Origin of the sequence: Lacisediminimonas sp. (genome assembly GCF_030645335.1) — a bacterium.
GTDB lineage: Bacteria > Pseudomonadota > Gammaproteobacteria > Burkholderiales > Burkholderiaceae_D > Lacisediminimonas.
Map to the genome: position 1 here is coordinate 1 of NZ_JAUSNH010000245.1, position 47,991 is coordinate 47,991.

The 47,991-nt window shown below is 62.1% G+C and carries 44 protein-coding genes; 31 read left to right on the forward strand and 13 right to left on the reverse strand.

All coding sequences use genetic code 11. The features are described 5' to 3' along the window. Positions 1-190 precede the first annotated feature (190 nt). From galE to Q7T64_RS16795, 4 genes are all read right to left on the reverse strand, one after another. On the reverse strand, positions 191-1,204 hold the full coding sequence (gene galE / locus Q7T64_RS16780; RefSeq protein WP_304798071.1) for a UDP-glucose 4-epimerase GalE: 1,014 nt from the start codon (positions 1,202-1,204) through the stop codon (positions 191-193). A 52-nt stretch (positions 1,205-1,256) separates the two neighbouring features. Continuing rightward, entirely contained in the window at positions 1,257-2,207 is a 951-nt protein-coding gene (gene galU / locus Q7T64_RS16785) for a UTP--glucose-1-phosphate uridylyltransferase GalU (RefSeq protein ID WP_304798073.1), read from the reverse strand. Between the two features lie 133 nt (positions 2,208-2,340). Continuing rightward, a complete protein-coding gene (locus Q7T64_RS16790; RefSeq protein WP_304798075.1) occupies positions 2,341-3,756 on the reverse strand; it encodes a mannose-1-phosphate guanylyltransferase/mannose-6-phosphate isomerase in 1,416 nt (471 codons plus the stop codon). Between the two features lie 96 nt (positions 3,757-3,852). After that, on the reverse strand, positions 3,853-5,298 hold the full coding sequence (locus tag Q7T64_RS16795) for an undecaprenyl-phosphate glucose phosphotransferase (RefSeq protein ID WP_304798077.1): 1,446 nt from the start codon (positions 5,296-5,298) through the stop codon (positions 3,853-3,855). Positions 5,299-5,482: 184 nt separating this feature from the next. On the opposite strand from Q7T64_RS16795, the gene Q7T64_RS16800 reads away from it, so the two are divergent. The 3 genes from Q7T64_RS16800 to Q7T64_RS16810 all read left to right on the forward strand — a co-directional run bounded on the left by Q7T64_RS16800 (position 5,483) and on the right by Q7T64_RS16810 (position 9,929). Next, positions 5,483-5,884 (forward strand): group II truncated hemoglobin, encoded by a 402-nt coding sequence (locus tag Q7T64_RS16800; protein ID WP_304798079.1) that lies wholly within the window; start codon positions 5,483-5,485, stop codon positions 5,882-5,884. Positions 5,885-6,095: 211 nt separating this feature from the next. Next, the gene (locus tag Q7T64_RS16805; protein ID WP_304798080.1) at positions 6,096-8,972 is read left to right on the forward strand and encodes an FAD-binding and (Fe-S)-binding domain-containing protein; all 2,877 of its coding nucleotides are present in this window, start codon (positions 6,096-6,098) and stop codon (positions 8,970-8,972) included. Positions 8,973-9,218: 246 nt separating this feature from the next. After that, complete coding sequence (locus Q7T64_RS16810) at positions 9,219-9,929, forward strand: TerC family protein (RefSeq protein ID WP_304798082.1); 711 nt, start codon at positions 9,219-9,221, stop codon at positions 9,927-9,929. 246 nt (positions 9,930-10,175) lie between these two features. On the opposite strand, the gene Q7T64_RS16815 is transcribed toward Q7T64_RS16810, so the two are convergent. From Q7T64_RS16815 to Q7T64_RS16845, 7 genes are all read right to left on the reverse strand, one after another. Further along, positions 10,176-12,092, reverse strand: a complete 1,917-nt coding sequence (locus Q7T64_RS16815; protein ID WP_304798084.1) for a bifunctional diguanylate cyclase/phosphodiesterase — start codon at positions 12,090-12,092, stop codon at positions 10,176-10,178. Continuing rightward, positions 12,089-12,523: a YfiR family protein gene (locus tag Q7T64_RS16820; protein ID WP_304798086.1), complete on the reverse strand. Its 435-nt coding sequence runs from the start codon at positions 12,521-12,523 to the stop codon at positions 12,089-12,091. Before Q7T64_RS16820 ends, Q7T64_RS16815 begins: the two co-directional genes overlap by 4 nt. Positions 12,524-12,627: 104 nt before the next feature. Continuing rightward, positions 12,628-14,667 carry a TonB-dependent siderophore receptor gene (locus Q7T64_RS16825; protein ID WP_304798088.1) on the reverse strand — a complete coding sequence of 680 codons (2,040 nt, stop codon included), beginning with the start codon at positions 14,665-14,667 and terminating at the stop codon, positions 12,628-12,630. Positions 14,668-14,882: 215 nt separating this feature from the next. Continuing rightward, positions 14,883-16,184, reverse strand: coding sequence for a gephyrin-like molybdotransferase Glp (gene glp, locus Q7T64_RS16830; protein WP_304798090.1), 1,302 nt, complete (start codon positions 16,182-16,184; stop codon positions 14,883-14,885). A 37-nt stretch (positions 16,185-16,221) separates the two neighbouring features. Beyond that, positions 16,222-17,337 carry a GTP 3',8-cyclase MoaA gene (moaA, locus tag Q7T64_RS16835; RefSeq protein WP_304798092.1) on the reverse strand — a complete coding sequence of 372 codons (1,116 nt, stop codon included), beginning with the start codon at positions 17,335-17,337 and terminating at the stop codon, positions 16,222-16,224. A 48-nt stretch (positions 17,338-17,385) separates the two neighbouring features. After that, positions 17,386-18,735: a chromate efflux transporter gene (gene chrA, locus Q7T64_RS16840; protein ID WP_304798094.1), complete on the reverse strand. Its 1,350-nt coding sequence runs from the start codon at positions 18,733-18,735 to the stop codon at positions 17,386-17,388. 81 nt (positions 18,736-18,816) lie between these two features. Continuing rightward, positions 18,817-21,930: an Rne/Rng family ribonuclease gene (locus Q7T64_RS16845; protein WP_304798096.1), complete on the reverse strand. Its 3,114-nt coding sequence runs from the start codon at positions 21,928-21,930 to the stop codon at positions 18,817-18,819. A gap of 563 nt (positions 21,931-22,493) precedes the next feature. Between Q7T64_RS16845 and Q7T64_RS16850 the strand changes: the two genes are divergently transcribed. From Q7T64_RS16850 to Q7T64_RS16865, 4 genes are read left to right on the forward strand one after another with little or no spacing between them, the layout of a single operon-like run. Beyond that, positions 22,494-23,516 carry an RluA family pseudouridine synthase gene (locus Q7T64_RS16850; RefSeq protein WP_304798098.1) on the forward strand — a complete coding sequence of 341 codons (1,023 nt, stop codon included), beginning with the start codon at positions 22,494-22,496 and terminating at the stop codon, positions 23,514-23,516. A gap of 29 nt (positions 23,517-23,545) precedes the next feature. Beyond that, complete coding sequence (locus Q7T64_RS16855; RefSeq protein WP_304798100.1) at positions 23,546-24,205, forward strand: HAD-IIIA family hydrolase; 660 nt, start codon at positions 23,546-23,548, stop codon at positions 24,203-24,205. Beyond that, positions 24,205-24,585 carry a Rieske 2Fe-2S domain-containing protein gene (locus Q7T64_RS16860; RefSeq protein ID WP_304798102.1) on the forward strand — a complete coding sequence of 127 codons (381 nt, stop codon included), beginning with the start codon at positions 24,205-24,207 and terminating at the stop codon, positions 24,583-24,585. The genes Q7T64_RS16855 and Q7T64_RS16860 overlap by 1 nt, the downstream gene beginning before the upstream one ends. A 15-nt stretch (positions 24,586-24,600) precedes the next feature. Continuing rightward, positions 24,601-25,626: a S49 family peptidase gene (locus Q7T64_RS16865; RefSeq protein ID WP_304798104.1), complete on the forward strand. Its 1,026-nt coding sequence runs from the start codon at positions 24,601-24,603 to the stop codon at positions 25,624-25,626. Positions 25,627-25,914: 288 nt separating this feature from the next. On the opposite strand, the gene Q7T64_RS16870 is transcribed toward Q7T64_RS16865, so the two are convergent. Beyond that, on the reverse strand, positions 25,915-26,658 hold the full coding sequence (locus Q7T64_RS16870; protein WP_304798106.1) for an SAM-dependent methyltransferase: 744 nt from the start codon (positions 26,656-26,658) through the stop codon (positions 25,915-25,917). 4 nt (positions 26,659-26,662) lie between these two features. Next, the gene (locus tag Q7T64_RS16875) at positions 26,663-27,280 is read right to left on the reverse strand and encodes a Maf-like protein (RefSeq protein ID WP_304798108.1); all 618 of its coding nucleotides are present in this window, start codon (positions 27,278-27,280) and stop codon (positions 26,663-26,665) included. 128 nt (positions 27,281-27,408) lie between these two features. Between Q7T64_RS16875 and Q7T64_RS16880 the strand changes: the two genes are divergently transcribed. The 24 genes from Q7T64_RS16880 to Q7T64_RS16995 all read left to right on the forward strand — a co-directional run. After that, a complete protein-coding gene (locus Q7T64_RS16880; protein WP_304798110.1) occupies positions 27,409-27,903 on the forward strand; it encodes a DUF177 domain-containing protein in 495 nt (164 codons plus the stop codon). A 113-nt stretch (positions 27,904-28,016) separates the two neighbouring features. Beyond that, complete coding sequence (rpmF, locus tag Q7T64_RS16885; RefSeq protein WP_304798112.1) at positions 28,017-28,205, forward strand: 50S ribosomal protein L32; 189 nt, start codon at positions 28,017-28,019, stop codon at positions 28,203-28,205. 171 nt (positions 28,206-28,376) lie between these two features. Next, positions 28,377-29,453: a phosphate acyltransferase PlsX gene (gene plsX / locus Q7T64_RS16890; protein ID WP_304798114.1), complete on the forward strand. Its 1,077-nt coding sequence runs from the start codon at positions 28,377-28,379 to the stop codon at positions 29,451-29,453. Continuing rightward, positions 29,450-30,436 (forward strand): beta-ketoacyl-ACP synthase III, encoded by a 987-nt coding sequence (locus Q7T64_RS16895; protein WP_304798116.1) that lies wholly within the window; start codon positions 29,450-29,452, stop codon positions 30,434-30,436. The genes plsX and Q7T64_RS16895 overlap by 4 nt, the downstream gene beginning before the upstream one ends. Positions 30,437-30,500: 64 nt before the next feature. Next, positions 30,501-31,433 (forward strand): ACP S-malonyltransferase, encoded by a 933-nt coding sequence (gene fabD / locus Q7T64_RS16900; RefSeq protein WP_304798119.1) that lies wholly within the window; start codon positions 30,501-30,503, stop codon positions 31,431-31,433. Beyond that, positions 31,430-32,191, forward strand: coding sequence for a 3-oxoacyl-ACP reductase FabG (gene fabG / locus Q7T64_RS16905; protein WP_304798121.1), 762 nt, complete (start codon positions 31,430-31,432; stop codon positions 32,189-32,191). Before fabD ends, fabG begins: the two co-directional genes overlap by 4 nt. A gap of 136 nt (positions 32,192-32,327) precedes the next feature. Further along, a complete protein-coding gene (gene acpP, locus Q7T64_RS16910; RefSeq protein ID WP_304798123.1) occupies positions 32,328-32,567 on the forward strand; it encodes an acyl carrier protein in 240 nt (79 codons plus the stop codon). Between the two features lie 41 nt (positions 32,568-32,608). Beyond that, positions 32,609-33,856: a beta-ketoacyl-ACP synthase II gene (fabF, locus tag Q7T64_RS16915; RefSeq protein ID WP_304798125.1), complete on the forward strand. Its 1,248-nt coding sequence runs from the start codon at positions 32,609-32,611 to the stop codon at positions 33,854-33,856. 42 nt (positions 33,857-33,898) lie between these two features. Next, positions 33,899-34,462, forward strand: coding sequence for a hypothetical protein (locus tag Q7T64_RS16920; protein ID WP_304798127.1), 564 nt, complete (start codon positions 33,899-33,901; stop codon positions 34,460-34,462). 120 nt (positions 34,463-34,582) lie between these two features. Then, positions 34,583-35,185, forward strand: coding sequence for an RNA polymerase sigma factor RpoE (rpoE, locus tag Q7T64_RS16925; protein WP_304798129.1), 603 nt, complete (start codon positions 34,583-34,585; stop codon positions 35,183-35,185). 173 nt (positions 35,186-35,358) lie between these two features. Continuing rightward, entirely contained in the window at positions 35,359-35,961 is a 603-nt protein-coding gene (locus tag Q7T64_RS16930; protein ID WP_304798131.1) for a sigma-E factor negative regulatory protein, read from the forward strand. 5 nt (positions 35,962-35,966) lie between these two features. After that, positions 35,967-37,010 (forward strand): MucB/RseB C-terminal domain-containing protein, encoded by a 1,044-nt coding sequence (locus tag Q7T64_RS16935; RefSeq protein WP_304798134.1) that lies wholly within the window; start codon positions 35,967-35,969, stop codon positions 37,008-37,010. A 43-nt stretch (positions 37,011-37,053) separates the two neighbouring features. Then, entirely contained in the window at positions 37,054-38,550 is a 1,497-nt protein-coding gene (locus Q7T64_RS16940) for a DegQ family serine endoprotease (protein WP_304798156.1), read from the forward strand. 131 nt (positions 38,551-38,681) lie between these two features. Further along, positions 38,682-38,969, forward strand: coding sequence for a glutaredoxin family protein (locus tag Q7T64_RS16945; RefSeq protein WP_304798136.1), 288 nt, complete (start codon positions 38,682-38,684; stop codon positions 38,967-38,969). A 132-nt stretch (positions 38,970-39,101) separates the two neighbouring features. Continuing rightward, positions 39,102-40,895, forward strand: a complete 1,794-nt coding sequence (lepA, locus tag Q7T64_RS16950) for a translation elongation factor 4 (protein ID WP_304798138.1) — start codon at positions 39,102-39,104, stop codon at positions 40,893-40,895. A gap of 2 nt (positions 40,896-40,897) precedes the next feature. Further along, positions 40,898-41,809, forward strand: a complete 912-nt coding sequence (gene lepB, locus Q7T64_RS16955) for a signal peptidase I (protein WP_304798140.1) — start codon at positions 40,898-40,900, stop codon at positions 41,807-41,809. A 17-nt stretch (positions 41,810-41,826) separates the two neighbouring features. Next, complete coding sequence (locus Q7T64_RS16960; RefSeq protein WP_304798142.1) at positions 41,827-42,207, forward strand: DUF4845 domain-containing protein; 381 nt, start codon at positions 41,827-41,829, stop codon at positions 42,205-42,207. Positions 42,208-42,221: 14 nt separating this feature from the next. After that, complete coding sequence (rnc, locus tag Q7T64_RS16965) at positions 42,222-43,352, forward strand: ribonuclease III (RefSeq protein WP_304798144.1); 1,131 nt, start codon at positions 42,222-42,224, stop codon at positions 43,350-43,352. A 12-nt stretch (positions 43,353-43,364) separates the two neighbouring features. Then, a complete protein-coding gene (gene era / locus Q7T64_RS16970; RefSeq protein ID WP_304798146.1) occupies positions 43,365-44,267 on the forward strand; it encodes a GTPase Era in 903 nt (300 codons plus the stop codon). Positions 44,268-44,274: 7 nt separating this feature from the next. Beyond that, positions 44,275-45,198: a DNA repair protein RecO gene (gene recO, locus Q7T64_RS16975; protein WP_304798148.1), complete on the forward strand. Its 924-nt coding sequence runs from the start codon at positions 44,275-44,277 to the stop codon at positions 45,196-45,198. 40 nt (positions 45,199-45,238) lie between these two features. Continuing rightward, entirely contained in the window at positions 45,239-46,003 is a 765-nt protein-coding gene (gene pdxJ, locus Q7T64_RS16980; protein ID WP_304798150.1) for a pyridoxine 5'-phosphate synthase, read from the forward strand. Further along, complete coding sequence (gene acpS, locus Q7T64_RS16985) at positions 46,000-46,392, forward strand: holo-ACP synthase (RefSeq protein WP_304798152.1); 393 nt, start codon at positions 46,000-46,002, stop codon at positions 46,390-46,392. The genes pdxJ and acpS overlap by 4 nt, the downstream gene beginning before the upstream one ends. A 24-nt stretch (positions 46,393-46,416) precedes the next feature. After that, positions 46,417-47,466: a beta-N-acetylhexosaminidase gene (nagZ, locus tag Q7T64_RS16990; protein WP_304798154.1), complete on the forward strand. Its 1,050-nt coding sequence runs from the start codon at positions 46,417-46,419 to the stop codon at positions 47,464-47,466. Positions 47,467-47,557: 91 nt separating this feature from the next. After that, on the forward strand, positions 47,558-47,991 hold a 434-nt coding region (locus Q7T64_RS16995), incomplete at its 3' end, for a GIY-YIG nuclease family protein (protein WP_304798159.1).

Here is a 47,991-nt window from a genome sequence, read left to right on the forward strand (position 1 = left end):
GAGCTCGAATCGAGTTGCCTTTCGCGGTGCGGTTAGCCAAATGGGTTTTAGCGCCTTTTTCTTTGGTGACTTTCTTTTTGGCGCCGCCAAAAAGAAAGTTACGCGCCCGCGGGGGCGCCACCCCCGCTTGACCACAAAAAAACATAAAACACGATTAAACAACCCGAAGCAAGCAGCCCCAAAAAACGAATCAATATCCTTCGGGATTCCCCGACTGCCACCGCCAGTGATCCTCACACATCTCCGCCAAATCCCTCTGCGCGGCCCACCCCAGCAACTCCAACGCCAAATCCGGACACGCATAACAAACCGCAATATCCCCCGCCCGCCGCCCCTCGATCACATAAGGAATAGCCCGCCCGCTAGCGGCCTCAAAAGCCCGCACCGCCTCCAGCACGCTATATCCCCGCCCGGTCCCCAGATTGACCGTAAAACTCCCATCGGCAGAAAACAGGCGATCCAGCGCCGCCACATGCCCGCGCGCCAGGTCAACGACATGGATGTAATCCCGCACCCCGGTCCCATCGGGCGTCGGATAATCATTCCCGAACACCACCAGACGATCGCGCCGGCCCACCGCAACCTGCGCCACAAAGGGCATCAGGTTATTCGGTATGCCGCGCGGATCCTCGCCGATCAGCCCGCTCGGATGGGCGCCAACCGGATTGAAATAACGCAGGATCCCGGCCTGCCATCGCGCATCCGAGCGCACCAGGTCGTTGATGACCTGTTCAACCATCAGCTTGGAACTGCCGTAGGGATTGGTTGTCTGCAAGCGCGCGGTTTCATGGATGGGCACCGATTCGGGATCGCCGTACACCGTCGCCGAGGAACTGAATACGATGCGGCGCACGCCCGCTTTATCCATGGCTTGCAACAGGTTGATCGTGCCGTGGACATTGTTTTCGTAATACGTCAGTGGCATTTGCACCGACTCGCCAACCGCTTTCAGGCCGGCGAAGTGGATCACGGCATCGATCTCGTGGTCGCGCAGGATGGCGTCCAGTGCCTTGCGGTCGCGCACGTCGCTGATGACAAGGTGTATCGGCTGGCCGGCGATTTCCTCGGCCCGGTCCAGTGCGGTACGGGAACTGTTGCACAGGTTGTCGATAGCGACGACCTTATAACCAGCTTGCAGCAGTTCAATGCAGGTATGCGAGCCGATGTAGCCGCAGGCGCCCGTTACCAGTATGGTTTTTTCCATTCAGTCTTTCGTCCGGCGCGGCGGCCAGGCTTGCCGCGGCGCGCATCTTGAATCACATGTAAATGACGGAATGCGTAGCCGCTTGCGGCCTGCCCGCCCCCTTTGGCTCTGCGCCCGATGGCGACATCTGCTGCAATTGCATCTGCAACAGGTATTGGCGGAATTCCTCGCGCACTTCGGGATGGCGCAGTGCCAGCTCGACTGTCGCTTGCAGGTAACCTTGCTTGCTGCCGCAGTCGTAGCGCTTGCCTTCGAATCGATAGGATAGCACCGCTTCTTGCCGGAGCAGCCGGGCGATGCCGTCGGTCAGCTGCAGTTCGCCGCCGGCGCCGGGCGGCATTTCGCGCAGATGGCGGAAGATCGACGAGGTCATGATATAGCGCCCGACCACACCCATGTCCGATGGTGCATCGGCCGGCGCCGGCTTTTCCACGATGTCGTGCAGCTTGAGCAATCCTTCGGCAATGCTTTTTCCAGCCACCACCCCATACGAACGGGACTGTTCCGGCCGGATCGATTCGACGCCGATGATGCTGCTGCCGTAGTGCGCATGCAGGTCGACCATCTGCTTCAGGACAGGTACGCCGGCGTCGAGCAGGTCGTCGGCGAGGACGACGGCGAATGGCTCGTCGCCGATCAGTCGTTCGGCACACAGCACCGCATGCCCCAGTCCCAGCGCTTCGGCCTGGCGTACGTAGAAGCACTGGACGTTGTCGGGCTTGATGCCGCGCAAGGCGGTCAATATCGACTGTTTGTCGCGTGCGATCAGCTCGGCCTCCAGTTCATAGGCCTTGTCGAAGTGGTCCTCGATGGCGCGCTTGTTGCGCCCGGTCACGAAGATCATGTCGGTGATGCCGGCAGCCATCGCCTCTTCAACAGCGTACTGGATCAGGGGCTTGTCGACGATGGGCAACATTTCTTTCGGGCTTGCCTTGGTCACCGGCAGGAAGCGCGTGCCTAAACCCGCTACCGGGAATACTGCTTTTGTGATTTGCTTGTGCATGTCGGGCCGAGGTTGGAGGGTCGAGGGAGCTAACGGATAAGGGCAATGGGAAGCGGCGACGCAAGCGCGCAGCAGAAAATTGGACTTGTCGATACGGCGCCGAGTTCGCCGGCAACGCAAAACGCGGGCTCAGTCATGCCCTGCCGTAGCGATCCTCCAGTCGCACGATGTCGTCCTCGCCGAGATAGGCGCCGGACTGGATCTCGATGAGTTCGAGCGGAATTTTTCCGGGATTCTCCAGCGAGTGGATCGCGCCGATCGGGATGTAGGTGGACTGGTTTTCCGACAGCAAGTAGTCGCTTTCGCCATTCGTCACATGGGCGGTGCCCGATACGACGACCCAGTGTTCGGCGCGGTGATGATGCTTTTGCAGCGACAGCTTCGCGCCTTCCTTGACGACGATGCGCTTGACCTGGAAGCGATCGCCAGTGCCGATGCAGTCATAGGAGCCCCAGGGCCGTGATACTTGCCGGTGCTGGTTGGCCTCGCTGCGTCCTTCCTGCAACAGGCGGGCGACGATTTTTTTGGTGTCCTGGGCGCTGGCGGCATCCATCACCAGCACGCCATCGGCGGTTTCCACCACCACCACGTTGCGCAAGCCGACTGCTGTCACCAGCCTGCTGTTTGCATGTACCAGGCAGTGCTCGCAGTCTTGCAGCATGGCGTCGCCGTGCACCACATTGTCATGGTCGTCCTTGGGGGAGGCATCGTGCACCGAGGCCCAACTGCCGATGTCGTTCCAGCCGGCGTCGAGCACCACCATGGCGGCACGGTCGGTGCGCTCCATGACTGCGATGTCGACTGGCTGGTCCGGACTATTGGCGTAGGCGGCGGCATCGAGCCGCAGGAAGTCGATGTCGCGCACGCTCTTGCCGAGCGCAGCGCTGCAAGCCTCCACGATGGCGGGCTCGAACAGCGCAAGTTCCTGCAGGTAGCGCCGCGCGGAAAACAGGAACATGCCGCTGTTCCAGAAAAAATTGCCGCTGTCGATGTATTGCTGCGCTGTCGCCTGGTTCGGCTTCTCGACAAATTCGAGTACCGGCCTGACCGCCCCGGTTTCCGCCGAGCCGGCGCGAATGTAGCCATAGCCGGTTTCGGGATGGCCTGGCTGGATGCCGAAGGTCAGCAAATCGCCGTGCGCGGCTGCGGCGCGCGCTTGCGCCAGCGCCGCGGCCAGGGCGGCAGGGTCCTGGATGACATGGTCCGACGGCAGCACCAGCAGCAGCGGATCCTCATGCAGCGTTTGCGCATGCAGTGCGGCGCTGGCAATTGCCGGCGCCGTGTTGCGTCGCATGGGCTCCAGCAAAATCTGCGCATTGTCGATGCCGATTTCGCGCAACTGCTCGGCAAGCACGAAGCGTGTGCTCTCGCCGGTCACCAGGATCGGGGCGCCGATATCGGGGATGCCTTTTAGCCGTTGCAGTGTCTGCTGCAACAGGCTTTCGCGGCCGAGCAGGCGCAGGAATTGTTTCGGATGGCTCTCGCGGGAGAGCGGCCACAGGCGGCTGCCGGAGCCGCCGCACAGTATTACCGGAACCAGGATCGTCATATTGTCGTTACCTGCAGATTTGAACAGTGTCAGTGTCAGTGTCGGGGTAGGGCGGGGTGGATCCTGCGCTGCGCAGCGGTCCTGGCCGAACCGCTGTCAATAGGCATTGTTGCCGGTCCAGCCCTTGAATGCGGTCCAGGCGATGATCTTCAGGTCCATCGAAAACGACCAGTTCTGTATGTAGTGCAGGTCGAACTGCACGCGCTTGGCCATCTTGTCGTCGGTGTCGGTCTCGCCGCGATAGCCGTGTATCTGGGCCCATCCGGTAATGCCTGGCTTGACCCGGTGCCGCAGCATGTACATTTCCAGCTTGTTCTTGTACAGCTCGTTGTGCTGAAGTGCATGCGGGCGCGGACCGACGACCGACATGTGGCCGAGCAGGACGTTGATGAATTGCGGCAGTTCATCCAGGCTGGTGCGGCGCAGGAAGCGGCCAAGGCGGGTCACGCGCGGGTCGTCCTGCGTGGCCTGGGTCACGGCGCCATGCTCCTGGTGCACCCGCATGCTGCGAAACTTGAAGCACATGAATGGCCGCCCGTTCAGGCCGAGCCGCGGCTGGCGGAAAAATATCGGTCCCGGCGAGCTCGCCTTGATGCCGGTACCGATGGCGACGAACAAGGGCAGCAGCAACAACAGCACGACGGCGGCAAACACCCGGTCGAACACATCCTTGGCCATGGCATTCATGTCGGCGGCGACCGGCTGGTTGAGATCGACCGCCGGCATGCCCAGGAAAGTAATGACCTTGTTGGACAGTATCTGCATCGACAGCGTGTCGGGCACCCAGCGGATATCCACCAGCGCGTTGCGCAGCAGGTATTGCAGTTGCTGCAGACGTTCGGTTTCGGCCAGCGGCAGCGTGATCCAGATTTCGTGGATTTCATGGCGCGCGACATAGTCCGGCAGTTCAGTGAGCGAATCGACGCGCTCGGCGCCCGCAGCAGGCATGCCGGCCAGATCGGCCGCAGCCGCTGCCTGTGCCTGCGATGAGGCCGGCGGTGCACTGACCGGGAAGATCGCCTTCACGTCGTAGCCGTACCAGCTCTGTTCGCTGGCGCGGCGATGCATCTCGCGGCCGATGCCGCTGTAACCCACGATCACCACGCGCTTGTTGTTGATCCCTTTTTCGCGCAGGTGACGCAAGACGGTGTAGAGCAGCGCGCGCGTGAGCATCAGCGATATGACGCCGACCACATACCAGTGGAACATCCATAAGCGCGACAGCGAGCCGACGTGATGGATCAGGAAGCTGAACAGCAGCGCGAGCATCATGACCGCAGCCCACGACAAGGCGACTTGCCCGAACATCGCAGGCATCGAACGGCCGCGCCATGATCCGTACATGTTGAAGTTGGCGAACAGGATGAACGCCAGCGCACAGCCGAAATACAGCAGGATCGTGTGCACCGGCGTTGCCGCCGACAGGGGTGTATTGAAGCTCAGCAGTGCGGACAATTGACCGGCGCACCACAGGCCAATGACATCGACCACGCGCATCAGGAGTTCGAGTCGCGGAGAATTCTTGTGGATGGCGTCTTGCACGATTCTGTCGCCTTGTCGGTTGGGTTTTGGGTGCTGCGTATGTTTGCAATATTAATAAGTAAATACGTTATGAAATTGCTAATCAGATCTTGGTTGAGAAGCGTCAATCGAACATTTGTTCTGGATTTTTGCTGGTCTGCCAATGGATTTCGCGCGCCGTCTCATTGCGTTATCATCTCGCCCCATGACGACTGACGAAACGCAAGAACCAAGCGCGTATGACTTGATCGGTGGCGAACAAAGACTGCGCGCCCTGGTAGATCGCTTCTACGACCTGATGAACCTGGAGCCGCAATTCACGGCATTGCGCGCCATGCATCCGCCCACGCTGGACGGCTCGCGCGACAAGCTGTTCTGGTTTCTTTCCGGTTGGACCGGCGGTCCCTCCCTGTACATGGAGCGCATCGGCCACCCGATGTTGCGGGCGCGTCACTTGCCGTTTTCCATTGGCATCGCCGAACGAGACCAATGGCTGGCCTGCATGGCGCTGGCGATGCAGGACGAGGGCTTTCCCGACGAGCTGCATCAGCGATTGATGCAGGCTTTTTTCCAGACCGCGGACTGGATGCGCAACAGACAGGGCTAGCACGGGCTGGATTTGCCGTACCGCTGCCGGCATCCTGCAGGCGCGGCTTGCCGGTCGCGCAGGCGCCGCTTGCGGCGCAATCGGGCGCATTGCCCTGGGCTGGCGCCGGCATCGCCTTGCACCGCTTTCCATGCCGTCGAACCAGGAGCCTTAAATTACCGTAGCTACCCCCGCCACGAGCACCGTCACCAGCACGTTCGATAGCGCCGCCTTGCCGGCCGCCTTCCGCCACGCACTCGAAGCAGCGATCCAGGGCGAGGTCCGTTTTGACGAGGGCAGCCGCGCGGTGTACGCCGCGGATGCATCCAACTACCGGCAAGTTCCGATCTGCGTGGTGCTGCCGCGCTCGGCCGAAGATATCGAGGCCGCCTTGTCGGTCTGCCGGCAGTACGATGTGCCGGTGCTGGCGCGTGGCGGCGGCACCTCGATGAACGGGCAGGCAGTCAACGTGGCCGTCGTCATCGATACCTCGAAGTACATGAACCGTGTGCGCAATATCGATCCGGTGGCCCATGTGGCGGACGTCGAGCCGGGCGTGGTGTGCGACGCCTTGCGCGATGCGGCCGAGGAATACGGGCTGACTTTCGGCCCCGACCCGGCCACCCACAGCCGCTGCACGCTGGGCGGCATGATCGGCAACAACTCCTGCGGCGCGCATTCGATCATGGCTGGCAAGACGGTCGAGAATATCGAGTCGCTGGAAATCCTGACTTACGATGGCGCGCGTTTCCGGGTCGGGCCTACTACTGACGACGAACTGCAGGCGATCATTGCCGCTGGCGGTCGCCGCGGGGAAATCTACGCCGCGCTGCGCGACTTGCGGGACCGTCATGCCGATGCCATCCGCAGCGGATTTCCGCACATCAATCGCCGCGTGTCTGGCTATAACCTGGACCAGCTGCTGCCGGAAAACGGCTTCAATGTGGCGCGCGCGCTGGTCGGTACCGAAGGTGGCTGCGCCATCACGCTGGAAGCCCGGACACGCCTGGTGCATAGTCCGCGCGAACGCGCGGTGCTGGTGCTGGGTTTCCCCGACATTTACCTGGCTGGCGATGCGGTGCCGCGCATCCTGCCATTCAATCCGATTGCGACTGAAGGTCTCGACATTGCGATCATTGGCGGCCTGAAACGGCGCGGCTTGCGGCTTGAGGATATTGCCCGGCTGCCAGCCGGCGACGCCTGGATCATGGTTGAATTCGGCGCCGATACGCGCGCAGAGGCACAGGCGCAAGCGCAGGCGCTGGTCGATTCGTGGGCCGGTGAAAGCGCTGCGCCTTCGCACTGGCTGATCGACGATCCGGTGTGGGCCGAGCGTATCTGGACGATCCGCGAAGTGGGAGCGTCGGCGACCTCGCTGCAGGACCAGCCGGGACTACCCGACCCGGTGGTCGGTTGGGAAGATGCGGCGGTCGACCCGCTGCGGCTGGGTGATTACCTGCGCGAATTCCAGCGGTTGATCGACCGCTATGGCTACCAGACCTCGCTGTTCGGCCACTTTGGCGACGGTTGCATCCACGCCCGCATCACATTCGACTTGCGCAGCGTGGAGGGCATCCGTACCTGGCGCGCTTTTTTGCGCGAAGCGGCCGAACTGGTGGTGCGCTACGGTGGCTCGCTCACTGGCGAGCATGGCGACGGGCAGGCCAAGGCGGAATTCCTGCCCATCATGTATGGCCCGGAACTGATGCAGGCCTTCCGCGAATTCAAGGCGATCTGGGATCCCTTGCACCGGATGAATCCGCACAAGCTGATCGATCCTTACCGTGCCGACGAACATCTGCGGCAGGGGCCGGAATACCGGCCGATCAGGTTCGATACCCGCTTTGCCTTTCCCAAAGACGGCAACGGCCAGTTCGGCAATTTTTCGCGCGCCGTCGAACGCTGTGTCGGCATGGGCAAGTGCCGCTCGCAAGACGGCGGCACCATGTGCCCGAGCTATCGCGCCACCGGCGAGGAAAAATACTCAACCCGCGGGCGCGCCCGGCTGTTTGCCGAAATGCTGCGCGGCGACGTCGTCCGGGACGGCTGGAACAGTGAGGCAGTCAAGGAAGCGCTCGACCTGTGCCTGGCCTGCAAGGGCTGCAAGAGCGATTGCCCGACCCATGTCGACATGGCCAGCTACAAGGCCGAGTTCCTGTCGCATTATTACGAGCGGCAGCGCCGCCCGGTACAGGCCTGGAGCATGGGACGTATCGGGCAGTGGGCGCCGCTGGCCGCCGTTTTTCCGCGGCTGGTCAACCTGGTGACGCAAAAAGAACCCCTGGCGTCGATTGCCCGCGCCATCGGCGGCATCGCGCGCGGGCGCTCGCTGCCACCGCTGGCGCTGCGCACTTTCCGTTCCACCTTCGTTGCCAGGCCAGCCGGCGCACGGCGCGTGATCTTGTGGGTGGATACCTTCAGCAATCATTTCCAGCCGGAGGTTGCCCAGGCGGCGCTGCGGGTGCTGGAACACGCGGGCTGCACCGTCGTGCTGCCGAAAAAGCGCTTGTGCTGCGGTCGCCCGCTGTATGACTTTGGCCTGCTCGACCAGGCCCGCTCGCAACTGGCCGAGATCCTCGATGTGCTCGGACCCGAGATCGACGCCGGCACGCCGGTGGTCGGCCTCGAACCCTCCTGCACCAGTGTGTTCCGCGACGAGCTGCTGAATCTTTTCCCGGACGATGCGCGCGCGCGCAAGCTGGCGGCGCAAACGCTGATGTTTGCCGACTACTTGCAGCAGATCGGCTACCGGCCGGCGCCAGCCGGCGGCACGGCGTTGGTGCAAGGACATTGTCATCAGAAGGCGGTGCTCGGCATGAGCGCGGACGCAGCCATGCTGGCGGCCGCCGGCGTGCAATGGTCGTCGCCCGAGAGCGGTTGCTGCGGCATGGCCGGCAGTTTCGGCTTCCATCCGGATACCGCCGCCACCGCGCAGCAGATCGGCGAACGGGCCTTGCTGCCGGCGGTGCGCGCCAGCGATGGCGCAACGCGGCTGGTGGCAAACGGATTTTCCTGCCGCGAACAAATCCGGCTGGGCAGTGCTCGCGAGGCGGTACATATTGCGCAGGTACTGGACGAGGCCATCCGGAAAGAATTTCGTGACAATTAGCACAAGTCAATTTTTTGCCAGATCTGCGGGTTGACAAGCCCGGGCATCCAACCTATTGTTCAGGTCTTCAAGGGGGAGTAGCTTCACTGCAGATGTCGTCATTACGGGAATTTATTTTTCCCCGGCGCTGCAGGCAACGCATTGCGTTGTAGCCAGACCTTTACCAGCCGTTTGGTAAAGGTTTGCACCCGGGTGCCTTTGCCAGTAGCACGGAAACAAACCGGGCGTCGGACCAAAGGAGCTTCCATGGAGTTGTTTTCACCCGCGTTTTTCTCGGCACTGCTGGCGATCATCATGATCGACCTGGTGCTCGCAGGAGATAACGCTATCGTCATCGCGCTTGTAGCGCGTCGCCTTCCAGCCCATCAGCAACGCCTTACCATCATCCTCGGGACTGTTGGCGCGGTGGTGGTGCGCGTGGTGATGACACTGCTGATCGTCTGGCTGCTCAATATTCCATGGCTGCAACTTGCTGGCGGTTTGCTGCTGGTCTGGATTGCGTGGAAACTGCTGGCTCCCGACGCCAGTCACGATGAACATTCGAACCTGACAGTCGGCGAGGTCTCACTGGCCAGCGCCATCCGTACCATCGTGGTGGCCGATGCGGTCATGGGACTCGATAACGTTCTCGGCGTAGCCGGCGCGGCACACGGCGATTTCATGCTGGTCGTGATCGGCCTGCTGATCAGTATCCCCATCATGGTGTTGGGTAGCACGCTGATCCTGAAATGGGTCGAGCGCTTTCCGGCAATCATCTATATCGGCGCCGGTGTCCTGGCCTGGACGGCAGTCAAGATGATCGTGACCGACGCCAAAGTGCGCGAGTATTTCGCGGCAAACGAAATGATGGCTTATGTCCTGTACGCGCTGGTCATTGGTGCGGTGCTGGGTAGCGGCATGTTGCGCTCGAAGCGTTCGCGGGAACTGCAGCACACCGACCATCCAGCGGGCGGCTGATTGTCATGATGCAGTAACGACGTCGTGCAGTCAGGCGGCGTCGTGCAGCAAGGAAGTGAGGGCGAACCAGGCAAGCAAGGCCGGTTCGCCTTTTTCGTTTACGTCTGCGCCCGCCCGTGCAGGCTGCGCACGGGCGGGCGCAGCCTGGTGGCAGGCTGCGGCAGGCAGGCTTTTCGTGGCGGGTGCTGGCGGGCCGGCCAGACAGGCGCAATGGCTGGGAACGGGTCTGGACGCGCTCTTGCGTCCTCAAGCCTCGGCTATGCTTGCCTTCGCCGCAGCGTTTTCATGCTGCGCCCGCAACAAGGCGGTGATATGCGGCCCAGGCAAGGGCGCGCCCAGGAAGTAGCCTTGCACCCGGTCGCAGCCGTTTTCATCCAGGAAGGCCAGCTGCGCCGCAGTTTCGACGCCTTCAGCCACGACCATCACACCGAGCGAATGCGCCATCGCGATGATGGCGGTCGTGATGGCCCTGTCCTCGGCGTCGCCAGGCAGGCCGGTGATGAAGGCGCGGTCAATCTTGAGCTGGTCGATCGGGAAGCGTTTCAGGTAGGCCATCGACGAATAGCCGGTGCCAAAATCATCGACCGCGATACGCACGCCCGCGGCCTTTAGCCTGGTCAGCAGGCGCACGTTGTCATCGACGTTTTCCATCAGTACGGTCTCGGTGATTTCGAGTTCGAGCTGCCCGGGCGACACACCCGTGTCCCGCAGGATCGACAGGATATCGTCGACCATTGTTTCCTCGCGCATCTGGCGTACTGACAGGTTGACCGCCATGTGCAGTTCGCGCATGCCCTCGGCGGCCCAGCGGGCAGCCTGCTGGCATGCCGCTTCCAGTACCCATTTTCCTAGCGGAACGATGAGGCCGGATTCTTCGGCAATCGGTATGAACTCCACCGGTTGTATCAGGCCCAGTTCCGGATGCTCCCAGCGCAGCAGGGCTTCGACGGCGACGATGCGGCGGGTGGCAATGCTGATCTGCGGCTGGAAAAATACCCGCAGCTCATTGCGTTCCATTGCACGGCGCATGCTGTTTTCAAGCTGTACGCGCTTTTTCGCCCTTTGCTCCATATCCGGGTGGAAGCGCTCGAAGGCATTTTTGCCGCGGTTCTTGGCCTGGTACATCGCGGTGTCCGCATTGCGGGTCAGGGCTTGCAGGTCGGTGGTGTCGATCGGGTAGATCGACAGGCCCAGGCTGGCGGTCACATGCAAATCGATATTGTCGATCACGAACGGCTCGTTGAGCGCGGCCAACAGCTTGGCGGCCACTGATTCGCTCTCGCGGGAGCTGCTCGCCGATTCGAGGATCACGGCAAATTCATCGCCGCCGATGCGGCAGATGGTATCGGTCGTGCGCAGGATCTTGACCAGTCGCTGCGCGACCAGTTTCAGCAGGCGGTCGCCGTTCTGGTGGCCCAGCGTGTCGTTGACTGCCTTGAAATTGTCCAGGTCCAGGAACAGCAGTCCGACCATGCCGCCGAACTGGTCGACCTTCGACAGCGCAAAGGCCAGCCGGGCATTGAACGCGTGCCGGTTGGGCAACCCTGTGACCGAGTCGGAATGGGCCAGGTAATCAAGGTGCGCTTCGGTGTGGCGCACCACTTTGCGCATGCGCGACACCAGCACGAACGAGATGGCCAGGGAGCCGATCGCAACGGCCAGTGTCAGGGCAATGTAGCCCAGCACGCGCCACCACAATTTTTCCAGGCTGATGCGCAGTACGACCGTGCCGAGCTGGCGCTCGGCCAGCTTTACCGGTTGCGCCACCAATAACTCGGCGACGCTGAACTGATAGCCGGTCCGCAAAAGCGCGGCGTCCGGCATTGTCGGCGCCATCTGGTCGGGTGCCTGGTACAGGGCCAGCGTACTGCGGTCATGGCTGAAAATCGCGGCCGCCTGCACACTGGGTGAATATTCCAGCGCCGACAGTGTTTCGCGGGCGGCCCGGGGATCGTTGAAAACCAGGGCAGCGGCGCTGTTTTCGCCGATGATGCGCGCCTGTACCCGCAAGTCGTCAACCAGCGCGCTTCGCAACGAGACCACCTGGTAGATCGTCAATAGGGTTCCCGCCAGCAGCAAGGCCGCACCGGCCGTGACCAGCGTGGCCAAGTCCATCCAGTGCGACAGGCGGCCGGTTCGGTTGAACGGCGCGGTATTCATCATCGGACGTTCCTCGCCAATCGCAATAGTTTCGAACTCATGACCAGGCCGACCGCGCGCGCCGCCGAATTGTCGGCGTCAAACACGATCCGCGTACCTTCGGTTTTCAATGCAATCATGAGCCCGTCCTGCACCTCGAACTGGTCTGAAACGGTCAGTATGGCAGAGCCAGCCAGGGAGTTGCGGGCCGCGTTCCACTTTTCCCGCGGCATTGCGCCAACCACCAGCAATTCGCAGTCGCGCAGGCTGTCGCCGCCCTGGACCGTCTGCAGCTCCAGCCGCCGCCCAAGCAGCGTCGTCACGGCGAGTTCCTGCATGCCTTGCCTGAGTTCCGGTGCATTCAGGAAGCAGGCGTTGAACGCAGACCCCACTGGCATGGCATTGCCCGGCCAGTTGGTGAAAAGGGCCAGGTTGTACACGATTGCCGCTTTCAACCGGTAGTCTGCGATGGGCGCAGCATAGCTCGCGCTACTGCAAAGCAGTAGCGTAATCCCTGTCTGCAGGGCCCAGCGTCGGCAGGTGCGTGCAAAAACCAAGTTCAAAAGCCGATCGTCAATTTCATGCGCCAGGTACGGGGATCCTGTTGCAGGCTGTCTTGCGTGTGTTCGCTGCCACCAGGGTCGGCATAGCGCCGGTTGAAAACGTTATACAGGCTCGCGGATAGTTCTACCCCCTTTGCCAGGCTGGCAGACAACAGGGTTGCGTTGGCTACCCAATAGCCATCGATCTGTCCGGCCAGACTGCTGCGCGGGCCGACATATTGCGCTTCGAATCCGGTGCGCAATCGACCCAGCGGCACGGAAATATTGGCCTTGCCCAACACCCGTGGCGAGTTGACCGGATGCCCGCTGGCCGTACCGTCATGCGTGTGCTGGATGGTGGTGCTGGCGCGCAACCGTGCGCCACCGGCCCATGCGTGATCCAGGGCCAGTTCGAGTCCGCGTGCGACGGCCCTGCCGGCGTTCAGGAAGGTCGACATTTGCGTACCCGGATCATAGCTCTGGGTGATCAGGTCCGATACGATATTCTGGTAAAGCGTGGCGCTGAGTTTGCTGTTTTGACCCAAACGTTGTTCAACGATCAGTTCGCGGGACTGGATGCGCTCGGACTTGAGCCGGGGATTGGCGTTCTGGCCGTCGGGGGCGGGCGCCTGGTAATACATTTCATACGCATTGGGATCGCGGTACGCGGTGCCGAAAATGCCCTTGATCACGGTTCCCGTGCGCGGCTTGTAGATCAGCGCCAGACGGGGATTGAGGATGGATGTGGTGATTTCAGAGGAGTCCAGGCGCAGTCCTGCATTGAGCACCAGCTTTGGCCCGAGCATGATTTCGTCCTGGATGAACAATCCCGTGCTGCGCCCGCGCCGGCGATCGTCAAGGCCGGCAACATAGGGTGCAACGTAGTAGTTGTATTGCGCGCGGCGATGGTCCACCGAATGTTCGGCGCCAAACACCAGCTTGTGTCCGCTAAAGCGCGTGCTGACCAGCTTGATGTCGGCGGCGATCGTGCTGCCCACGCTGCCATCGCGCTGGATATTCAGGGGCGGCACGTCATAAACGTAGTCGCCTTCGTACTGGTAGCGGCCGAACGACAGGTTCAGCGATAGTTCAGTGTTGCTCGACAACACATCGCGATAGCCGACTTGCCCCCGGGTCTGGACGTCGCGCGTGAGCGACCTCGGGTCATTGAATACCTGCGCGAAGGAGGCGGTCGGGATGCCTTTGGTCCGTTCAGCGTGCGCCAGCGTGAAGCGCCATGGACCTGCGCTGCCTTTTGCGAACAGTGAATTGGCGAGGTCGTGATCCAGCCCGCGGGCGATGCCATTGTTGTTGCCGGGCGTGTCGAACTCGGGGTAGTACAAATCTGCGCCAGTGCTGCGGTAACGGGTGGCCGACAGCAGCAGTTCGGCGCCGGCATCGTTACGCAGCGAAAGCGTGGCACGGCCCTTGGCGCCGCCAAACCGGCCGGCTTCGCCCGACAGTTGTACCGGCGGCAGGTTTCGAGGGTTTTTGGTCACGACATTGATGACGCCGAAGAATGCGTTGGCGCCATACATCGATGATCCGGCGCCAGGCACGTATTCGACGCGCTCGATCAGGTCAATGTCCAGCATGAATTCGGTGCCGACCGCCGCCTGGTTGTACACGGCATCGTTGGTGCGCTGGCCGTCGATCAGCAACAGGAAGCGTGTGTTGTAGTCGCCGGGGCGCAGGAATCCGCGCGCGCCGAGATAGGTGTAATTGCGGTCCTGGTTGACAGTCAGGCCGGGCAGGGTGCGCAGTATGTCGGCCAGTGTGCGCCAGCCGAAGCTGCGTATTTCTTCAGAGGTGACCACCGAAACCGCCGAAGGCGCGTCGCTGGCGCTTTGCAGGTACTTCGAGGCACTGTAGACCTCGGCATCGAGCAACTGCTCGATGGGCATGCGCACCAGTTCATCGACCTCTGGTCCATGCTCCGTCGCCATTGCGCTTGAACAACCCAGCAGGGAAGCAAGCAAGCCGCCCGCCGCTACCATGCGGCGCAACGGGCTTTCCTGGCAATGGTCATGCGCCATGATCGGCTTGTGGACAGGCATCAACGGCAGACCCGGCGCAGCGGGAGCTCCACGCTCAGGCAATCACGCGCCCGCTTGATGGTCGGTTGCTGCAAGGATGTTGAGCTTTTCTGATGATGTGCATGACTGGTAAACAATTTTATCTCTCGTCAATCTTGCCTGAAAGACATTGTAACCGTTCGCACAACACGCCGGGGCGCCATACCGGGTCAAATACGTTCTTGCCCGATGCTATTTCAGAGCAGTCCCTCAAACAGGATGACGTCGACCATGTCGCCGGCGGCAACCTGGCCCTGCTCGTGGTGCAGCACCACCATGCAGTTGGCCTCGGACATCGAGCGCAGGATGCCTGAGCCCTGGGCGCCGGTAATACTGACGCTGCGGCTGCCGTCGGCTGCGGTGCTCAGGATGGCGCGCTGGTATTCGGTGCGGCCAGGCTTTTTACGGATGGCGGAACTGGAAACGACCGACATCAGCGGCAGTGGCGCGGGGCTTGCCCCCATCATGTGCAACAGGGCCTCGCGCGCAAAAAAGTAGAACGTGACCATCACCGCCACCGGATTGCCGGGCAGGCCGAACAGGTACGCGCCGCGTCCGCCCGAGGAGATATGGCCGAATGCCATCGGGCGGCCGGGCCGCATGCCGATTTTCCAGAAACAAACGTCGCCGAGCTTGGCCATCATGTGCCGCGTGTAATCGGCCGCGCCGACCGAGACGCCGCCGGAGGTGATGATGGCGTCCGCATTTTCCGCCGCGCTGCGGAAAGCCTCTTCCAGCGCCTGTGGCTCATCCCGCACCACGCCCATGTCGACGATGTCACAGCCAAGGCGGCGCAGCATGCCATACAAGGTGTAGCGGTTGCTGTCGTAGACGCAGCCTTCGTCGAGCGCTTCGCCAATCGAGCGCAGTTCGTCGCCGGTGGAAAAAAATGCGACCCGCAGTCGCCGCTGTACAGGCACTTCGGCAATCCCCAGCGATGCCAGCAGGCCAAGGTCGGCCGGGCGCAGTATCTTGCCCTTGGCTAGCGCAATGCTGCCGGCGGCCAGGTCTTCCCCGGCAAAGCGCCGGTTGTCGCCGGCCCGTACCACGCCAGCGGGAATGGTGACCGATTGCGCGTTGCCGTCGCGGGTGAATTCCTGTGGCACGACCGTATCGCAAGCGGGCGGCATGATGGCGCCGGTCATGATCCGCAGGCACTGGCCCGGACCGACGTCGCCACTGAAGGCGCGACCGGCATAGGCGGTGCCGACTACCTGCAGGCTGACGTCCTTGTCGTCCAGGTCGGCGGAGCGGATTGCATAGCCGTCCATCGCAGAATTGTCATGCGCCGGGACATTGATCGGTGAAATGATGTCGGCTGCCAGTACCCGGTCCAGCGCCGCGCGGATTGCCAGCTTCTCGACCGAGTCGACCGGACGGATGAAGGAGCGGATCACCTGTTGTGCGCTGGCGACGGGCAAGGCGTCCGGGTCGTAGCCCGATACGCAACTGGCGATCTGGTCCAGGGACGGGTGCAATGGCTGTTGGGCTGTTGACATGAAGCTGCTTTCTTTTTCCGGGAGCCGCATGGCTGCCTTACCCGCCAATGTAGGACATTTCGACTTTGCGGCGCGCCTGCGCCAGCCCTTCGGTATTGATGGTGCGCAGTTGCGAGTAGCGGTCGCCGCGCTGGCGCCACAAATGGGCGATTGCGCTTTCCACTTCGGCATCGCTGTGGCCATTGCGCAGCAGGCTGCGCAAGTCATGTCCGGCGCTGGCGAACAGGCAGGTATAGACCCGCCCCTCGGTCGACAGGCGCGCGCGCGTGCAGTCGCCGCAGAACGCTTGCGTGACGCTGGCGATGACGCCGATCTCGCCGCCGCCATCGCGATAGCGCCAGCGGGCGGCGGTTTCGCCAGTGTAGTTTGATTGCGTTTCAACGAGCGGCATTTCCGCGCTGATGCGGCGCACGACTTCGGCCGAGGGAATCACTTCGTCGAGCTTCCAGCCGTTGGACGCGCCGACATCCATGTATTCGATAAAGCGCAGGATGACCGGCGTGTCCTTGAAGTAGCGCGCCATCGGCACGATTTCCTGGTCGTTCATGCCGCCCTTGACGACCATGTTGACCTTGATCGGGCCCAGGCCGACCTGTTGCGCGACGTCGATGCCATGCAGGACTTCGGCGACCGGGAAATCGACGTCATTCATGCGCTGGAATACGGTTTCGTCGAGCGAGTCGAGCGACACGGTGACGCGGGTCAGGCCGGCATCCTTGAGCGACTGCGCCTTGCGCGCCAGCAGTGAGCCGTTGGTGGTCAGCGTCAGGTCGAGCGGCGTACCGCCTGGCGTGCGCAGCATGGCCAGCATCTCGATCAATTTTTCGATGTTCTTGCGCAGCAGCGGTTCGCCGCCCGTCAGGCGGATCTTGTTGACCCCATGCGCGACGAAGTGGCGCGCTATGCGGGTAATTTCTTCGAACGTGAGCAAGGAGCTTTGCGGCAGGAACGCATAGTCCTTGTCGAATACTTCCTTGGGCATGCAATACACACAGCGGAAATTGCAGCGGTCGGTGACGGAGATGCGCAAGTCCCGCAGCGGCCGCGACAGGGTGTCGCTCAGCAGGCCAGTAGGGGTTTCGAGAACGTCCGGAATGACAGCGGGCCGGTCCGGATAGCGTTGCTCGGCAATGGGAATGACTTTGACGACCATGATGGTGTGAACCTTGTCGTGCGAGCAGCTCGCAACGCACCGATGATGTTAGCGAAGATAAGATACCACGAGGCCCGCCAGTGCACAGGCAGCCAGCAAGCTGATTGTTCCGGCCTTGAAGCGCAACAGCGCAATGCTGGCCAGTGCCGTGATTGCCACTGCGGCAAAGTCCCACTGTCCGAACGGTCGTTCAGTGTGGAATACATGTTGTGCAAAGAATACGGCCAGGCTGACGATGACGCCCACGACTGCCGCCGAAATGGCGGTCAGCGGCGCGGTCAGGCGGATGTCGTCCCGCGTGGATTCCACCAGCGGTCCGCCAGCCAGGATGAAAATGAATGAGGGCAGGAAGGTGAAGAAGGTGGCCACACAGGCGCCGATCACGCCTGCGGCCGCGAGCTGCCCCAGCCCCAGCACTTCCTTGGTCCAGCCGCCGACAAAGCCGACGAACGCCACGATCATGATCAGCGGGCCGGGCGTGGTTTCACCGAGGGCCAGGCCATCGATCATTTGGGGGCCGGTGACCCAGCCATAGGTTTCCACCGCGCCCTGGTACACGTAAGGCAATACGGCATAGGCACCGCCAAAAGTCAGGAACGCCGCCTTGGTAAAGAACCAGCTCATCTGGCTGTAAGGGCCATGCATGCCGCCGAAAGCCAGCACGATTGACAGCCAGACGGCAGCGCCGACCAGCAGGCCCGCCGCGCACAGGGCCAGCAGCCGCGCCGGCCGGTAGCGGGCGTGATCGGGGGTGGGGGTGTCGTCGTCGATCAGGGCCGGCCCGTAAGACTTGTGGCTGGCTGCATGGCCGCCGCCGAGCTGGAATTTGTCTGGCCGTACGCGCGAGCCGACCATGCCAATCAGGGCCGCCGTCAGTACGATCAGCGGAAACGGGATGCCGGCGACGGCGATGGCCAGGAACGCTGCCAGCGCAATGGCCAGCAGCCAGCGGTTCTTCAGTGTGCGGCTGCCGATGCGCCAGGCCGCCGCCAGCACGATCGCCACCACTGCGGGCTTGATGCCGTACAGGATACCGGCGACCAGGGGGACGTCGCCATAGGCCAGGTAAATCCAGGAGAGCCCGGACAGGATGGCGAGCGAGGGCAGTACGAACAGCACGCCGGCCAGCACGCCGCCGGTCACACCGTGCATCAGCCAGCCAATATAGATTGCCAGTTGGGTTGCTTCCGGACCCGGCAGCACCATGCAGTAATTCAACGCATGCAGGAAGCGCCGTTCCGAGATCCAGCGCCGCTTTTCAACCAGCTCGGCATGCATCATCGCAATCTGCCCGGCCGGACCGCCAAAACTGATGAAGCCCAGTTTCAGCCAGTAGAGGAATGCCTCGCCCAGGCCGACCGGCGCGGCTGCTTCCTGCAATACGGTTTGCTGTTGCATGGTTTTATTCCAGCGATGAAAAAGGGAGCCGAAACTCCCTTTTTCATTGATACGGCCATCAGCCGCCGGCAGGCAGTCCGATCAGCGTCGGGTCTCTACCTGGACCAGCGGGTCGGAGGATAGTGGCTGCAAGGACTTGCGCTCACGCGGCGGCGGCGTCGGGATCACGATGCGCGCCGATGCTTCCTGGGCAGCGCGAAGTTTTTCCGGATCGGTCACGGCCAGTGTCAGGCCGGCGCCGGCCAGTACCTGGCGCAGTTCGTCCAGCGGCATCGCTGCACTGGTGGCAGTGACGGCCCTTGGCATCGCTGCCTGCGGTGCAGCCGAAGCAGCCGGTATTGCCGGCGCCTCCGGCAGCGCTGCCGCCACTGGCTGCGCCACGGCAGCCGAGTGTGCTGCAGCGATGGCTGGCACCGGTGCAATCACTTCGGCAGCAGCGACTTCGGCCTTCATTTCCGCAGCCAACTCGGCTTGCGGCATGACGGCCGGCATCGGCGCGGGCTCAGGCTGCGTCTCGGCGAGCGCCTGGACTGCGGCCTGCTCTTGTGGCGCTGCTTGCACTGCGGGAGCCGGCGCTGGCGCCGGTTCTGCCGTTTGCGCTTCGGCAGTGGCGGGCGTTTCCTGTGCCATTGCCGGTGCTGCAATCGGCAGGACAGCTTCTGCCGGCGCTGCAACTTCCACCTGCGGGGCAGGTGCCACGATGGCAGCAAGCGGCTCTGGCTGTGCCGGTACGGGCACTGGCGCCATATCGGCAACCTGTGCGGCTACGGGCTCGGCCAACGCACCTGGCTCGGCGGACTCGACAGCTTCCATCGATTCGCCGGCTTCACCTTCTTCCAGCGCTTCCGCGGATTCCGGATTGTCGCGATCGCGACGGTTGCGGTTGCGGCCGCCACGACGGCGACGCCGTCGCTTTTGCTCTTCACCTGCTTCGCCGCCTTCACCTGCCGGACCCGCATTCAGTTCCTGGTCGTCCGGTGCTTGCCCGGCATCAATGACCGTGGCCGGCGTCAGACCGCCAGCAATGGGCAGCAGCGCCAATGTTGCGTCCTCGGTCGTTGACTCGGGGGATGCGCTGGCTTTTGCTTCGTCCCGTGGCGGGCGTGGCTGGCGTTCCCGCCGGCCTTCACCACGCTCGGCGCGTTCGCCCCGTTCTCCGCGTTCGGTCCGTTCAGGACGGCCCTCAGCGCGGCCTTCAGCGCGCAACTCGGACGGCTCGCGCGTTTCACGTGGCTCACGTGGCTCACGCGGCTCGCGTGCTTCGCGTGGCGGTCGCTGGCCGCGACCGGACTGGACGGTTTGTCCGGCGGACTTTTGTACGGCTTCTTCGCGTGGCTCCTGCTTGCCATTCTCGCGTTCGTCGCGTCCACGTCCGCGGCTGCGGCTGCGTCCACGGCCACTGGCAGTGCGGTCCTGTCGCTCACGCGCAGCGGCTGATTTCTCTGCCGCCGGTGCTACTGCAGCAAGCGGCGCGGCCGGTTTTTTGCGGAACATGCCGAACAGGCGCTCGAGGAATCCTTCCTCGCGCGATTCGGCAATCGGCGCCGCTGCGGCCAGGACAGGCTGGGGACGCTCGATGATCGGCGCTGGCTGGTCAGGGGTGATGCTCTTGACCATGGCTTCCTGGCGCGGCTTGGCTTCTTCTTTCTGGCGCTTGCTGTAGCCGACATCGGTGTCGGCTTCTTCTGCCATCGAATAGCTTGCCTGCAAGTCTTCGAGGCGCGGATCGTCATGCTTGATCCGTTCGAGCTTGTAATGCGGTGTTTCCAGGTGCTTGTTCGGGATCATGATCACGGACACGCGGTGGCGGGTCTCGATTTTCAGGATCTCGCCGCGCTTTTCGTTGAGCAGGAAGGCGGCCACATCGACTGGCGACTGCACATGGATGGCGGCGGTGTTTTCCTTCATCGCCTCTTCCTGGATGATGCGCAGGACTTGCAGGGCGGACGATTCGGTGTCGCGGATATGGCCGGTGCCGTTGCAACGCGGGCAGGTGACATGACTGCCTTCGGACAGCGACGGACGCAGGCGCTGGCGCGACAGCTCCATCAGGCCGAAGCGGGAGATCTTGCCCATTTGCACGCGGGCGCGGTCGTAGTGCAGTGCGTCTTTCAGCCGGGTCTCGACTTCGCGCTGGTTGCGCGCGCTTTCCATGTCGATGAAGTCGATCACGATCAGGCCGCCCAGGTCGCGCAGGCGCAACTGGCGGGCCACTTCGTCGGCGGCTTCAAGGTTGGTGTTGAGCGCCGTGGTTTCGATATCGCTGCCACGGGTTGCGCGGGCGGAGTTGACGTCCACCGACACCAGGGCTTCGGTGTGATCGATCACGATCGCGCCGCCGGAAGGCAGCGGTACCGTGCGCGAATAGGCGGTTTCGATCTGGTGTTCGATCTGGAAGCGCGAGAACAGCGGCACGTCGTCCCGATAGCGCTTTACGCGATGCACCATGTCGGGCATCACGTGGCTCATGAACTGCTGGGCCTGTTCGTAGATGTCGTCGGTGTCGATCAGGATTTCGCCGATGTCCGGCTGGAAATAATCGCGGATGGCGCGGATCACCAGTGACGATTCCTGGTAGATCAGGAACGAGCCGGGCGCTGACTTGCCGGCGCCTTCGATCGCGCGCCACAGTTGCATCAGGTAGTTCAGGTCCCACTGCAATTCTTCGACATTGCGGCCGATGCCGGCGGTACGGGCAATCACGGACATGCCGGTCGGAATGTCGAGCTGGTCCATGGTCTCGCGCAGTTCCTGGCGGTCTTCGCCTTCCACCCGGCGCGATACGCCGCCGCCGCGCGGATTATTGGGCATCAGCACCAGGTAGCGTCCGGCCAGCGAGACGAACGAGGTCAGTGCGGCACCCTTGTTGCCGCGCTCTTCCTTTTCCACCTGGACCATGATTTCCTGGCCTTCGCGCAGTGCGTCGCGAATGCTGGCGTTGCGGACATCCACGCCGTCCTTGAAATAGGTGCGGGCGACTTCCTTGAACGGCAGGAAGCCATGGCGGTCTTCACCGTAGCTGATGAAGCAGGCTTCGAGCGATGGCTCGATGCGGGTGATGACGCCCTTGTAGATATTGGATTTGCGTTGCTCGCGACCGGTGGTCTCGATGTCGATGTCGATCAGTTTCTGACCGTCGACGATGGCGACCCGCAATTCTTCTTGCTGGGTCGCATTGAACAGCATGCGCTTCATGTTTTACTCCGTGACCCGAAGGTCTGGTCGTGCCGCAGCGAAAAGCTGCGGCTAGGTACGGGATGTACGCAAGGACGGAGTGCCTGGGGGAGGGGAACTGCCTAACGTGCGACGGCGCTGACGCGCGCGTTGCAACAGGGCGCTGAAACAACTCACCGGCTTCACCTCACGCAGTACGGCCAGCAGGCCGCAATCCGGCTCCGCGGCGCAAACCGGATAAACCGGTTGCGAACGACGCGGCAACAGAAAGCGACCAGCAGGCCAGGTGCGATTGATCAGTGGGCACGATGGCTGTTTCAAACCGGCAAGCCCGCTCTTGGCAAGCTTGCCGGAAATATCCTTACATTCCGGGCATTAAGTCCAACAATCCAGCGACGGTCCGATCGCAACTACGGTGCAACCCTGACGGGCGAGGCTGGAGTGGTGCATACACGCTTTCCATCGTATTCGCGCAATGACTGGCACGGCGACGGGGCCAATGGACTCACCCCTGTGTAGAATGTGCTTTTTATTCTTACACTGCACCGTCAAATAACGGGTGCGAAACAAATTATATTCGCAAAATGAAGGAGTTAGTGAGCGATTCCGGCGTAAAAGCTGCCGGCGCCGGATCCGAATCCCTCCTTCCCCAGGTTACGCTGGTGACGATAGGCGAGGAAGATGCCGGTCAGCGGATAGATAATTTCTTGCTGCGCAGGCTCAAGGGCGTGCCAAAAAGTCATGTTTACCGTGTGTTGCGCTCTGGTGAGGTGCGGGTCAACCGCGGCCGGGTCGACCAGACGTACCGGCTGGTCGAGCGCGATGTCGTGCGGGTGCCGCCGGTGCGCTTGCCGCAGCGCGACGAAAAAATCGTTCCGGGTGCGGAATTCAAGATCCTTCTGGAAGATGATCACTTGCTGGTGATCGACAAGCCGGCCGGCATCGCCGTGCATGGCGGGTCCGGCGTCAGTTACGGCGTCATCGAGCAATTGCGCGCCTCCCGTCCGCAGGCGAAGTTCCTGGAACTGGTGCATCGACTGGATCGCGAAACCTCCGGTATCCTGATGCTGGCCAAGAAGCGCTCGGCCCTGGTCGGCATGCACGAACAGATGCGGGAAGGCACCACCGACAAGCGTTACCTGGTGCTGGTTCATGGCGACTGGCGCAATGCGCGCCAGCATGTACGGCTACCGCTGCATAAGTATACGGGCCCGGATGGCGAGCGGCGCGTGCGGGTGCAGGCAGACGGCTCGCCCTCGCACACGGTCTTCAGTTTGCTCAAAAAGTATGGACCGTTCGCCTTGCTGGAGGCCGAACTCAAGACCGGGCGCACGCATCAGATCCGCGTGCATCTTGCGTCCAGCGGATTTCCGATCGCGGGCGATGACAAATATGGCGACTTTGCGCTGAACAAGATGTTGCAGAAGGCAAATGACGAATACGGCGTGCTCAAGCGCATGTTCCTGCATGCGCATCAACTGACGTTTACGCACCCGGCAACGGGTGCGCAGCTCACCCTGAATGCTCCGCTACCGGCCGATTGCATGCGCTTCCTGGAATCCCTCGAGTCACGCGCATCGCCTGGCGGCAAATTTCGCAATGCATAGTCCGGCGACGCTGGAATACCGAAAATAAAATGGCAAAAAAACAATACGACCTGATAGTCTTCGATTGGGACGGTACGCTGATGGACAGCACCGGCGCCATCGTGCGCTGCATCCAGATGGCGGCGCGCGACCTTGGCTTGCCGGTTCCCGACAACCGTGCCGCGGCTTATGTGATCGGCCTGGGGCTGCATGAGGCAATGGCCGCGGCGCTGCCCGGCCTGGACCCGAAGATGTATCCGGAAATCGTCGAGCGTTACCGGTTCCATTACCTGTCCAGGGATCATGACCTGACATTGTTCGACGGCGTGCGGGAAATGCTGGCGGACCTGGCTGGGCAAGGGTATTTCCTGGCGGTGGCCACCGGCAAGAGCCGGGTTGGTTTGAACCGCGCGCTGGACGCCATGCAGATGACCTCCGTGTTCGACGCGACCCGCTGTGCCGATGAAACGTTTTCCAAGCCGCATCCGGCCATGTTGCATGAAATCACCCGGGAGCTGGGCCAGGACATGCAGCGCACGGTCATGATCGGTGACACCACGCACGATCTGCTGATGGCGCGCAATGCCGGCGCCGCCGGGATCGGCGTGCATTATGGTGCGCATGAAGCCGCCGAGCTGGACGCCTTGCAACCGGCGTTCTCCGCCAGTTCGGTGGCGCAGTTGCATCAGTGGCTGCTTGAACACGCCTGATGAGTGCAGTGCCGGACAATCTTGTTTTCGTGTGCGCCGCTGGCGATGTCGTGGATGGCGGCACGGGCAAGCGTTTTCCTGTGACCGCCAGCGGCGAGGAGCGCACCGGCTTCGTGATCCGCTTCCGCGGACGGATCCATGCCTACCTCAACCGATGCGCCCATATTCCCATCGAGATGGACTGGCGCGAGGGTGAATTTTTTGAATCGAGCGGCCTGTACCTGATGTGCGCCACCCACGGCGCGCTCTACCTGCCCGAAACCGGGCAGTGCGCAGGCGGCCCCTGCCGTGGCGGAAGGCTGCTGCCGATTGCCGTGCATGAACGTAACGGCGCAATCTATTGGGAACCGGATGAGATCATCCGGCCTGTTTTGGCATAAAGGAAATACCGCATCATGGATGACAATTACACACCAGCCAACAGCGGCGCAGCGCCCTCGCCGGGGGCCAGCACCAACGCCACAGGCAAGCCGGAAGGGTCCCGCTGGGAGCGCGAGGCGCTGGAGCGGCTGGCCTTTGCCCAGTTGAACGAGGCGAAAGCCAAGCGCCGCTGGTCCATCTTTTTCCGGCTCGTCACCTTGCTGATCGCGGGCGTATTGATCTGGCAGATTTTCGACTTCGGCACCGGCGACCTTGAGTCCGTCGGCCGCCATACGGCGCTCATCGAGATCGAAGGCAGCATCGAGAGCGGCAAAGGCAGCGGGTCTGCCGATAACGTCATCCTTGCACTGAACAAGGCGTATGCAGCTGCTGACGTCGCGGCGGTGATCATGCGCATCAACAGCCCGGGCGGAAGCCCGGTGCAGGCCGGCATCATCTACGATGAAATGCAGCGCCTGCGCCGATCCCATCCGCAACGGCCGCTGTACGTGGTGGTGGACGAAATGTGTGCGTCGGGCGGTTATTACGTTGCCGCTGCGGCGGACCAGATCTTTGTCAACAAGGCCAGCATCGTCGGTTCGATCGGGGTGTTGATGGATGGATTCGGCTTCAGCGAGCTGATGGGAAAACTGGGCGTAGAACGGCGCTTGCTGACGGCCGGCGAAAACAAGGGATTCCTCGATCCATTCAGTCCGCAAACGCCGCGCCATCGGGAATATGCGCAAACCATGCTCAATGAAGTGCACCAGCAGTTCATCAGCGCGGTGCGCGAAGGTCGCGGCAAGCGCCTGAAGGAATCGCCAGAGATGTTTTCCGGCCTGTTCTGGTCCGGCGCCAAGGCAGTCGAGCTGGGCCTGGCCGACGGATTCGGGACGGTCGATTCGATTGCCCGCAATGTCGTGAAAGCCGAGGACATCGTTGACTATTCCGTGCACGAAGGCTTCCCGGAAAGGGTGCTCAAACGTTTCGGCGCTGCTGCAGGGGAGGGCGCGCTGCGCTCGCTGATGCAAAGTAACGGGATGTCGCGGCAGATGCGCTGACAGAGCGGCAAGTGGTGCAGCGGATGCCGGCGTTTTCCCGGTCTCGTCATTCAGTGCGAAATCGATCGAGAATGGCCTTGCCATCCGCGCAGGATTGTCTATAGTGGAATTGATGGCGCCTGGCAGTTTGCCCTTGCCATCCAATCGACAGCATTGATCGTGCTGTCCGGGAAGTTATGCTTCCTGACCCTTGGCTCTGTGACCAGAGCCTGCAAAGCGGCGGCGCAATACCGCCGCTTTGTCTTTGTGCAATCGGTTTGCACAATCACCGGCACCGGCATGTCCGCGCTAGCTGGCCAGGAACAGGAATACGGTGGGCTGCTTTTGCAATTGACGGGCCCAGTCTTCCCCGACTTCTTTCCATTGCCGCGCGGTCCGGGTGTGGATGCTTTCCGTGTCCAGCGTCAGGTTGGTGGCGACGCAGATCAGCGTGTCGGCACGGCAATGCCGCAACAGTGCCTCGAACAAGGCAGCGTTGCGATACGGCGTTTCAATGAAAAGCTGGGTTTGTCGCTCCTGCTGCGAGCGCTGCTCCAGCGCCTTGATCCTGCTGGCCCGTTCGCCGGCGTCGACCGGCAGGTAGCCATTGAAGGCAAAGCTCTGGCCATTGAGTCCGCTGGCCATCAATGCCAGCAGCAGCGATGAAGGACCGACCAGCGGATGGATGCGGATGCCGCGCGCATGCGCCACGCGCACCAGGTCGGCGCCGGGATCGGCCACGGCGGGAACGCCTGCCTCCGACAACAGACCGGCGCTGCCTCCCTGTACCAAGGGCAGCAACAATTCGGGCAGGCGCCTGGCCTCAGTGTTGACGTTGAGTTCTTCTATCCGGATCTGCTGCAAGGGCAGCGCCAGCGGATGGGTTTGCGCGACTGCTTTCAGGAATGCGCGTGCCGTTTTTGCATTTTCGGCAATGAAGTAATCAAGCCGGGCGGTGATTGCCAGCGCGCTGGCGGGAATGACTTCCAGCGGATTGCCGGCCACGCCAGGCGAAGTCAGCACGTTGGGTACCAGGTAGAGGTCGCCGGCCATCGGTTCAGTCCCTGCCGTGTTGCTGGAACAAGGTGACGCCCGCGCGGCGCAGCATGCTGCACAGCGCAATCAGCGGCAAGCCGGTCAGGGCAGTCGGATCCGGGCTTTCGATTCGTTCGATGAGGGCAATACCCAAGCCTTCGTTTTTTGCACTGCCGGCGACATCGTAGGGCTGCTCGATGCGCAGGTAGGCGTCGAGTTCCTGGTCGGGCAAGTTGCGAAACGTGACCAGTGTGCGAACTTCTTCGATTTGCACCGGCTGCGGTGCGCCGTCCCGTGTGTCGAGCAGGCACAGCGCGGTATGGAATATGACTTGCCGCCCGCGCATCAGCTGTAGCTGGGCCAGCGCCCTGGCATGCGATCCGGGTTTGCCGATCTGCAGGTCGTCGAGCGTGGCCACTTGGTCCGAGCCGATGATCAGTGCACCGGGCGCGTCGGCGCTGATGGCCTGGGCCTTTTCCCGCGCCAGTCGCAATGCGGTGGCGTCGGGCCGTTCCCCGGTGGCCGGCGTTTCATCGATCGATGGCGAGATCGCGGAAAACGGCAAGTGCAGCCGGGACAGCAGATCCTGGCGGTAGCGTGAACTGGAAGCCAAGATCAGGCGCAAAGGGGCAGGGGTCATGCAACTGGCGGTCAAAGGGAGTCGGGCGGCCGGGGCCGGGTGCGCGGGAGCAGTCAATGATGCTGTAAAGCTTTGACTGCAAAGCAGAAACGCTGCTATTATCGCAGGTTTTCCGGATCGCGCGAGCTATGGGAACACACGACGTCGACGCCTTCGAATTTTGCCGCAAGCAGGAATTGCGCAGCGGCGAGGCCAGTGTGGCAGGGTTTGTGCGGCTTGCCGCTGAGACGCTTGATTCGTCTGGCGTCATTCGCTGGTCGGTGCAGGGCGGGTCCGATGGCCGCGGTCATTTGCAGATGGACTTGCATGTCGCCGGCACGGTCAGCCTGCGCTGCCAGCGGTGTCTCGGGCCGATGCAGCACCAGATCGATTCGCATGCCGTCGTCATTGTCGCGGCCGACGACGAGTCTGCCGACGAACTGGACCTGCAACTGGCCGATGAGCCGGTCGAAGTCATTGTCGGTTCGACCGCATTGGATCTGTTGACGCTGGTCGAGGACGAGGCCCTGCTGGCCTTGCCACCGGCGCCGCGGCACGAGCAGTGCACTGGTGACAGCCAGGCGGTTGCGCCAGCGGAAAAAAAGGAATCGCCGTTTGCCGTACTCGGCAAACTAAAGCGCTGAACCGGACGCTCGCCGGCTTGGCGACGGACAATTCGGGCAAAGGGGCAGGCCGGCAGCAAAGAAACACCGGCCGCCTGTGTTAAAATTTCGCATCTTACGATTCAGGAGTAATCATGGCTGTTCAGCAAAACAAGAAGTCGCCGTCGAAGCGTGGCATGCATCGCTCGCACGACGCCCTCAACACCGAGCAGTTGGCAATCGCGGTTGACGGCAAGACCGGTGAAGTCCATCGTCGTCATCACATTTCGCCTACCGGCATGTACCGTGGCCGCAAAGTCGTCGCTACCAAGAGCGACGAATAAGAGCGACGAGTAATATCCGTCCACCCTGTCGCAGAAAATGCGGCGCCAGCCAGTGACATCATGTTCGCTCAGCGCCGCTTTTTTCATGCCTGACAACACCTCTTTCGTCATCTCGAATCACGCCTGGCTGGCCGGCTCTTCGGCTAGCGCAACGGGTTACTGATCGCTGCAATGACAATCAAAATTTCCATCGACTGCATGGGGGGCGACCACGGCCCAGGCGTCACCGTGCCCGCCGCCGTTTCATTCGTCAATGCCGAGCCGCAGGCCAGCCTGATCCTGGTCGGTCGCGAAGATGCGATTGCGGCCGAGCTGGTCAAGCTCAATGCAATGGACCATCCACGTCTGTCCATCAAGCACGCCACCGAAGTGGTCGCGATGGACGATTCCCTCGAAGTCGCGCTGCGCCGCAAGAAAGATTCATCGATGCGCGTGGCGATCAGCCTGGTCAAGGATGGCCAGGCGCAGGCTTGCGTGTCGGCCGGCAATACCGGCGCACTGATGGCCGTGTCGCGCTACGTGCTCAAGACCTTGCCCGGCGTGGACCGGCCGGCGATCTGCACCATCCTGCCCAACCAGAAGGGCGGTCCCACCTACATGCTCGACCTTGGCGCCAACGTGGACTGCGAGCCGCAGCACTTGCACCAGTTCGCAATGATGGGCTCGGCGCTGGTTGCTGCGGTCGAGGGCATAGCGCGTCCCAGCGTGGGCTTGCTCAATGTCGGCGAGGAAGACATCAAGGGCAACGACGTGGTCAAGCAGACCGCGGTGCTGTTGCGTGCCGACCATGCAAGCGGCCTGCTGAATTTCCATGGCAATGTCGAGGGCAACGATATTTTCGAAGGCACGACCGACATCGTCGTTTGCGACGGATTTGTCGGCAACATCGTGCTCAAGGCATCGGAAGGACTTGGCCGTTTCGTCAAGAATGCGCTGACCGCCGAATTCAAGCGCAGCGCACTGAACATGCTCGGCGCACTGATTGCGCGCGGCGCGATCAAGGCGTTCTCGCAGCGGATGAATCCTTCGCGCTATAACGGCGCCAGCCTGCTTGGCCTGCGCGGACTTGTATTCAAGAGCCATGGCGGCGAGAATGCCTACGGCTTCGAATGGGCGATACGCCGCGCGTTCGATGCCGCACGTTATGACGTACTATCTCGCATCTCTTTAACGATAGCGCAGTGGATGCCGCAGCAAGGCGAAAGCCCGGCGCCAGCATCGCAACCCGATCAGCAGACAACAGCATGACATCATTCAGCAAGATCATCGGAACCGGCAGCTACCTGCCACCCCGCCGTCTCACCAACCAGGACCTTGCCGCGCAACTGGCGGAAAAGGGCGTTGAAACTTCCGACGAATGGATCGTGTCGCGCAGCGGCATTTCGGCACGGCATTATGCCGACGAAGGCGTCTACTCCAGCGACCTCGCAGTCGAAGCCGCCAGGCGTGCGCTGGACATGGCGGGTTTGCAGCCCGAGGACATCGACCTGATCATCGTCGCCACCTCGACGCCGGATTTCCTCGGCGGTTTTCCCAGCACAGCTTGCGTGGTGCAGCGCAAACTGGAAATAAAGAACGAGTGCGCCGCTTTCGACGTCCAGGCCGTATGCAGCGGTTTCGTCTATGCATTGTCGATTGCCGACAGCTTCATCAAATCCGGTGCGCATCGCAAGGTGCTGGTCATCGGCACTGAAGTATTTTCGCGCATCCTCAATTTCGAGGACCGAACCACTTGCGTGCTGTTTGGCGATGGCGCCGGCGCCGTGGTGCTGGCCGAATCGGCCGAGCCGGGCATCCTCGCGACCAAGATGCATGCAGATGGCCGTCACGCCGACATACTGTGCGTGCCCGGCAACGTCAGGAATGGCGCAGTCGACGGCAGTGGCTTCCTGTACATGGATGGTCCCGCAGTGTTCAAGCTGGCGGTATCCGTGCTCGACAAGGTCGCCCACGAAACCTTGAAGATGGCCGGCATGCAAGCCTCGGAGGTCGATTGGCTGATACCGCACCAGGCTAACCTTCGGATCATGCACGGCTCCGCCAAAAAACTCGGCGTGCCGCTGGAAAAGATGGTCGTGACGGTGGATCAGCACGGCAATACATCGGCTGCATCGATTCCGCTCGCACTGGACCTGGCTGTGCGCGACGGTCGCGTTGCCAAGGGGCAGACCGTGATGATGGAAGGCGTGGGCGGCGGTTTCACCTGGGGCGCCGTGCTGGCGCGCATGTAGGCGCATTACACTGCGACCAACGCATCCGAACGCATCGACTTCGAATTCTTATCCTCTTGGTTTCATGACACCATTCTCATTTGTCTTCCCCGGACAGGGCGCGCAGTCGATCGGCATGCTCAACGGCTTTGCCGGCAATGGCGCCGTGCGCGATACCGTGGCCGAGGCGTCCGACGCCATTGGCTTTGATCTCGCCAAATTGATTGCCGAAGGCCCGAAAGAAGCACTCGACCTGACCACCAATACCCAACCCGTCATGCTCACCGCCGCCGTTGCCACCTGGCGCGCCTGGCTGGCGGCTGGCGGCCCGATGCCGGCGCTGGTCGCAGGGCACAGCCTGGGTGAATATTCGGCGCTGGTCGCCGCCGGCGTCATCGGTTTCAAGGATGCCGTGCCGCTGGTGCGCTTTCGCGCCATGGCCATGCAGGAAGCGGTGCCGGTCGGCGCTGGCGGCATGGCAGCGATACTGGGCCTGTCGGACGAAGACGTGCGCGCAGCCTGTGCCGAAGCGGCGCAGGGCGAGGTGGTCGAGGCGGTCAACTACAATGCGCCGGCGCAAGTCGTGATCGCCGGCGACAAGGCCGCCGTGGAGCGCGCCTGTGAAGTCGCCAAGGCCAAGGGCGCCAAGCGCGCATTGCCGCTGGCGGTTTCCGCGCCCTTCCATTCGTCCTTGCTGAAACCGGCTTCGGTGCGATTGCAGCAATACCTGCAAAATGTCGCATTTTCCGCGCCGCAGATTGCGTTGATCAATAACGTTGACGTGGCGATCGTGTCCGACCCGGCAGCCATCAAGGATGCACTGGTGCGCCAGGCGGCCAGCCCGGTCCGATGGGTCGAGACGCTGCAGGCCATGGCGGCGCAGGGCGTCATGCACATCATCGAATGCGGTCCCGGCAAGGTGCTCAGCGGCCTGACCAAACGGATCGGCAGCGATTTCACCGCAGAATCGATCGTGGACCAGGCTTCACTGGATAAAATACTGGAGAGCCTCAAATGAGCGCACAAGCGGCAACACTGGACAAGCAAGTAGCGCTGGTCACCGGCGCATCGCGCGGTATTGGCCGCGCAATCGCCATCGAGCTGGCAAGGCAAGGTGCGCGCGTGATCGGCACGGCGACGTCGGAAGCGGGCGCCGAGGCGATCTCTGCCAACCTGGCCGGCATCGGGCCGCAGGCCGGCCGTGGCGCAGTGCTGAATGTGAACGACGCCGAGGCTTGCAGCACACTGATTGACAGCATCCAGAAAGAATTCGGCGGCATCAGCATCCTGGTCAACAATGCCGGCATTACCCAGGACCAGCTGGCCATGCGCATGAAAGACGAGGAATGGGACGCCGTCATCGCGACCAACCTGACGTCGGTGGCGCGCCTGGCGCGCGGCGTGCTGCGCGGAATGATGAAAGCCAAGGCCGGGCGCATCATCAACATTACCTCGGTGGTCGGCTCGGCCGGCAACGCCGGCCAGATGAATTACGCGGCGGCCAAGGCCGGTGTGGCGGGCATGAGCCGTGCGCTGGCGCGTGAAATCGGCAGCCGTAACATGTCCGTGAACTGTATTGCGCCCGGATTCATCGACACCGACATGACGCGTTCGCTGACGGAGCAACAGATCAGCGCATTGTTGCAGCAAATTCCGCTGGGCCGTTTCGGACTTCCGGAAGACATTGCAGCAGCAGTCTGTTTCCTGGCTTCGCCGCAGGCGAGCTACATTACCGGCACCACACTGCATGTGAACGGCGGCATGTACATGGCGTAGAAGTCGGTGCAGTACACGGCGCAAGCGTCTGTCCGGCGCTTTCGCCCTATGGCAGCAAGACCCAAAAGTGATTTCTGGTGCCGCAAACCTGATAAAATGCGCGCACTTTCTGTAACCCACCCCCTGGAGGCAAAAGATGTCGGATATCGAATCACGCGTTAAGAAGATCGTCGCTGAACAACTCGGCGTTCCTGAAGCAGATATCAAGATCGAATCGTCGTTCGTCGACGACCTCGGTGCAGATTCGCTGGATACCGTCGAACTCGTCATGGCACTGGAAGACGAATTCGAAATGGAAATCCCGGACGAAGAAGCCGAGAAGATCACCACCGTTCAGCAAGCAATCGACTACGCAACGGCGCACGTCAAGGCCTGATTGCGCAGGTAAGGGAAAGCCAGGTATTTCAGGAGATCCGTTTGGGCCGCTCACAACAGCGTCGCGTCGTTATCACCGGGTTGGGCTGCGTGTCCCCGATCGGCAATTCGGTTGCAGAATCATGGGATGCACTGACCGCCGGGCGATCAGGTATCGCGACCATCACCCGCTTCGATACAGAAGCCTTCAGCACCCGCTTTGCCGGTGAAGTGAAGGGTTTCCGGATCGAAGACTACATACCGGCCAAGGAAGCCCGTCATATGGATACGTTCATCCACTATGGCATGGCGGCCGGAATCCAGGCGATGAAGGATAGCGGCCTTGTGGTCGACGAATCCAATGCCGAACGGATTGGCGTATTGGTCGGATCCGGTATCGGCGGCTTGCCGCTGATCGAAGAAACGCATGCAGAGCTAACCAAGCGCGGTCCGCGCCGCATCAGCCCGTTTTTCGTGCCGGCGTCGATCATCAACATGATTTCCGGACACCTGTCCATCATGTTTGGCCTGAAAGGGCCGAACCTTGCCATTGTCACCGCCTGTACCACCGGTTTGCATTGCATCGGTGCAGCCGGACGGATGATCGAATATGGCGATGCCGACATCATGATTGCCGGCGGCTCCGAATCGACCATTTCCCCGCTCGGCCTGGGTGGATTCGCGGCGGCACGTGCACTGTCGGCGCGCAACGACGATCCGGCGACCGCGTCCCGTCCATGGGACCGGGACCGTGACGGTTTCGTGCTCGGTGAGGGCGCGGGGGTCATGGTGCTCGAAGAGTACGAACATGCCAAGGCGCGTGGCGCGCGCATCTATGCCGAACTGCTCGGATTTGGCATGAGTGCGGATGCCCACCACATGACCGCTCCGCTGGAAGACGGCGACGGCGCCCGCCGCTGCATGATTTCTGCAATGAAAGATGCCGGGATCAATCCCGACCAGGTTGACTACGTCAATGCGCATGGCACCTCGACGCCCTTGGGCGATGTCGCTGAGACCGTCGCCATCAAGCGCGCACTCGGCGACCATGCCTACAAGATCGTGGTCAATTCGACCAAGTCGATGACAGGCCACCTGCTGGGCGGCGCTGGCGGACTGGAATCGGTATTCACGGTACTGGCAGTGCACAAGCAGTTGTCGCCGCCAACCATCAATATTTTCAACCAGGATCCTTCCTGCGACCTCGACTACTGCGCCAATGTCGCCCGCGACATGCCAATCGACATTGCCGTAAAGAATTCGTTCGGCTTCGGCGGAACGAACGGCACGCTGATCTTCGGCAAAGCCTGACCGGACACTGCCCCGCTGTAGCGGGGCAGCCCGCTACCCATCATGTCGATTGCCGCGTCGGTGCTCATCAGCCCGTCCCGGCTGCTCCAACGCCTGGTTGCGCTGCTCGGAATTGCCATTGCAGTCATTGGCTGCCGGTTCGCCCTGGTCGGATTCCTGGCGCCTGCATCGCGCACTTTCCCCACTTCCTCCACAACGCCCTCCCTGCACGTTGAATACGGCTCGCCGGCCTCATCTCTTGAGCTGGTGCTCGCCACGTTATTGCTGCTGCTTGGCCTGGGCCTGATTTATTGCTCTTCCCGCACAAGAAAATCGTTCCAGCTTGATATATCCGGTGTCGGTGAAATCCGGTTGAGGGAACATGACACACGTGCTGTTGCGGACTCCGCAAAAAGTTCCCGGAACCGCCGGTCCGACGGTGAAACGGTTCAGTTGATGGACGACTCCACGATCTGGCCCAATCTGCTGGCGCTGCGGCTGCGCCGGCCAGATGGAAGCCGGATCGGCTTGATCGTGCTGCCCGACATGGTGGCGCCCGACAGTTTTCGCGCCCTTGTCGTTGCAGTGCAGTGGATCGCCGCTCGTGACAGCACAAACGGAACGTGACCGCATCAGGAGCAAGCACTCCGGGCGCTGACGCAGAACTTAACCGAAATTTGAACTTGTTCTATTTCCTATGGTCAATATCAGGCTGCGTAGTCTTGCAGGTAAAGAAAGGTCAGGGCGTTGACCACCGAGCGCGACATTGATCAGTTGCTGGTCGAGCGTGTCCAGCGCGGTGACAAGAAAGCGTTCGAGCTGCTGGTCGTCAAGTATCAGCGCAAGTTGATGCGGCTGGTGTCGCGCCTTGTGCGCGACCAGGCCGAGGCCGAGGATGTGGTGCAGGAGGCGTTCATCAAGGCCTATCGCGCGCTGCCGCAGTTCCGTGGCGACTCCGCTTTCTATACCTGGCTTTACCGTATCGGCATCAATACAGCGAAGAACTACCTCGTGACGCAGGGCCGGCGCGCACCGACGTCCACCGAAGCGGATGCGGAAGAGGCCGAGACCTTCGATGATGGTGAACATTTGCGCGATATCAATACGCCTGAGTCGATGCTGGCTACCAAGCAAATCGCGGAAACGGTGAATGTGGCGATGGATGCACTACCCGACGAGTTGCGCATGGCAATTACATTGCGGGAAATCGAGGGATTAAGCTACGATGAGATCGCCGAAGCAATGGGCTGCCCGATAGGCACGGTGCGCAGCAGGATCTTCAGGGCGCGCGAGGCAATTGCCGAAAAATTGCGTCCCTTGCTGGGGACCGCGCTCGATAAAAGATGGTAGCGCTGTGGCGCAGTAACGACACAGCGCAATGAAGCAATGAAGCAAAGATCCGATGAAGCAATAATGCGATGACCGGATGGAATCACGATTCAGGTAGATCGTCGGGCAGCGTCGGTGACTGCATTCAACACAAGATACTCAACAAGCGATAGGCTTTGCAAAGCGCGCAGGATATGAATACCAAGACCACCATGCATGACAGGATTTCGGCATTTGCCGACGGCGAACTGCCGGATGCGCAAGTCGACGCCGTGATGAAGGACCTGGCCACGCCGGAAGGTCGCGCCGCTTGGGAGGCCTATCACCATGCCGCCGATGTGATGCGCAGCGAGGACATGGATGTCGCACTGTCGCCTGGTTTTTCGGCGCGCATGGCCGCGCGCCTCGACGCCGAGCCGACCGTACTGGCGCCGCCACCGGCTGTCGCGGCCGACACCGGCAAACAAGCCAGCCGGTTCTGCTGGCGCCGGTTTGCCGCCCCGGCACTGGGCGCGGCGGCGGTTGCCGCACTGGCCTTCATCCTCACCCCACCGGGTTTGAAAAGCTTGCACAATGAGCCTGCCGGCCCGGTGCAGGCAGTGGCCACCGCCAGTCAGTCCATCTCGCATGCCTCCGTGATCGCCGCCGCGGCGCCGGCCGGCGCCGGCGGCGCAATCGCGTTGCGCGCATCCGACCTCGAGGCCTACGTACAGGCGCATCAACCTGCTTCGCCGGCAGTCGACGGTGCCGCCCAATTCGCCAGTCCGATTGTTCCGGACAGTAGCGCGGCGAAATAGCTCACATGCACCGGCTGCTGCTTTTGCTGAGGCTGGTCGCGGTTGGCTTCGCAGTCCTGGTCGCTGCAGCGCAGGCGCAGACTACGGATCGAACTGCTTCGCGATCGCTCGCCAGCGCACCGCAGCGGGATGCCGCGTCGCTGCTGCGCGCCGCCAGGACCGCCGCCCAACGCCTGAACTATGCCGGCACCTTTGTCTACCAGCAAGGCAGCCAGGTGCGCAGTTCGCGCATTACCCACGTGTTTGATGGCCGCAACGAACTGGAAAAGCTGGAAGTCCTGGATGGTGTTGCGCGGGAATACCTGCGCACCAACGACGAGATCGTGGCCTACCTGCCGCAGTCACGCACGCTGCGCATGGAAAAACGGGTCACGCAAGACGTCTTTCCGGCGATCATCGGCGCCACGCCAGCCGAGCTGGCAGGGCATTATGAGATCCGCAGTGGCACTTCCGAGCGCATCGCCGGCTTTGAAGCCGATTCGGTCCGGCTCAAGCCAAAAGACCGGCTGCGGTATGGTTATGCGCTGTGGATCGAGCGTGCCACCGGACTGCTGCTGCGGGTGCAGACGCTGGACGACAAGGGCGAGGTCATCGAGCAGATCACCTTTACCCAACTCGATATCGGCCGTATCGATCGCAGCAGGGTGAAGCCAGGCATTGCCGATACCCGCGGCTGGCGCGTCGAAAACGTGGTCATCAAGGGCGCAGACCTTGCCGGTTGGTCGGTACGCGGCCTGCCGCCCGGCTTTCGCAAGGTGCGCGAGATCCGGCGCCTGGTCAGCGACCGCGACAAACCCGCGTCTGCGGAGGGTGCAGCTGCCCCCGCCACGCGCGAAGTCTCGCAGATTGTTTTTTCGGATGGACTGGCGGCGATTTCGGTTTTCATCGAACCGATGACGCAAGGCCGGACCGAAGCTTCCGTGCGGCAAGGCGCCATGCATATCGTCGGAAAGCGACAGGGCGATTTTTGGCTTACCATTGTCGGGGAAGTACCTTCCGAGGCGATCCGCCAGGTTGCCACCTCGATTGAATTCAAGCTTGCCAGGTAAAATTGGAGAAGTGAAAAAAGTGGAAAAAGTGAAAAAAGTGACTATGAAATCGGACTCACCGGACTCACCGGACTCGCTGCTCAGGACCATCATTGTCGCCCTATTTTTCAGTGCATCCGTAGCGCTTGCCCTGCCAGTGGCCGGCGTCGTCGCGCCTGCCTTCGCAGCGGCGCCCGCCGGTTTGCCGGACTTCACGGACCTGGTCGACCGCGCCGGCCCGGCAGTGGTCAATATCCGTACCAGTGAGCGCGCCAAGATTGGCGCTAATGGCAATGGCGCGGGCGCGGGGCCCGAAGATGAAGAGATGCAGGAGTTTTTCCGGCGCTTCTTCGGCATTCCGATACCGCCGCGCCAGCAGCAGCCTGCGCCCAACCAGCGCCGCAAGGCTCCCCAGAGCGAAGAACTGGTGCCGCGTGGCGTGGGTTCCGGATTCATCGTGTCGGCTGACGGTTTCGTGCTCACCAACGCCCACGTTGTCGATGGTGCGGACGAGGTGTACGTCACGCTGACCGACAAGCGCGAGTTCAAGGCCAGGATTGTCGGCATCGACAAGCGCAGCGACGTTGGCGTCGTCAAGATCGAAGGCAGCAACCTGCCACGGCTGGCGGTCGGCGATTCAAGCAAGGTCCGGGTCGGTGAATGGGTGCTGGCGATCGGCTCGCCATTCGGGCTGGACAATACCGTTACCGCCGGCATCGTTTCGGCAAAAGCGCGCGATACCGGTGATTACCTGCCATTGATCCAGACCGACGTTGCCGTGAATCCGGGCAATTCCGGCGGCCCCTTGCTCAATATGCGCGGCGAAGTCATTGGCATCAATTCCCAGATCTATAGCCGTTCCGGTGGCTACATGGGAATTTCATTCGCGATACCGATCGATGAGGCAATCCGGGTTGCGGACCAGTTGCGCACCAGCGGCAAGGTCACCCGGGGCCGGATTGGCGTGGCGATTGGCGAGGTGACCAAGGATGTCGCCGAATCGCTCGGACTGCAGCGCGCGCAGGGTGCGCTGGTGCAGCGGGTAGAGCCTGCGTCGCCGGCTGAAAAAGCGGGCATCGAAGCGGGCGATATCATCCTGCGCTACAGCGGCACGCCGATTGAAAAAGCCAGCGACCTGCCGCGCCTGGTCGGCAACACCAAGCCGGGAACCCGTGTCACGCTGGCTGTCTGGCGCAAGGGGGCGGCGCGCGACATCAGCGTCACCATCGCCGAAATGGAAGCCGAGAAAACCGCCAAGAAGGAAGCAGCCAAGCCGAAGGTTGCGCCGGCGTCCAATATGCTCGGGCTGGCCGTTACCGACCTGACCGACGCCCAGAAGAAAGAGTTGCGGCTGGATGGCGGGGTACTGGTGGAAGCGTCGGACGGATCGTCTGCCCGTGCCGGCCTGCGTCCGGGCGATGTCATCCTGCGCATCAACAATACCGATATCAAGGATGCCAAGCAGTTCAGTGCGGCGGTGGCCAAACTCGAGCCCAAGCGTGCCGCACTGTTACTGGTGCGGCGCGGCGAAGCAACCCAGTTCGTGCCGGTCAAGCCCTGACCGGTCGCCGTAGCCGTGCGCCCGAACTGCCCTGACATGTCTGCAACCGGCATGCCAGGGCGGGTCTTTGTCGAAATCACAGGTGCATCCGGCCGCCGCGGCCGCTGTGCTGCTGTGGGCGGCTTGCCACCGTGATCCGGTTCACCCTGTATGGCCGTAGCTGGTGCCACCTGTGTGACGACATGCGGGACGCACTGGAAGCCGCTCTCGCGTCCGCCATTGCCTCATCCTCCAGCCTGGTCGACTACTGCATCGATGTCATCGACATCGATGCAGTAGTCGATGTCGATCCCGATCTTGCCGCACGCTATGACGAACTGGTGCCGGTGCTGATTGCCCAGCGACCCGGTGGCGAGCCGGAACAGCTGTGCCACTATTTCCTCGATCCGGCACGGCTGCACGCCTTCCTCGCAGGCTGAGTGCCTGCTTGCGGTGCCGCATGGAACGGCTATTAGCGCCGATTTCCGGTAAAATGCGCCGATTCACCCTGCACCAGGCGCTCAATTGCGGCACCCCGCAAACAGCGCTTTTTTTATATTGCCATCCTGTTAATGAAGAACATCCGTAATATTTCCATCATCGCCCACATCGACCCTGGCAAGTCGACGCTCGCCGATCGCATCATCCAGATCTGTGGTGGCCTGTCGGATCGCGAAATGGAAGCGCAGGTGCTCGACTCGATGGACCTGGAGCGCGAGCGCGGCATCACCATCAAGGCCCAGACTGCAGCGCTGAACTACAAGGCGCGTGACGGCCAGGTCTATAACCTGAACCTGATCGATACGCCTGGTCACGTCGACTTCAGTTATGAAGTCAGCCGCTCGCTGTCGGCCTGCGAAGGCGCGCTGCTGGTGGTGGACGCATCGCAAGGGGTGGAAGCGCAAACGGTCGCCAATTGCTACACCGCGATTGAACTCGGGGTGGAAGTGGTGCCGGTCCTGAACAAGATCGACCTGCCGTCGGCCGATCCGGAAAATGCCATCAGCGAAATCGAAGAAGTGATCGGCATCGACGCCACCGACGCCGTGCGCTGCTCGGCCAAGACCGGCCTGGGTGTCGAGGACGTGCTCGATTCGCTGATCACCCGGGTGCCGCCGCCCAAGGGCGATCCGGACGCACCGCTGCAAGCCCTGATCGTCGATTCCTGGTTCGACAATTATGTCGGCGTGGTGATGCTGGTGCGCGTGATGAACGGCACGCTGCGGCCCAAGGACAAGATCCTGCTGATGGCCACCGGCTCGCAGCATCTGGTGGAAAGTGTCGGCGTATTTACGCCGAAGTCGATTGACCGGCCATCGCTGTCTGCCGGCCAGGTCGGCTTTGTGATTGCCGGCATCAAGGAATTGAAGGCAGCCAAGGTCGGCGACACCATCACGCTACAGGGCAAGCCGGCCAAGGAGCCGCTGCCCGGCTTCAAGGAAGTGCAGCCACAAGTGTTCGCCGGATTGTTCCCGGTCGAAGCCAACCAGTACGACGCGCTGCGCGACTCGCTCGAAAAGCTCAAGCTCAACGACTCCGCCTTGCAGTACGAGCCGGAGGTATCGCAGGCGCTCGGCTTTGGTTTCCGCTGCGGCTTCCTTGGCCTGTTGCACATGGAAATCGTGCAGGAGCGCCTGGAGCGCGAATTCGACATGGAGCTGATCACCACTGCACCGACGGTGATCTATGAAGTCGAGATGAACGACGGCAGCATCCTGATGGTCGACAATCCCTCCAAAATGCCGGAGCCGCCGAAGATCGAGGAGATCCGCGAACCGATTGTCACGGTCAACCTGTACATGCCGCAGGAATACGTCGGCTCGGTGATCACGCTGTGTACGCAAAAGCGCGGCGTGCAGATCAACATGAGCTATCACGGCAAGCAGGTGCAACTGACCTACGAGATGCCGATGGCGGAAATCGTGCTCGACTTTTTCGACAAGCTGAAATCCACCTCGCGCGGTTATGCGTCGATGGATTACGAGTTCAAGGAATACCGCGCCGCCGACGTGGTCAAGGTCGACATGCTGATCAACAGTGAAAAAGTCGATGCGCTGGCAATCATTGTCCACCGCGCCAACAGCCAGTACCGGGGCAGGGCAGTCGCCGCCAAGATGCGCGAACTGATTCCGCGGCAAATGTTCGACGTCGCCATCCAGGCTGCGATCGGCGCCAACATCATCTCGCGCGAGAACGTCAAGGCACTGCGCAAGAACGTGCTGGCCAAGTGCTATGGCGGTGACATCAGCCGCAAGCGCAAGCTGCTCGAAAAACAAAAAGCCGGCAAGAAGCGGATGAAACAGGTCGGCTCGGTGGAAATACCGCAAGAAGCCTTCCTGGCGATATTACAAGTGGACGAAAAATAACAATGAGCCTGCAAGCACTGCTGAGCAATTTTGCCCTGATCCTGTTCGTACTGACCGTTGTCACCGGCATCGTCTGGTTCCTCGACGTATTCTGGCTGGCGCGCCAGCGGCGGGCACGGGCCGACGCGGTACTGGCGGACTACGACGCGCGCCAGGCAAAAATGGCCGGCGAGGGTATCCGCATGGACCAGGCTGGCCGCAGCGCCATGGTTGCCGACATCCTGCGCCAGCCGGTCTGGATCGAATATTCGGGGAGTTTTTTCCCGGTCATCGCGGTCGTTTTCTTCTTGCGCTCGTTTTTGTTCGAGCCCTTCAAGATTCCATCGAGCTCGATGGTTCCGACGCTGCAAATCGGCGATTTAATCCTGGTCAACAAATTTACCTACGGCGTGCGCCTGCCGGTGGTGAACAAGAAAATCATCGATATCGGCACGCCACAACGCGGCGACGTGATGGTGTTCAAATACCCGAAAGACACCTCGCTGGACTACATCAAGCGGGTGGTCGGCGTTCCAGGTGATAAAATAACGTACAGAAACAAGCGCTTAAGCATCAATGATAAAGACGTTTCTTACAAGCAGATGCCCGATTACCTGGACGAAGAGAGCCTCAGCTACTCGCGCCAGCTGGCCGAAAACCTGAGCGGCGTCGAGCACAAGATCCTGAATGACGAGCGCGCGCCGTCCTACGTGATCAACCCGGACAATTTCGCCGGGCGCGAGCGTTGCAGCTACGATACCGAAGGCTTCACCTGTACCGTGCCGGCTGGACATTACTTCATGATGGGAGATAATCGGGACAACAGCCTGGACAGCCGGTACTGGGGCTTCGTGCCGGATGAATATATTGTCGGCCGGGCATTCTTTGTCTGGATGAACCTGGGCAACCTGAAGCGAATTGGCAGTTTTCAGTAATGGACAGGAGCGAATCGATGCAAGCACGGTCAAAAAGCAAACAGGCAGGCGTGTCGCTCAGTGGCCTGATCATGGTACTGGTGGTGTTGGGCGTCATTGCCGCTTTTGGCTTGAAGCTATTCCCGACCGTCACTGAATACATGGCGGCCAAGAAAGCAATTTCCTATGCCAAGGGTGCCGGTGCCACACCGTCCGAGATCCGCACCTCGTTCGACAAGCAAGCTGATATCAACAACATCAAGACCATTACCGGGAAAGACCTCGAAATCGAACGTGTTGGCGAAGCCTGGGTGGTCGGTTTCTCCTATGAGAAACGGCTGCCCCTGGTTGGCCCCGCCAGCCTGGTAATTGACTATACGGCGTCAACTTCGCCGGATGGAAAAGTCAAGGCGAAGTAGCCTTTTGGCGAATAATGGACCTGAACCTACTGCAGACCCGGCTATGCCACGAATTCAAGGATGCCGCCTTGCTGCAGCAGGCCTTGACGCATCGCAGCCATAGCAGCCTGCACAACGAGCGCCTTGAATTCCTGGGCGACTCGGTCCTCAACTGCGTCGTGGCGTCGCTGCTGTTCGATCGCTATGCCAAGATCGACGAAGGCGACCTGTCGCGGCTGCGCGCCAACCTTGTCAAGCAGCAGTCGCTGTACGAAATTGCGCAGCGCCTTGAACTGTCGCAATTCCTGCGGCTGGGCGAAGGCGAACTGAAGTCCGGCGGTTTTCGCCGGCCGTCCATCCTCGCCGATACGCTGGAAGCCCTGTTCGGCGCGATTTTCCTGGACGGCGGATTCGAAGCCGCCCGCAAGTCGATCCGCTCGCTCTACATCCCGATCCTCGACACCGTCGACCCCAAGACCCTGGGCAAGGACGCCAAGACCCTGTTGCAGGAATACCTGCAAGGCAAGAAAATCCCGCTGCCCCAATACAACGTCGTCGCCACGCACGGTGCCGCGCACAACCAGCAATTCGAAATTGAATGCCTGGTGCCGAAACTCGATATCCATGTTTTCGGGACCGGCGGCAGCCGCCGCGCCGGCGAGCAGGCGGCCGCCAAACTCGCGCTGGAAGCGGTGCAAGCCGTGCTGGTCAAGACCCCGTCCGCCGCACGCAAGAGCAAGCCCCGTACAGCCCAACTGAAGCTGGCCGGCATTGCGACCATCCAGCCCGAGGCGCCGCCGAGCGAACCCCCGGCAGTGGTCAAGCCGGCGCGCGCCGCGCGCAGCGACAAGCTGGCGGACAAGGCGGCTGAAAAGATGCATGACGAGCTCGCCGACCACCTGGCCGACCCTGCCGTACCGCCGGCGGCCAGCACAACGGACAAGCCAGCAGCAGCCGACAAGCCGGCCGCCGCCGACAAGGCGCCGGCAAAACCGGCGCCCGCCGCTGCCGGCAAGCACAATGCCGGCGTAACGCCGCCGGACCAAGCGGAGCAGCCCGGTGCTGCACCGGATTTGCAGCAAACACCCACCGCAGCCAATGCCGGGCAAGAGCCCGAACCCGACCTGTTCGACCAGCCCGTGCTTAACCAGTCAAGGACGGCATAAACTGCCGAGCGCATGACCACTCCCTCAGCACCCCCAGGATTTCGTTGCGGCTATATTGCGATAGTCGGCCGGCCCAACGTCGGCAAATCCACCCTGATGAACCAGCTGATCGGCGCCAAGGTCAGCATCACTTCGCGCAAGGCCCAGACCACCCGTCACCGGATCATGGGCGTGCAGACGCGCGGGGCTGCCCAGTTCATCTACATCGACACGCCCGGCTTCCAGACCCGGCATGCCAATCCGCTGAACCGCAAGCTCAACCGCACCGTGACCGATACGCTGGGCAGCTCGGACGTGATCCTGTTCGTGGTCGAAGCCGGCGCGTTTTCCGGTCCCGACGAACAGGTGCTGGAGCTGCTGCCCAAGGACGTGCCCACGGTCCTGGTCATCAACAAGGCCGACCAGGTCAAGGACAAGGCCAAGCTGATGCCGTTCGCGCAGCAGGTAGCCAGCCGCCATTCGTTCGCCGCCATCGTCCCGGTATCGGCGTCCAAGCGCTTCCAGCTTGACGCGCTGCAGACAGAAATCGAAAAGCTGTTGCCGGAGAATCAACCGATATTCGGCCCAGACGACATCACCGACCGTAGCGAACGCTTCCTTGCTTCCGAGATCGTGCGCGAAAAGCTGTTCCGGCTGGTCGGTGAAGAGCTGCCGTACACCAGCACCGTGTTGATCGAGAAGTTCGAGCAGGAAGGCAAACTGCGCCGGATATTCGCGGTGATCCTGGTCGAGCGCGACAGCCACAAGGCCATGGTGATCGGCAACAAGGGCGCACGCCTGAAAGAAATTTCCACCCAGTCCCGGCTTGACATGGAAAAGCTGTTTGACGGCCCGGTCTATCTTGAGATCTGGATCAAGGTCAAGTCCGGCTGGGCTGACAACGAAGCGGGACTGCGGGCCTACGGATACGAGTAGCACTGGCATGATCGACACCATGTCCCGTGACCAGCGTGACCCGTCTCCCGTGGTCGATGCGTCTGCGGCCGTGGCCCCGGGCGTGCCGGCATCGACAGCACCGGCATCCTCGCCGCCGGCATCGGATTCGGCGCCATCATCGGCAGCAACGCCTTCACCGGCAGTCTCCCCCGCAACCGCCTCGCCGGTACGCAGTGCGCCAGCGCCCAGGCGGGAGTTGCGCATCGTTGGCCAGCCCGGATTCGTGCTGCACAGCTATCCGTACAAGGAAACCAGCCTCATCATCGACCTGTTCTCGCGCGAGCATGGCCGGGTTGCCCTGATCGCCAAAGGCGCAAAGCGGCCGCACTCCCGCTTGCGCGGCGTGCTACAGACATTCCAGCCGCTGTCGGTCGGCTGGAGCGGCAAATCCGAAGTCCGCACGCTGACGGCTGCGGAATGGGTAGGCGGCATGCTGCCGCTTGAAAAGTCCGGCCTGCTATGCGGTTTTTACCTGAATGAATTGCTGGTGCGGATGATTGCCCGCGAGGACCCGCATCCGCACCTGTTCGACCATTATGTCGCCACGCTCAACCAGCTGGCGCACAATGAACCCGCGCCTATCGTGCTGCGCAAGTTCGAACTGGCGCTGCTCAAGGAAACCGGGGTCGCTGCCGAACTCACCGTCAGCGCCCGTAGCGCGCGAGCGGTCCAGCCCGATGAGGCCTATGTGGTCGACCCCGAACATGGCGTGCGCGAGGCCAGGGCCGGCGAGCCGGCCCATGTGCCGGTGGTGGCCGGCAAGACCCTGCTCGACATGGACCGCCAGGACTACAGCGACAACGTGACCCAGGCGCAAAGCAAGCTGCTGCTGCGCTTCCTGCTGGCCCACCACCTGGGCGGCGCGCCGCTGTCGACGCGCCAGATATTGATCGACCTGACCCAGCTTTGAGCCGGGCCACCACAGAAACAGGACCACACCCACACACCGTATGAGCTTTCTGCAACCGAATCCACCGACGATCGAACTCGGCGTCAACATCGACCACGTCGCCACGTTGCGCAATGCGCGCGGCACCCGCTATCCCGATCCGCTGCAAGCCGCGCTGCAAGCCGAAGAAGCGGGCGCCGACGTCATTACGCTGCATCTGCGCGAAGACCGCCGCCACATACGCGACGCCGACGTCATCGCCATCCGGCCGCTGCTCAACACCCGCATGAACCTGGAATCGGCCGTCACCGACGAAATGCTCGACTTTGCCTGCCGCATCCGGCCACAGGACGTCTGCCTGGTGCCGGAGCGCCGCGAGGAAGTCACCACCGAGGGCGGGCTCGACGTCGTGCGTTACTTCGACCAGGTGGAAGCCGCCGTGCGCCGCTTGCAGCAGGAAGGCATTCGCGTGAGCCTGTTCATCGATGCCGACGAGCGCCAGATACAGGCCGCGGCAAAAGCCGGCGCCCCGGTGATCGAGCTGCACACCGGGCGTTATGCCGACGGCAGCGGCGCGCAGCAGCTCGAAGAACTGGCGCGCATCCGCGCCGGCGCGCGCGAAGGCGTTCGCCTGGGCATGAAAGTCAACGCCGGCCACGGCCTGCATTACACCAACGTGCAGGCGATTGCCGGCATCCTGGACATTACCGAACTCAATATCGGTCACGCGATCGTCGCCCAGGCCGTGTTCGACGGCTGGCAAAAATCGGTGCGCGACATGAAGGCCATCATGACTGTTGCGCGGCGCGAGGCGCTGACCTCATGATCTACGGCATCGGCACCGACATCATCCAGATTTCGCGTATCGAAGCCGCACTGGCGCGCAACGGCGATCGCTTTGCCGAGCGCGTGTTGGGTCCGGAAGAACTCGACAAATTCCGGCGCCGCCGTGACAAGGTCGAAGTACGCGGACTGCGCTTCCTGGCCACCCGTTTCGCCGCCAAGGAAGCATTTTCCAAGGCGATCGGCCTGGGCATGCGCATGCCGATGAGCTGGCGCGCGATGCAAACGCTCAATGCGCCGAGCGGACAGCCGGTTGCCGTATGCTCCGGTGTCCTGCAAGAATTCATGCAGAGCAACCACCTCTGCGCACAAGTATCGATAACGGACGAAGCCGACTATGCGGTCGCTTTTGTCATCGTGGAAAAATCATGATGGAGAAGAAATGATGGTGAACAAATGAGTCTGTCCAGCCAGGCCGCAGCAGCCCTCGGTCCCGTCATGCTCGACGTGGCCGGCACGGTCGCCGGGCAGGACGACCTGCGCCGCATTGCCCACCCGCTGACCGGCGGCGTGATCCTGTTTGCGCGCAACTATGAAAACCGCGAACAGCTTACCGCGCTGACCCGTGCGATCCATGCCGCGCGCCCCGGTGTGCTGATTGCGGTCGACCACGAGGGCGGGCGCGTGCAGCGCTTTCGCAGCGATGGCTTCACCCACCTGCCGCCCATGCGCGCACTGGGCAAGCTGTGGGAATCCGACGTGCTGGGAGCAACCCGCGCCGCCACCGCGGTCGGCTTCGTGCTGGCTGCAGAACTGCGCGCCTGCGGCGTCGACCTCTCATTCACGCCGGTGCTTGACCTCGACCATGGCGAATCCGGTGTCATTGGCGACCGCGCCTTCCACCGCGACGCCCGCGTCGTCACGCTGCTCGCCAAGAGCCTGAACCACGGCCTGGCGCTGGCCGGCATGGCCAACTGCGGCAAGCATTTTCCCGGCCACGGTTATGTCCGGGCCGACTCGCATGTCGCTATCCCCGTGGACGAGCGGCCACGCAAGGCGATCGTCGACGAAGACGCCGCACCGTATGCCTGGCTGAACCTGGGCCTGGCGGCCGTGATGCCGGCGCATGTGATCTATCCGGAAGTGGATTCCCAACCGGCCGGTTTTTCCAAAAAATGGCTGGGCATGCTGCGCCGTGACATGCACTTCACCGGCGTCATCTTCAGCGATGACCTGTCGATGGAAGGCGCCAGCGTTGCCGGCAGCGTGACCGATGGCGCACAGGCGGCCTTGTCGGCCGGTTGCGACATGGTCCTGATCTGCAATGCACCGGACAAGGCCGACCAGTTGCTGCGCGAATTGCCGATGCCGCCGGACTTCGCCGCATCGGCTGCCCGCATTGCCGCCATGGTGCCGCGTTCGCCCGCGCCGCAATGGGACGAGCTGCAGGCCGATCCGCGCTATATCGAGGCGCGCCGATTGGTCCGCACATTGCGCGCAGACTAAAAAAGCAGTGCCCCGCAAGCAAGGACCACCCAGCCCAATGACGGATCAGTCCAGCACGCCCGATAGTTTGCCTGGCAGTGCGCCGGCCGGGATGCCAGCCGTGCGCACGGCCCTGCTCGACATGGTGGCCGCCTTGCCGCACCTGCCCGGCGTGTACCGTTATTACGATGCCGAAGACGTGCTGCTGTATGTGGGCAAGGCGGGCGACCTCAAGAAGCGGGTATCGAGTTATTTCCAGAAGCGCCTGACCAGCCCGCGCACCGCGCTGATGGTGGAACGCATCGCGCGCATGGAGACCACCGTCACCCGCAGCGAAGCCGAAGCGCTGCTGCTGGAAAACAACCTGATCAAGACCCAGCAGCCGCGCTACAACATCCTGTTCCGGGACGACAAGTCCTACCCCTACCTGAAACTGACCGGCGAAGCATTTCCGCGCATGGCGTATTACCGCGGCGCAGTCGACAAGAAGAACCAGTATTTCGGCCCCTTCCCGAGCGCCTGGGCAGTCAAGGACACCATCTTGCT

Excerpts from the sequence above, each read along its gene's own strand:
- pdxJ (WP_304798150.1), top strand. The coding sequence starts at position 45,239 with ATGAGCTTTCTGCAACCGAATCCACCGACGATCGAACTCGGCGTCAAC.
- fabG (WP_304798121.1), top strand. The coding sequence starts at position 31,430 with ATGAGCGCACAAGCGGCAACACTGGACAAGCAAGTAGCGCTGGTCACC.
- Q7T64_RS16875 (WP_304798108.1), bottom strand. The coding sequence starts at position 27,280 with ATGACCCCTGCCCCTTTGCGCCTGATCTTGGCTTCCAGTTCACGCTAC.
- rnc (WP_304798144.1), top strand. The coding sequence starts at position 42,222 with ATGGACCTGAACCTACTGCAGACCCGGCTATGCCACGAATTCAAGGAT.
- Q7T64_RS16960 (WP_304798142.1), top strand. The coding sequence starts at position 41,827 with ATGCAAGCACGGTCAAAAAGCAAACAGGCAGGCGTGTCGCTCAGTGGC.
- era (WP_304798146.1), top strand. The coding sequence starts at position 43,365 with ATGACCACTCCCTCAGCACCCCCAGGATTTCGTTGCGGCTATATTGCG.
- acpP (WP_304798123.1), top strand. The coding sequence starts at position 32,328 with ATGTCGGATATCGAATCACGCGTTAAGAAGATCGTCGCTGAACAACTC.
- Q7T64_RS16810 (WP_304798082.1), top strand. The coding sequence starts at position 9,219 with ATGGAGTTGTTTTCACCCGCGTTTTTCTCGGCACTGCTGGCGATCATC.
- Q7T64_RS16845 (WP_304798096.1), bottom strand. The coding sequence starts at position 21,930 with ATGAAGCGCATGCTGTTCAATGCGACCCAGCAAGAAGAATTGCGGGTC.
- Q7T64_RS16930 (WP_304798131.1), top strand. The coding sequence starts at position 35,359 with ATGAATACCAAGACCACCATGCATGACAGGATTTCGGCATTTGCCGAC.
- recO (WP_304798148.1), top strand. The coding sequence starts at position 44,275 with ATGATCGACACCATGTCCCGTGACCAGCGTGACCCGTCTCCCGTGGTC.
- Q7T64_RS16850 (WP_304798098.1), top strand. The coding sequence starts at position 22,494 with ATGAAGGAGTTAGTGAGCGATTCCGGCGTAAAAGCTGCCGGCGCCGGA.
- Q7T64_RS16855 (WP_304798100.1), top strand. The coding sequence starts at position 23,546 with ATGGCAAAAAAACAATACGACCTGATAGTCTTCGATTGGGACGGTACG.
- Q7T64_RS16935 (WP_304798134.1), top strand. The coding sequence starts at position 35,967 with ATGCACCGGCTGCTGCTTTTGCTGAGGCTGGTCGCGGTTGGCTTCGCA.
- nagZ (WP_304798154.1), top strand. The coding sequence starts at position 46,417 with ATGAGTCTGTCCAGCCAGGCCGCAGCAGCCCTCGGTCCCGTCATGCTC.
- Q7T64_RS16790 (WP_304798075.1), bottom strand. The coding sequence starts at position 3,756 with ATGACGATCCTGGTTCCGGTAATACTGTGCGGCGGCTCCGGCAGCCGC.
- fabD (WP_304798119.1), top strand. The coding sequence starts at position 30,501 with ATGACACCATTCTCATTTGTCTTCCCCGGACAGGGCGCGCAGTCGATC.
- glp (WP_304798090.1), bottom strand. The coding sequence starts at position 16,184 with ATGTCAACAGCCCAACAGCCATTGCACCCGTCCCTGGACCAGATCGCC.
- moaA (WP_304798092.1), bottom strand. The coding sequence starts at position 17,337 with ATGGTCGTCAAAGTCATTCCCATTGCCGAGCAACGCTATCCGGACCGG.
- Q7T64_RS16825 (WP_304798088.1), bottom strand. The coding sequence starts at position 14,667 with ATGCCTGTCCACAAGCCGATCATGGCGCATGACCATTGCCAGGAAAGC.
- Q7T64_RS16920 (WP_304798127.1), top strand. The coding sequence starts at position 33,899 with ATGTCGATTGCCGCGTCGGTGCTCATCAGCCCGTCCCGGCTGCTCCAA.
- Q7T64_RS16940 (WP_304798156.1), top strand. The coding sequence starts at position 37,054 with ATGAAATCGGACTCACCGGACTCACCGGACTCGCTGCTCAGGACCATC.
- Q7T64_RS16865 (WP_304798104.1), top strand. The coding sequence starts at position 24,601 with ATGGATGACAATTACACACCAGCCAACAGCGGCGCAGCGCCCTCGCCG.
- Q7T64_RS16895 (WP_304798116.1), top strand. The coding sequence starts at position 29,450 with ATGACATCATTCAGCAAGATCATCGGAACCGGCAGCTACCTGCCACCC.
- acpS (WP_304798152.1), top strand. The coding sequence starts at position 46,000 with ATGATCTACGGCATCGGCACCGACATCATCCAGATTTCGCGTATCGAA.
- lepB (WP_304798140.1), top strand. The coding sequence starts at position 40,898 with ATGAGCCTGCAAGCACTGCTGAGCAATTTTGCCCTGATCCTGTTCGTA.
- galU (WP_304798073.1), bottom strand. The coding sequence starts at position 2,207 with ATGCACAAGCAAATCACAAAAGCAGTATTCCCGGTAGCGGGTTTAGGC.
- galE (WP_304798071.1), bottom strand. The coding sequence starts at position 1,204 with ATGGAAAAAACCATACTGGTAACGGGCGCCTGCGGCTACATCGGCTCG.
- lepA (WP_304798138.1), top strand. The coding sequence starts at position 39,102 with ATGAAGAACATCCGTAATATTTCCATCATCGCCCACATCGACCCTGGC.
- plsX (WP_304798114.1), top strand. The coding sequence starts at position 28,377 with ATGACAATCAAAATTTCCATCGACTGCATGGGGGGCGACCACGGCCCA.
- Q7T64_RS16815 (WP_304798084.1), bottom strand. The coding sequence starts at position 12,092 with ATGATGAATACCGCGCCGTTCAACCGAACCGGCCGCCTGTCGCACTGG.
- Q7T64_RS16880 (WP_304798110.1), top strand. The coding sequence starts at position 27,409 with ATGGGAACACACGACGTCGACGCCTTCGAATTTTGCCGCAAGCAGGAA.
- Q7T64_RS16870 (WP_304798106.1), bottom strand. The coding sequence starts at position 26,658 with ATGGCCGGCGACCTCTACCTGGTACCCAACGTGCTGACTTCGCCTGGC.
- chrA (WP_304798094.1), bottom strand. The coding sequence starts at position 18,735 with ATGCAACAGCAAACCGTATTGCAGGAAGCAGCCGCGCCGGTCGGCCTG.
- rpmF (WP_304798112.1), top strand. The coding sequence starts at position 28,017 with ATGGCTGTTCAGCAAAACAAGAAGTCGCCGTCGAAGCGTGGCATGCAT.
- Q7T64_RS16800 (WP_304798079.1), top strand. The coding sequence starts at position 5,483 with ATGACGACTGACGAAACGCAAGAACCAAGCGCGTATGACTTGATCGGT.
- Q7T64_RS16860 (WP_304798102.1), top strand. The coding sequence starts at position 24,205 with ATGAGTGCAGTGCCGGACAATCTTGTTTTCGTGTGCGCCGCTGGCGAT.